The organism is Burkholderia sp. AU31652 (assembly GCF_002223155.1).
Classification (GTDB): Bacteria; Pseudomonadota; Gammaproteobacteria; order Burkholderiales; family Burkholderiaceae; genus Burkholderia.
The window spans coordinates 226,544-282,135 of record NZ_NKFG01000007.1; the positions used below are offsets into that span (position 1 = coordinate 226,544).

58 protein-coding genes and 2 pseudogenes (2 of these 60 running past the window's edge) are annotated in these 55,592 nt (G+C 65.1%); 36 read left to right on the forward strand and 24 right to left on the reverse strand.

Going from position 1 to position 55,592, the window contains the following annotated elements; all coding sequences use genetic code 11:
• The 4 genes from CFB40_RS33000 to CFB40_RS33015 form a co-directional block, all read left to right on the forward strand.
• Positions 1-634, forward strand: the 3' portion of a protein-coding gene (locus tag CFB40_RS33000; protein WP_089433679.1) for an ABC transporter ATP-binding protein. 356 nt of this gene lie to the left of the window's left edge; only the last 634 of its 990 coding nucleotides appear in the window; the start codon falls outside the window, past its left edge; it ends in the stop codon at positions 632-634.
• Complete coding sequence (locus tag CFB40_RS33005) at positions 631-1,518, forward strand: ABC transporter permease (protein WP_089429657.1); 888 nt, start codon at positions 631-633, stop codon at positions 1,516-1,518. The genes CFB40_RS33000 and CFB40_RS33005 overlap by 4 nt, the downstream gene beginning before the upstream one ends.
• 167 nt (positions 1,519-1,685) lie before the next feature.
• Positions 1,686-2,903, forward strand: a complete 1,218-nt coding sequence (locus tag CFB40_RS33010; RefSeq protein WP_089433680.1) for an acyl-CoA dehydrogenase family protein — start codon at positions 1,686-1,688, stop codon at positions 2,901-2,903.
• 42 nt (positions 2,904-2,945) lie between these two features.
• Entirely contained in the window at positions 2,946-4,307 is a 1,362-nt protein-coding gene (locus CFB40_RS33015) for an LLM class flavin-dependent oxidoreductase (RefSeq protein ID WP_089433681.1), read from the forward strand.
• A 2-nt stretch (positions 4,308-4,309) separates the two neighbouring features.
• Here the strand turns inward: CFB40_RS33015 and CFB40_RS33020 are convergent, their stop codons facing one another.
• From CFB40_RS33020 to CFB40_RS33035, 4 genes are all read right to left on the reverse strand, one after another.
• On the reverse strand, positions 4,310-5,497 hold the full coding sequence (locus CFB40_RS33020; protein WP_089433682.1) for an LLM class flavin-dependent oxidoreductase: 1,188 nt from the start codon (positions 5,495-5,497) through the stop codon (positions 4,310-4,312).
• Positions 5,498-5,606: 109 nt separating this feature from the next.
• The gene (locus CFB40_RS33025) at positions 5,607-6,140 is read right to left on the reverse strand and encodes a c-type cytochrome (RefSeq protein ID WP_089433683.1); all 534 of its coding nucleotides are present in this window, start codon (positions 6,138-6,140) and stop codon (positions 5,607-5,609) included.
• On the reverse strand, positions 6,133-7,416 hold the full coding sequence (gene soxC, locus CFB40_RS33030; RefSeq protein WP_089429662.1) for a sulfite dehydrogenase: 1,284 nt from the start codon (positions 7,414-7,416) through the stop codon (positions 6,133-6,135). The genes CFB40_RS33025 and soxC overlap by 8 nt, the downstream gene beginning before the upstream one ends.
• A gap of 133 nt (positions 7,417-7,549) precedes the next feature.
• On the reverse strand, positions 7,550-8,734 hold the full coding sequence (locus tag CFB40_RS33035) for a porin (protein ID WP_089429663.1): 1,185 nt from the start codon (positions 8,732-8,734) through the stop codon (positions 7,550-7,552).
• Here CFB40_RS33035 and CFB40_RS33040 point away from each other — a divergent pair.
• From CFB40_RS33040 to CFB40_RS33050, 3 genes are all read left to right on the forward strand, one after another.
• Complete coding sequence (locus tag CFB40_RS33040) at positions 8,733-9,098, forward strand: hypothetical protein (protein ID WP_179255332.1); 366 nt, start codon at positions 8,733-8,735, stop codon at positions 9,096-9,098. The genes CFB40_RS33035 and CFB40_RS33040 overlap by 2 nt on opposite strands.
• A 120-nt stretch (positions 9,099-9,218) precedes the next feature.
• The gene (locus CFB40_RS33045; RefSeq protein ID WP_071336123.1) at positions 9,219-9,563 is read left to right on the forward strand and encodes a DUF3088 domain-containing protein; all 345 of its coding nucleotides are present in this window, start codon (positions 9,219-9,221) and stop codon (positions 9,561-9,563) included.
• Positions 9,564-9,609: 46 nt separating this feature from the next.
• On the forward strand, positions 9,610-10,608 hold the full coding sequence (locus CFB40_RS33050) for an ABC transporter substrate-binding protein (RefSeq protein ID WP_089434016.1): 999 nt from the start codon (positions 9,610-9,612) through the stop codon (positions 10,606-10,608).
• Positions 10,609-10,741: 133 nt separating this feature from the next.
• Here the strand turns inward: CFB40_RS33050 and CFB40_RS33055 are convergent, their stop codons facing one another.
• Complete coding sequence (locus CFB40_RS33055; RefSeq protein ID WP_256976952.1) at positions 10,742-11,221, reverse strand: hypothetical protein; 480 nt, start codon at positions 11,219-11,221, stop codon at positions 10,742-10,744.
• A gap of 270 nt (positions 11,222-11,491) precedes the next feature.
• On the opposite strand from CFB40_RS33055, the gene CFB40_RS33060 reads away from it, so the two are divergent.
• A complete protein-coding gene (locus CFB40_RS33060) occupies positions 11,492-12,613 on the forward strand; it encodes a DUF2827 domain-containing protein (RefSeq protein ID WP_089429667.1) in 1,122 nt (373 codons plus the stop codon).
• Positions 12,614-13,203: 590 nt separating this feature from the next.
• Positions 13,204-14,619, forward strand: coding sequence for an ISNCY family transposase (locus CFB40_RS33065; RefSeq protein WP_089434293.1), 1,416 nt, complete (start codon positions 13,204-13,206; stop codon positions 14,617-14,619).
• 284 nt (positions 14,620-14,903) lie between these two features.
• Here the strand turns inward: CFB40_RS33065 and CFB40_RS33070 are convergent, their stop codons facing one another.
• Entirely contained in the window at positions 14,904-15,473 is a 570-nt protein-coding gene (locus CFB40_RS33070) for a lipocalin family protein (protein ID WP_089433685.1), read from the reverse strand.
• Positions 15,474-15,697: 224 nt separating this feature from the next.
• Here CFB40_RS33070 and CFB40_RS33075 point away from each other — a divergent pair, with 224 nt between their 5' ends.
• From CFB40_RS33075 to CFB40_RS33140, 14 genes are all read left to right on the forward strand, one after another.
• Complete coding sequence (locus CFB40_RS33075) at positions 15,698-16,309, forward strand: sigma-70 family RNA polymerase sigma factor (protein ID WP_089429669.1); 612 nt, start codon at positions 15,698-15,700, stop codon at positions 16,307-16,309.
• Positions 16,306-17,040, forward strand: a complete 735-nt coding sequence (locus CFB40_RS33080; protein ID WP_089433686.1) for an anti-sigma factor — start codon at positions 16,306-16,308, stop codon at positions 17,038-17,040. The genes CFB40_RS33075 and CFB40_RS33080 overlap by 4 nt, the downstream gene beginning before the upstream one ends.
• 153 nt (positions 17,041-17,193) lie before the next feature.
• On the forward strand, positions 17,194-18,027 hold the full coding sequence (locus CFB40_RS33085) for a DUF1295 domain-containing protein (protein ID WP_089429671.1): 834 nt from the start codon (positions 17,194-17,196) through the stop codon (positions 18,025-18,027).
• On the forward strand, positions 18,024-19,124 hold the full coding sequence (locus CFB40_RS33090) for an SAM-dependent methyltransferase (protein ID WP_089429672.1): 1,101 nt from the start codon (positions 18,024-18,026) through the stop codon (positions 19,122-19,124). The genes CFB40_RS33085 and CFB40_RS33090 overlap by 4 nt, the downstream gene beginning before the upstream one ends.
• An 8-nt stretch (positions 19,125-19,132) precedes the next feature.
• Complete coding sequence (locus CFB40_RS33095; protein ID WP_373452709.1) at positions 19,133-19,741, forward strand: lipocalin family protein; 609 nt, start codon at positions 19,133-19,135, stop codon at positions 19,739-19,741.
• A gap of 110 nt (positions 19,742-19,851) precedes the next feature.
• Positions 19,852-21,138 (forward strand): NAD(P)/FAD-dependent oxidoreductase, encoded by a 1,287-nt coding sequence (locus tag CFB40_RS33100; RefSeq protein WP_373452702.1) that lies wholly within the window; start codon positions 19,852-19,854, stop codon positions 21,136-21,138.
• Positions 21,135-21,989, forward strand: a complete 855-nt coding sequence (locus CFB40_RS33105) for a DUF1365 domain-containing protein (RefSeq protein ID WP_089433689.1) — start codon at positions 21,135-21,137, stop codon at positions 21,987-21,989. The genes CFB40_RS33100 and CFB40_RS33105 overlap by 4 nt, the downstream gene beginning before the upstream one ends.
• Entirely contained in the window at positions 21,986-23,203 is a 1,218-nt protein-coding gene (locus CFB40_RS33110) for an SAM-dependent methyltransferase (protein WP_089433690.1), read from the forward strand. The genes CFB40_RS33105 and CFB40_RS33110 overlap by 4 nt, the downstream gene beginning before the upstream one ends.
• A gap of 1 nt (position 23,204) precedes the next feature.
• A complete protein-coding gene (locus CFB40_RS33115) occupies positions 23,205-23,738 on the forward strand; it encodes a chalcone isomerase family protein (RefSeq protein ID WP_089433691.1) in 534 nt (177 codons plus the stop codon).
• Positions 23,739-23,848: 110 nt separating this feature from the next.
• A complete protein-coding gene (locus tag CFB40_RS33120) occupies positions 23,849-24,007 on the forward strand; it encodes a DUF2256 domain-containing protein (protein WP_373452710.1) in 159 nt (52 codons plus the stop codon).
• Between the two features lie 527 nt (positions 24,008-24,534).
• The gene (locus tag CFB40_RS33125; protein ID WP_256976953.1) at positions 24,535-25,401 is read left to right on the forward strand and encodes a hypothetical protein; all 867 of its coding nucleotides are present in this window, start codon (positions 24,535-24,537) and stop codon (positions 25,399-25,401) included.
• A 135-nt stretch (positions 25,402-25,536) separates the two neighbouring features.
• Positions 25,537-26,268 (forward strand): GTP cyclohydrolase I, encoded by a 732-nt coding sequence (gene folE / locus CFB40_RS33130; RefSeq protein ID WP_089429680.1) that lies wholly within the window; start codon positions 25,537-25,539, stop codon positions 26,266-26,268.
• Positions 26,269-26,384: 116 nt separating this feature from the next.
• Positions 26,385-27,089, forward strand: a complete 705-nt coding sequence (locus CFB40_RS33135; protein WP_089434017.1) for a sigma-70 family RNA polymerase sigma factor — start codon at positions 26,385-26,387, stop codon at positions 27,087-27,089.
• A 225-nt stretch (positions 27,090-27,314) separates the two neighbouring features.
• A complete protein-coding gene (locus CFB40_RS33140) occupies positions 27,315-28,286 on the forward strand; it encodes a MerR family transcriptional regulator (RefSeq protein WP_089429681.1) in 972 nt (323 codons plus the stop codon).
• An 85-nt stretch (positions 28,287-28,371) separates the two neighbouring features.
• Here CFB40_RS33140 and CFB40_RS33145 read toward each other — a convergent pair.
• A pseudogene (locus tag CFB40_RS33145) lies at positions 28,372-29,330 on the reverse strand (alpha/beta hydrolase).
• A 355-nt stretch (positions 29,331-29,685) separates the two neighbouring features.
• Here CFB40_RS33145 and CFB40_RS33150 point away from each other — a divergent pair.
• From CFB40_RS33150 to CFB40_RS33175, 5 genes are all read left to right on the forward strand, one after another.
• Positions 29,686-30,303 carry a DUF2878 domain-containing protein gene (locus CFB40_RS33150; RefSeq protein ID WP_089433692.1) on the forward strand — a complete coding sequence of 206 codons (618 nt, stop codon included), beginning with the start codon at positions 29,686-29,688 and terminating at the stop codon, positions 30,301-30,303.
• Positions 30,304-30,569: 266 nt separating this feature from the next.
• A complete protein-coding gene (locus CFB40_RS33155) occupies positions 30,570-31,259 on the forward strand; it encodes a hypothetical protein (protein ID WP_089429684.1) in 690 nt (229 codons plus the stop codon).
• Complete coding sequence (locus tag CFB40_RS33160; RefSeq protein ID WP_089429685.1) at positions 31,247-31,948, forward strand: hypothetical protein; 702 nt, start codon at positions 31,247-31,249, stop codon at positions 31,946-31,948. The genes CFB40_RS33155 and CFB40_RS33160 overlap by 13 nt, the downstream gene beginning before the upstream one ends.
• Positions 31,949-32,174: 226 nt before the next feature.
• Positions 32,175-32,489 carry a hypothetical protein gene (locus CFB40_RS33170; RefSeq protein WP_046546935.1) on the forward strand — a complete coding sequence of 105 codons (315 nt, stop codon included), beginning with the start codon at positions 32,175-32,177 and terminating at the stop codon, positions 32,487-32,489.
• Positions 32,490-32,687: 198 nt separating this feature from the next.
• A complete protein-coding gene (locus tag CFB40_RS33175; RefSeq protein WP_089433693.1) occupies positions 32,688-34,058 on the forward strand; it encodes an MFS transporter in 1,371 nt (456 codons plus the stop codon).
• Positions 34,059-34,375: 317 nt separating this feature from the next.
• Here the strand turns inward: CFB40_RS33175 and CFB40_RS33180 are convergent, their stop codons facing one another.
• From CFB40_RS33180 to CFB40_RS33190, 3 genes are all read right to left on the reverse strand, one after another.
• Complete coding sequence (locus CFB40_RS33180; protein WP_089429689.1) at positions 34,376-34,564, reverse strand: hypothetical protein; 189 nt, start codon at positions 34,562-34,564, stop codon at positions 34,376-34,378.
• Positions 34,565-35,011: 447 nt separating this feature from the next.
• Complete coding sequence (locus CFB40_RS33185; RefSeq protein ID WP_089433694.1) at positions 35,012-36,304, reverse strand: NRAMP family divalent metal transporter; 1,293 nt, start codon at positions 36,302-36,304, stop codon at positions 35,012-35,014.
• Positions 36,305-36,590: 286 nt separating this feature from the next.
• Positions 36,591-36,974, reverse strand: a complete 384-nt coding sequence (locus CFB40_RS33190) for a hypothetical protein (protein ID WP_089429691.1) — start codon at positions 36,972-36,974, stop codon at positions 36,591-36,593.
• Between the two features lie 255 nt (positions 36,975-37,229).
• On the opposite strand from CFB40_RS33190, the gene CFB40_RS33195 reads away from it, so the two are divergent.
• The 3 genes from CFB40_RS33195 (at position 37,230) to CFB40_RS33205 (ending at position 38,865) form a co-directional block, all read left to right on the forward strand.
• Positions 37,230-37,670, forward strand: a complete 441-nt coding sequence (locus CFB40_RS33195; RefSeq protein ID WP_089433695.1) for an Hsp20/alpha crystallin family protein — start codon at positions 37,230-37,232, stop codon at positions 37,668-37,670.
• A 15-nt stretch (positions 37,671-37,685) separates the two neighbouring features.
• Complete coding sequence (locus CFB40_RS33200) at positions 37,686-38,093, forward strand: Hsp20/alpha crystallin family protein (RefSeq protein WP_089429693.1); 408 nt, start codon at positions 37,686-37,688, stop codon at positions 38,091-38,093.
• A 208-nt stretch (positions 38,094-38,301) separates the two neighbouring features.
• On the forward strand, positions 38,302-38,865 hold the full coding sequence (locus CFB40_RS33205) for an Hsp20/alpha crystallin family protein (RefSeq protein ID WP_089429694.1): 564 nt from the start codon (positions 38,302-38,304) through the stop codon (positions 38,863-38,865).
• 101 nt (positions 38,866-38,966) lie between these two features.
• Here the strand turns inward: CFB40_RS33205 and CFB40_RS33210 are convergent, their stop codons facing one another.
• The 14 genes and pseudogenes from CFB40_RS33210 to CFB40_RS33270 all read right to left on the reverse strand — a co-directional run bounded on the left by CFB40_RS33210 (position 38,967) and on the right by CFB40_RS33270 (position 51,640).
• Positions 38,967-39,221, reverse strand: coding sequence for a hypothetical protein (locus CFB40_RS33210; RefSeq protein ID WP_089430122.1), 255 nt, complete (start codon positions 39,219-39,221; stop codon positions 38,967-38,969).
• Positions 39,222-39,332: 111 nt separating this feature from the next.
• Positions 39,333-40,955 carry a chaperonin GroEL gene (groL, locus tag CFB40_RS33215; RefSeq protein ID WP_089433696.1) on the reverse strand — a complete coding sequence of 541 codons (1,623 nt, stop codon included), beginning with the start codon at positions 40,953-40,955 and terminating at the stop codon, positions 39,333-39,335.
• Positions 40,956-41,031: 76 nt separating this feature from the next.
• The gene (locus CFB40_RS33220; protein ID WP_089430123.1) at positions 41,032-41,349 is read right to left on the reverse strand and encodes a co-chaperone GroES; all 318 of its coding nucleotides are present in this window, start codon (positions 41,347-41,349) and stop codon (positions 41,032-41,034) included.
• 17 nt (positions 41,350-41,366) lie between these two features.
• Positions 41,367-41,564 carry a hypothetical protein gene (locus CFB40_RS38380; RefSeq protein WP_143329922.1) on the reverse strand — a complete coding sequence of 66 codons (198 nt, stop codon included), beginning with the start codon at positions 41,562-41,564 and terminating at the stop codon, positions 41,367-41,369.
• Between the two features lie 181 nt (positions 41,565-41,745).
• On the reverse strand, positions 41,746-42,939 hold the full coding sequence (locus CFB40_RS33225) for a WG repeat-containing protein (RefSeq protein ID WP_174970632.1): 1,194 nt from the start codon (positions 42,937-42,939) through the stop codon (positions 41,746-41,748).
• Positions 42,940-43,325: 386 nt separating this feature from the next.
• Positions 43,326-44,786, reverse strand: a complete 1,461-nt coding sequence (locus CFB40_RS33230) for an NAD-dependent succinate-semialdehyde dehydrogenase (RefSeq protein WP_373452704.1) — start codon at positions 44,784-44,786, stop codon at positions 43,326-43,328.
• A gap of 192 nt (positions 44,787-44,978) precedes the next feature.
• Positions 44,979-45,686 (reverse strand): GntR family transcriptional regulator, encoded by a 708-nt coding sequence (locus CFB40_RS33235; RefSeq protein ID WP_089433698.1) that lies wholly within the window; start codon positions 45,684-45,686, stop codon positions 44,979-44,981.
• Between the two features lie 14 nt (positions 45,687-45,700).
• Positions 45,701-46,798, reverse strand: coding sequence for an ABC transporter ATP-binding protein (locus CFB40_RS33240; protein ID WP_089433699.1), 1,098 nt, complete (start codon positions 46,796-46,798; stop codon positions 45,701-45,703).
• 16 nt (positions 46,799-46,814) lie between these two features.
• Complete coding sequence (locus CFB40_RS33245; RefSeq protein ID WP_089434018.1) at positions 46,815-47,612, reverse strand: ABC transporter permease; 798 nt, start codon at positions 47,610-47,612, stop codon at positions 46,815-46,817.
• A 1-nt stretch (position 47,613) separates the two neighbouring features.
• Positions 47,614-48,498: an ABC transporter permease gene (locus CFB40_RS33250; protein WP_089433700.1), complete on the reverse strand. Its 885-nt coding sequence runs from the start codon at positions 48,496-48,498 to the stop codon at positions 47,614-47,616.
• Between the two features lie 96 nt (positions 48,499-48,594).
• Positions 48,595-49,626, reverse strand: a complete 1,032-nt coding sequence (locus tag CFB40_RS33255; protein ID WP_089433701.1) for an ABC transporter substrate-binding protein — start codon at positions 49,624-49,626, stop codon at positions 48,595-48,597.
• A 179-nt stretch (positions 49,627-49,805) separates the two neighbouring features.
• Positions 49,806-50,237 (reverse strand): annotated as a pseudogene (locus CFB40_RS33260) (flavin reductase); the annotation flags it as partial.
• Between the two features lie 277 nt (positions 50,238-50,514).
• Entirely contained in the window at positions 50,515-51,201 is a 687-nt protein-coding gene (locus CFB40_RS33265; protein ID WP_071335973.1) for a GntR family transcriptional regulator, read from the reverse strand.
• A gap of 148 nt (positions 51,202-51,349) precedes the next feature.
• Positions 51,350-51,640, reverse strand: coding sequence for a DUF1330 domain-containing protein (locus tag CFB40_RS33270; protein WP_089433702.1), 291 nt, complete (start codon positions 51,638-51,640; stop codon positions 51,350-51,352).
• A gap of 110 nt (positions 51,641-51,750) precedes the next feature.
• Here CFB40_RS33270 and CFB40_RS33275 point away from each other — a divergent pair, with 110 nt between their 5' ends.
• The 5 genes in view from CFB40_RS33275 to CFB40_RS33295 are tightly spaced (at most 12 nt apart) and all read left to right on the forward strand, a layout consistent with a single transcriptional unit that may run on beyond the window.
• The gene (locus CFB40_RS33275; RefSeq protein ID WP_089433703.1) at positions 51,751-52,353 is read left to right on the forward strand and encodes an amino acid synthesis family protein; all 603 of its coding nucleotides are present in this window, start codon (positions 51,751-51,753) and stop codon (positions 52,351-52,353) included.
• The gene (locus CFB40_RS33280) at positions 52,322-53,140 is read left to right on the forward strand and encodes an alpha/beta fold hydrolase (protein WP_089433704.1); all 819 of its coding nucleotides are present in this window, start codon (positions 52,322-52,324) and stop codon (positions 53,138-53,140) included. The genes CFB40_RS33275 and CFB40_RS33280 overlap by 32 nt, the downstream gene beginning before the upstream one ends.
• Before the next feature lies 1 nt (position 53,141).
• Positions 53,142-54,077 carry a flavin reductase gene (locus tag CFB40_RS33285; protein WP_089433705.1) on the forward strand — a complete coding sequence of 312 codons (936 nt, stop codon included), beginning with the start codon at positions 53,142-53,144 and terminating at the stop codon, positions 54,075-54,077.
• Positions 54,078-54,088: 11 nt separating this feature from the next.
• Complete coding sequence (locus tag CFB40_RS33290; RefSeq protein WP_089433706.1) at positions 54,089-55,126, forward strand: LLM class flavin-dependent oxidoreductase; 1,038 nt, start codon at positions 54,089-54,091, stop codon at positions 55,124-55,126.
• 12 nt (positions 55,127-55,138) lie between these two features.
• On the forward strand, positions 55,139-55,592 hold the 5' end (the start) of the coding sequence (locus CFB40_RS33295) for an aldehyde dehydrogenase (protein ID WP_089433707.1). The gene runs 1,016 nt beyond the window's last position; only the first 454 of its 1,470 coding nucleotides appear in the window; it begins with the start codon at positions 55,139-55,141; its stop codon lies off the right edge, out of view.

A 55,592-nucleotide genomic window follows, 5' to 3' on the forward strand; every position in this document is an offset into this window, starting at 1 on the left:
TGCCGGCTTCATCGAGCCTGTATCGGGTTCGATCGCGCTCGACGGTCGGCCGGTGCGCGGGCCGGGCCCTGACCGCGTCGTGGTGTTCCAGGAGTTCGACCAGTTGCCGCCGTGGAAGACGGTCGTCGAAAACGTCGCGTTTCCGTTGCGTGCCGCCGCCAGGTTGTCGCGCGCCGAAGCACGGGAGCGCGCGCTGCATTATCTCGACAAGGTCGGGTTGAGCGGGTTCGCCGACGCCTATCCGCACACGCTGTCGGGCGGCATGAAGCAGCGCGTCGCGATCGCGCGCGCACTGGCGATGCAGCCGCGCGTGTTGCTGATGGACGAGCCGTTCGCCGCGCTCGACGCGTTGACGCGCCGCAAGATGCAGGAGGAACTGCTGCGCCTGTGGGACGAGTTCCGTTTCACGCTGCTGTTCGTCACGCATTCGATCGAGGAAGCGCTCGTCGTCGGCAACCGGATCCTGCTGCTGTCGCCGCATCCGGGCCGTGTGCGTGCGGAACTCAACAGCCACGAGCATTCGCTCGACAACGTCGACACCGGCGACTTCCGCGACAACGTCGCGCGGATCCATCGCCTGCTGTTCGATACCGACACGACCCGCGCCCCGACGACGGAGGCATCTGCATCATGAGCACGATCGATCCGGCCCTGCCCCCGCTACCGCCCGTGCGCGCCGAATACGAACGCACGCTCGACACGCTGCCCGACGCCGAACGTGCCGTGCCGGCTCCGCTGTGGCGTCGCGTCGCCGGTGCGGGATGGTTTCGGCGCAGCGTCATCGCACTCGTGCTGATTGCCGCGTGGGAGATCGTCGCGCGCATCGTCGCGAACGATCTGCTCGTGCCGACCTTCGGCGCGACGCTGGCCGCGTTCGTGCAGGGCATCGAGTCCGGCGAACTGCTGGTGAAGACGGGCATCTCGCTGTCGGTGTTGCTGCGCGGCTACGCGCTGGGCGTGTTCTTCGCATTTGCGCTGACATCGCTCGCGGTATCGACGCGCATCGGCCGCGACCTGCTGGCGATGCTGACGTCGATGTTCAATCCGCTGCCGTCGATCGCGTTGCTGCCGATCGCGCTGCTGTGGTTCGGGCTCGGCACCGGCAGCCTGCTGTTCGTGCTCGTGCACGCGGTGCTGTGGCCGCTCGCGCTCAGCATGTATACGGGCTTCGCGGGCGTGCCGGCCACGCTGAAGATGGCGGGGCGCAACTACGGCCTCACGGGCCTGCGCCAGATCGCGCTGATCCTCGTGCCGGCCGCATTGCCGTCGATCCTGTCGGGCCTGCGCGTCGGCTGGGCATTTGCGTGGCGAACGCTGATCGCGGCCGAGCTGGTATTCGGCGCGAGCGCGGGCCAGGGCGGCCTCGGCTGGTACATCTTCCAGAACCGCAACGAGCTGTATACGGATCGCGTGTTCGCCGGCCTCGCGGCCGTCATCGTGATCGGCCTGCTCGTCGAGAACCTCGTGTTCGACACGCTCGAACGCGTGACCGTGCGGCGCTGGGGCATCCAGCACTGATGTCACCGCACGCGGCAATTCCCGGCGCATGCATAACGTAAGCTGAAATCGGCTTTTCACGCGCGCCGGGTGCGTCCCTATACTTTGCGATGCTGCGCATGCGGCGGTTCGCGCATGTCGCGATCGCGCTGCGCAGCGCCCGATCTTCCCGGACAAGGACTTGCCGAATGACTGCCCGTGATGCCGTCGATCCGCGCGACGCGTTGCGCGACGCGCTTGCCGCGCTACCCGATCTCGCGAACGCGATCGGGCAGGATGCCGCGCAACGCGAGGCGCGTCGCGAACTGCCGTTCGAGGGGTTTGCGATCTTCCGCCGCTCGGCGCTGGGCGTGCTGCGGATTCCGGTGGAGCGCGGCGGCCTCGGCGGCACGCTGGTCGATCTGTTCGATACGATCGCGACGCTGGCCGCCGCCGATTCGAATCTCGCGCACGCGCTGCGGATCCACTACGACCAGATCGAGACGCTGCGGCTGTCGCCGCGCACACCGTTCAACGACGTACAACTCGAGCGGGCGCTGGCCGGCGCGATCTTCGGCGGTGCGTCGACCGAGCGCGGCACGTCGCGGCCCGGCGAGAACACCACGGTGTTGCGTCGGGACGGCGATCACTATCGCGTGACGGGCCGCAAATACTATTCGACCGGCACCGCGTTTGCCGATTTCGCGCGCATCAACGTGGAGAACGAGCAGGGTGACGCGGTCGCCGTGATCATTCCCGTCGCGCGGGACGGCGTGCAGGTGCTCGACGACTGGGACGGCATGGGCCAGCGCATGACCGCGAGCGGCAGCCTGCTGCTGAACGACGTGCAGGTGTTCGCGGATGAGGTGGCCGCGCGCGACGGCTCGACGCTCGTCGGCCGCCATTGCGGCGCGCTGCGGCAGCTGCATCTCGTCGCGACGGGGGCGGGCATCGTGCGCAACGTGGTTGCCGATGCAAGCCGCTACGTGCTCGCGCACGGCCGCCCGGTGCTGCACAGCCCGGCGCCGACCGCACGCGACGATCATTTCATCCAGCAGGTCGTCGGCGAGCTGTCCGCGCACAGTCATGCGATCGACGGGCTCGTGCGCGAAAACGCGCGGGCGCTCGACCGTTCCGCCGACGCGATCGCAGCCGGCGATGCCGATGCACATGCGCTGGTGCTCGACAGCGCGCTCGCGACGGCACGCACGCAGCTCATCGTCAGCAAGCTGGCGCTGCATGCGGCGGAGCGGCTGTTCGAGGTCGGCGGCGCGTCGGCGACGGCGCGCGAACACAACTTTGACCGGCACTGGCGCAACCTGCGCACGATCTTCAGCCACAACCCGTTGCTGCACAAGGCGCGCGTGATCGGCGACTACGAGCTGAACGGCGTGACGACACACCTGACCGAAGGCCGCGTGTTCTGACCTGGCCGCGCGCGCGGCCCTCTTTTCCGGAAACCCTTCCCGATGACGACCCGCACCGGACACCTGCATCTCGGCGCATTCCTGTACCCGACCGGCCATCACATCGCCGCGTGGCGCCATCCCGGTTCGCAGGCCGACGCGGGCGTCGATTTTCGCCACTACGTGCGGCTTGCCCAGGCGGCCGAGGCCGCGAAATTCGATCTCGTGTTTCTTGCCGACGGCGTGGGCACGCGCGGCGACGACGTCGAGTTCCTGAGCCGCACCGCGCACAGCTACGTCGCGCAGTTCGAGCCGCTGACGCTGCTGTCGGCGCTCGCGGCCGTTACCGAGCGAATCGGCCTCGTCGGCACCGCGTCGACGAGTTTCAACGAGCCGTTCCACATCGCGCGCAAGTTCGCATCGCTCGACCACATCAGCGGCGGTCGCGCAGGCTGGAACCTCGTCACGTCGTCGAGTGCGCACGAGGCGCGCAACTTCAATCGCGATGCGCATTTCGATCATGCCGAACGCTACGCGCGCGCGGAGGAGTTCGCGGATGTCGTGCTTGGCCTGTGGGATAGCTGGGACGACGATGCATTCGTGCGCGATCGCGCATCCGGCCGTTTCTTCGATCCGCACAAGCGACACGTACTCGACCATCGCGGCCGCTTCTTCCAGGTGCGCGGGCCCTTGAACGTCGCGCGGCCGCCGCAGGGACACCCGGTCGTCGTGCAGGCCGGTTCGTCGCCGGCCGGTACGCGGCTGGCCGCGCGCACGGCCGAAGTGATCTTCACCGCGCAGCAGACGCTCGACGACGCGGTCGCGTTTTATGCGGACGTGAAGGGCCAGCTCGCGGCGTTCGGCCGCGATCCCGATACGCTGAAGATCATGCCCGGCGTGTTTCCGGTGGTGGGCCGTACCGAAAGCGAAGCGAAGGAGAAATTCGACGCGTTGCAGTCGTTGATCGACCCGACGGTCGGGCTCGCGCTCGTCTCGGGCCTCACCGGCGGGTTCGACCTGTCCGCGTATCCGCTCGACGGCCCGATTCCGCCGCTGCCGGAGACGAACGCCAGCAAGAGCCGGCAGGCACTGACGATCGAGCTCGCGCGCCGCGAAAACCTGACGATCCGCGAACTCTATTTGCGTGTCGCAGGCGCGCGCGGCCACTGGCAGCTCGTCGGCACGCCGGAACAGATCGTCGACCAGCTCGAAGAGCGCTTCGTGCGTTACGGCGCGGACGGCTACAACGTGATGGCGCCGACGTTGCCCGGTGGCCTCGACGATTTCATCGCGCTGGTGCTGCCCGAGTTGCGCCGCCGAGGGCTGTTTCGCGACGACTATGCGGGCCATACGCTGCGCGAGCATCTGGGGCTGCGCCGGCCCGTACGCCACGACACCACCGCCCGTACCGAAACGGCTGCCTGACGTCAGCGCCGCAGACCAGCATCGCGCAGTAGCGGCAGCACGCGCTCACCAAAGAAGTCGAGCTCGGGCTTGAAGTCGTAGAAGCTCAACTGGATGCCGTCGATGCCTGCACGGTGCAGGCGCACGATGGTATCGGCGACTTCTTCCGGCGAGCCGGTGATCGAGATATTGCCGCCGATCGCGCGCGAGGCAGCCTGCGAGCGCTGTTCGAAGCCGCCTCGCCACGCATGCGCGTCACTGTCGAAACGGTGGAAGCTGCCTTCGTCCGCATGCGCGACGATCGCGTCGCGGTACGCACGCGCTTCCGCCGCCGTCTCGCGGCAGATCACGAGCGGGTTGAGCAACGTGCGGATCGTTCGGCCGCGCGCCGCGGCGGCTGCCTTCACCCGTGCAGTATGCGCGGGCAGCGCAGCGATCGCGTGCTCGGCATCCGTGCCGGCCGGGCTCGTGACGAACACGATGTCCGAGTAGCGTGCGGCGAAATCGATGCCCGCATCGGAGCCCGTCGCGTTGATCAGCAGCGGGCGACCGTAGCGCGGCTTCGGCGTCACGAATGCGCCGCCCAGCCGCCAGCTCGACAGCACCGGCGTGTAGCTGAAATTGTCCGGTTGCGCCCACAACTGCTGGACCGCGTCGAGAAATTCGGCGGCCATTTCGTAGCGCCGGTCGTGTTCGATCCGGTTCCAGCCGAACATCTCGTGCTCGATCGCGCGGTGGCCGGTCACGACGTTGATCCCCCAGCGCCCGCGCGAGATGTGATCGAGCGTCGCGGTGAACTTCGCGAAATGCAGCGGATGCCAGGGCCCGTACAGCACGTGGCTCGTCGCGACGAGGATGATCCGTTCGGTGCGCGCGGTCAGCGCGGCCAGCGTCATGAACGAGTCGAGCGCCTGGCCGTCGAACACACCGCCGTAACCGCCTTTCGGCAGCCACTGCGACAGCGCGAACACGAGATCGAAGCCGAGTGCCTCCGCGCGCGCGACCAGGTCGGCGTTGTAGTCGAAGGTCCAGTCGGTCGTGCGCGGCAGCGTCGACGCGCTCCAGCCGCCGGCCTGGATCGGCAGGAACAGCCCGAGCATCAGCGGCTGCGCGAGGACACGCGAGACGGGGCTGTCGGGGAAATCCGCCGGTGAGCGCACGTCGACGAACGGCGACGGCGCGACCGGAGCGGCGAGGGACGTGTCGCTCATGAAGGCTTCCTTGCGGGTTGGACATGTAGCGGACGACAACGCGCGGCACGTGCGGCGGCGAATCGCCCGGGTGTCATGCACGATGTGCGTGCGCGCGGTTCGAGCCGCGTCATAGCGTGCCGGGCCTCGGATCGGACACGAACCCGTCGCGGTTCGGCATCCGCACGCGTGGCAGCGTGCGCGCGTCGAGCCGTGCATCGGCGGGCACGATGCCGTTCAGATGGAGCACATAAGCGGTGACCGCATAGACTTCGTCCGCGCTCAGCGATTGCGGCGCGTTGTACGGCATCGCGCGGCGGATGTAGTCGAACAGCGTCGTCGCGTACGGCCAGTAGCTGCCGACCGTCTTTTTCGGCTTGGCGCTCGCGAGCGAGCCCAGTCCGCCGACGAGCGGATCGCCGACGCCGCCTTCGCCGCCGGCACCGTGGCACATCGCGCATTTGTCCGCGAACACGTGAGCGCCGCGCGCGACCGTGCCCGAGCCGGGCGGCAGGCCGCTGCCGTCGGGCGCGACGTCGATGTCCCACGCCGCGAGCGCCGCGAGCGCCGCGCGGTCGACCGGCTGGCCGAGACCGTAGCCCGCGCCGAATGCGCTCGGGACGCTCAGGGATGCGACGAGCAGGCAGGCAAGCGGCTTACGCATTGCGCACCTCGCCGTCCGTGCCGATGCGCCAGTTCTGGATGCCGTTGTAGTGGTACTGCGAGTTGACGCCGCGAGCGGCGACGAGCGCCTCGCGGGTCGGCTGCACATAGCCTGTGTCGTCGGTGGCGCGGCTTTGCAGGTCGGCCGGCTCGCCGTTCCAGATCCAGTCGGCTTCGAAGCGCGTCAGCGCGCGATCGCGCACGTCGCCCGCGAGTCGAGCGGGCCGCCAGGTGCGGCCACCGTCGGTCGAGACGTCGACCGCGCGAATCCGGCCGCGTCCCGACCACGCGTAGCCGCCGATCGGGTAATAGCCGTGCGCGGCGAGCCGATGGCCGGCCGACGGCCGCGTGATGACCGACTTCGCATCCATCTCGAACACGAACTGGCGCGCGCAGCCGCCGGGCAGCAGGTTCGTGTATTTCGACGTTTCCTCGCGCGTCATCTCCGGCGCGCGCACCAGTTTCAGCCGCCGCAGCCACTTGATGTTCGTGTTGCCTTCGAAACCCGGCACGATCAGCCGTACCGGATAACCGTTCTCGGGGCGCAGCCGCTCGCCGTTCTGCGCATAGACGACGAGCGCGCGCTCGAGGATCCGGTCGAGCGGCAGGCTGCGCGTCATTGCCGCGCCGTCGGCGCCTTCGGCGAGCAGCCAGCGTGCGTCCGGATCGATGCCGGTTTCGTCGAGCAGCGTCGACAGCCGAACGCCTGTCCATTCGCAGCACGACAGCAGCCCGTGCGTGAACTGAACGGGCAGCCCGCTCGGGCCGTTCCATTCGCTGCCGGTGTTGCCCGAGCATTCGAGGAAGTGGATCCGCGACTCGGACGGAAAGCGCAGCAGGTCGTCGATCGTGAACACGCGCGGCTCGCGCACGAGGCCGTGCACGACGACGCGATGACGCTGCGCATCGATCTCCGGCACGCCCGCATGATGACGCTCGTAGACGAGGCCGTTCGGCGTGATGTCGCCGAACAGGTCGGCGAGCGGCGTCATCGACGAGCCGGAGCCGGGCAATGCCGGCGTGCGGGCGCTGCGGCGGATCACGTCGCGTTCGTGCGGCCCCGGCACGCCGTAGGGCGGCGACAGTAGCGGCGCACCCGGTTCGCGTGTCCATGGCGGCACGTCGAGCGGGGAGCGCGGAGAGAGCGGGGCGAGCGGCTGGCTTGCCAGCGCGCCGCTGGCAGGCAGCATCGCTGCCGCCCATCCGCCGGCGAGCCGGCGTAGTGCTGCGCGCCGGCCGCTGCGCGGTGGGTGGGGCGGGAAACGGGAGTCGGTCATGGTCGAACGCGTATCGTGCGCCGGGGCAGCACGCGGGGAAACGCCCATTCTCGGCAACCGAACCCGGTGCGACAAACAACGATTCCCGCTTTGCTTATCGCACCACGCTGCACCGCGCCCGATACGCTCGCCGTCAGAACTTCACGCGCAGCCCAGTGACGAACGCGACCTGGCGGTTCGTCGACGACGCGCTGCCGATATTCGAGATCGCCGCGATCTTGCGATAGCCGCCCGACGTTGCCGTGCTCGCGTCGCCGGCCGCGAGCTGGTAGATGCCGGACAGGTAGATATCGGTGCGTTTCGACAGCGCGTAGTCGAACCCGAGCGTGAACTGGTGCCAGCGCGGTTTCAGCGTCTGGCCGCCGGTGCCCGGCAGGCCGCTCGCGCGCCCGTCGGTGAACGTATAGACACCGATCAGCGTGGCGGCCGGCGTGAGCTGGTAACGCGCGTTCACGTCGTAGTTGTTGAACTTGCGCGACGAGCCGTCGAGATAGTTGAGCTGCGTGTGGCTCCACGCAAAGCCCAGCGTCGCAGGGCCGAGCGCGTAGTTCGCGCCGACCACGCCGATCTGCTGCTTGAGCACGCCGCCGTTCAGCCCGTAGAAGAATCCGCCGCTGTAGTCGTTGCCGGTGGTGGAGGTCGCACCGCCCACCGCGCCGCTCGTATTCGACGTCGAATTCGGATGATTGATGCGGACATAGCCGGCGCCCACCGACAACGGGCCGTTCACGTAGTTCGCCGACGCGCCCCACGCGTTGTTGTTCGAGAATCCGGTGCCCGCGCCACCGTTGGCCTGGTTACTGAACGCATAGAGCAGGTCGGCCGTGAAGCCGGCGATCGTGTCGCTGCGGAACTTCACCGCGTTGTTCAGCCGGAAGCTCTGGTTCATGTTGTCGTTGTCGCCCACGTGCGTGGCCGGCGACCAGAAGCCGGACCCCGAGTACTGCGCAACGAGGTCGGTGATCGGCTCGTACTGGCGGCCGAAGGTCAGCGTGCCGAGCCCCTTGCTGGCGAGGCCCACGTATGCGGAGCGGCCGAACAGGCGGCCGCCCTGGCCGAGCCCGCCGTCGCTCGGCCGGAACCCGCTTTCGAGCGTGAAGACCGCCTGCACGCCGCCACCGAGATCTTCCACGCCTTTCAGGCCCCAGCGGCTGCCGCTCAACTTGCCGCTCGTCTGCTGGATGTTGCTCGCGCCACCTTGATTGTTCGTATAAGCGAACCCGGCATCGACGACGCCGTACAACGTGACCGAACTCTGCGCATGCGCGCTGACCGAACCGATCGAAACCAAACCCAGGACTACCGTTTTTTTGATCATGACTATCCTCTGTTTTTATGGGTACATCTGCGAGGATCACGATCCTATTGATGACGGCGGTGCCGGCGAACGGTCGATCCGTGGTTTGCAAATCGCTGCGCGGCCGATTTGCAATATGAGTTGCCGCAAGCCCTGCATGTGCGCCGCGATCGCGTCCGGCACCCATGCTGCGGCGAACGTATCGCGCGAACGGCGAACGTCGAGCACCGGATACACGCGGGCGCCGTCATATCGATCGATGAAATCGTTCGATGTCCGCACTACCGGCGGCCCGGCGTGCGATGTTTTTACGCAACGCCCGCTGTGCGGCGAGCGCCTGATGCGCTACGTGCGGCCGCATATCGATTCCGCAAAACGTTGGTAGGGCCGTGCGATGCATGACGGTAGAGTCGGGCATCCGGCCTCGGGCCGGCATGCTCCGGGAACGGAAGGGCGCCCAAGCGCATTCGTCCCGGCTGAACCACGAACACGGGAGCCGTCTGTCATGAGTCGCGATGTGCTGTTTCTGCTGGAACCGGGCTTTGCCGATCCGAAGCATCCGGGCCAGCGCTTCGTCTGCCCGCATGGACTGTCGATCGAGGGGCTGCTCGCGAGCGCGCCCGATCGCGCGAGTCGAATCGACGTGAAACGTGTCGGCTTCGAGCGGCCGCGGCACGCGGTGATCGACGCGCTCGACGATGCGCACCAGGGGCTGCCGGTCCTCGTGCTCGGCCGCGACCAGCCGGCGCCGGACGACGCGCAGACGCTCGGCGACGTGCGCTTCGTCACCGACGCGCGCCGCATCCTCGAACTGCTGGCCGAGCGCCACGGATTTCCGGTGCTGCATTGACGCAGCGCTTTTCACTTCCCGTTTGATCGACCGACAGGAGCATCCGATGTCGTCAATTTCGGCGGCACGTCGCCGTTTGCTGCTTGCCGGTGCCGCGGTGGCGGCGGCGCCATGGGCCGCGAAGGCCGCGTTCGCCACGCCCGCGGTCAGCACCGATCTCGCCGGCACCACGTTGCGCGTCGCAACCTACAAGGGCGGCTGGCGCGCGCTGCTGCAGGCGGCCGGGCTGGCCGACACACCGTACCGGATCGACTGGCGCGAGCTGAACAACGGCGTGCTGCACATCGAGGCGCTCAACGCGGATGCGCTCGACATCGGTTCGGGCAGCGAAATTCCGGCCGTGTTCGCCGCGCGACAGAAGGCCAACGTGCGGCTCATCACCCGCGTGCGCGAGGACCTGAACAACCAGGTCACGCTCGCGCGCAAGGACACGACGATCCGCAGCATCGCGGACCTGAAGGGCAAGCGTCTCGGGTACGTGCGTGCGACGACGTCGCACTACTTCCTGTATCGCCAGCTCGCGGAGGCCGGCCTGAGCTTCGACGATATCCAGCCGATCAACCTGTCGCCGGCCGATGGCTTGTCCGCCTACGATCGCGGCGACATCGACGCATGGGCGATCTACGGCTACAACGGCCAGCTCGCGCGCAATCGCTACGGTGCGCGCGTGCTGAAGACGGGGAAGGGCTATCTGTCGGGCAACTTTCCGGTCTATGCGAACCCGCGCACGCTCGACGATGCGCGCCGTCGCGCGGCGACGGGCGATCTGCTGCTGCGGTTTCGACGCGCGTATGCATGGGCGAACACGCATTTCGGCGACTATGCGCTCGTGCAGAACCGCGAGACGCGCGTGCCGGTCGCCGATCTCGTCGCGATGTTCGACCAGCGCAGCGAAGACTACGCGCTGCTGCCGGTGACGCCCGACGTGGTGGCGCAGCATCAGCAGGTCGCGGATGTGTTCGCGCGGATCGGTGTGCTGGATGGGCCGGCCAATGTCGCGCCGCTGTGGGATACGTCGTTCAACGCGCTGGTCGCGGCGACGTGAGCGGGGGTAATGAGAAGGCGGCCGGGTGAGTGGGGGATTGAGGACACATGCGCTTTCGGGAAACGCTGCTTTCCCTTCGTGAGCGAGGCTTCACGCCCTGCGCGGACCCCGATGGGAGATTTTCTCGACCGGGTCAGGCGAACGTCGTCGCGACCATGATGCCGAACACGACGCCGATCGCGATTCCGCACAGCCGGCCGTAAATCGACGCGCGCACATTGTCGTCGAGCACGAACGGCGAGCGTTTGTGCTTCCATACCGTGCTGAATGCGACGGGGCGCGTCAGCAGCGTGATGCACGCGATCAGCACCGGCGTGGCGATGAGCATCGCGATGCGCGGCCCGTTCCAGTCGACGCCGTGCATCGCCAGCGAAACGATCGCGGCAAGCGGAACCTCGACGCACAGGCCCAGCAACGAACCGTTGACGAAGGAATCTCCGGGGGACTGGAACATGATCGGTCCTGGCGTTCGGATGAAATCGGCGCCCGGCTCGAGCTCCCGAAGATAAAAAAAACCATGGCCGTTGCCCAAGGTCGATCGACCGCATTCGACATTAGCCACGATGACGGGCGGATAGTACGGCAAATCATTCGCACGTTGGCGGGTATTCAAGCTATTTAACAAATGTCCCGGTTAGGCGCGCATTTTCGCGCTCAGGGCCGCCCGGACATCGTCGACTGGATCCGACGCGATTTCAATCGACAACCGCACTTCCTCGAATACGAAACCCTGCGCGCCGCTGTATGGCATGACGGACGTGAAAACGAGGCAGGGTCAACCGTGCCGAGCCGCATGTCAGATTTTGACAGTTCTTGACAGCTGGAGACCAGTGCAGCGCTATGATCTAACTCTTTGTTGGACGGGCATCCTGGAGAACCTCCCATGAGTTTGGCACGCTCACTCAGCGTCGGTATCACAATTGGCCTTCACCACGCGGCAGAGAGTCTCTGGGTCAACGGCATCAAGCAGAACGCCTTGTATCTGATGAAGCTCTTTCAACACTCGCCTCTTGGCCATCAGGTCACCCTCGTCAACACCACGAACGTCCGGATCACGTCGGAACTTCCGTGGGATACCACGCAGTATCCGATACGCTCGTTCGACGATGCGAAAGACTCGCTCGATGTCCTGATCGAACTCGGGGGGCAAATTGACCAGCAGCAAACCGCGTATCTGCAGGCACGCGGTACAAAAGTCGTGAGCTACTGCTGCGGTCCTGAATACGTGCACATGATGCAGGCCATGATTTTTGGCAGACGGCATGCGGAAACGGTATTCATCAACCAACGTTACGATCAAGTGTGGATCATCCCGCAAGTTGTCGATACCAGCGCGAGCTACTTCAGCGTATTACGACGCCAGCCGGTTCGTGAAGTCCCGTTCGTTTGGGACCCGATGTGCGTCGAAGAGCGGTCGGCAGCGCTTCCGCATCGCGGGGAGTATCGTCCAACCGGGCAATCGAAGCGCCTCTCCATCATGGAGCCGAATATCGACGTTACGAAGTTTTGCCTCTATCCGCTCTTGATTGCAGAACTGGGCTATCGGAAGTTTGGCGAAAAGATATCTTACGTGCACGCGACGAACACGGAGCATCTTGCAAAAAACAGCCCCGAATTTGTTGGCATCGCGCACCACCTCGACCTGGTGAGAGACTCAAAGATAAGCTTTGTCGGCTATTACAACACCCCTCAATTTCTTTCGGAACATACCGACATTGTAATATCCCATCAATCAGGGCTTGCGCTGAATTACTTCTATTTCGATGTGTGCTGGAACGGGTATGCATTGATCCATAACGCATACCTCTGCCGTGAGCTTGGTTATTTTTATAATGGACAGGATGCGGAGGAGGGTGCACTGCAACTCGGGCAGGCAATCGATTCGCACGATGAGAAATGGGTTGACTACAAAAATCGACAGCGCGAATTTATCGGTGGATTTCTGTCGACAAATTCGAGACAAATCGAATCATACGACAGGCTCCTGATCGGTCTTTTTGATTAAATTCACGACATTTCACTGGGAAAATCAGTAAGCCGCTGACTGAAGCGGAGTGAAGTTTGATTCGGAATGGGCGTGTCGCTGCCGCCTCGAGGTCGGTATTGACGGCGAGCCGGTAGCATCAAGTGGAGCGACGTTGGTCTTACACGTTGAGTGCGCTATTCGCTGATCAACGCTTATCTCGAACAGCACGCTCGCTGCCGATGTGCCTGCTTGATGTCGACTACCATACCGCGCTCTGGCCAGACAATGCCGCCGCCATTTCCGATATCGGGCTGCTCCAGTCACCCAATGTCGCTTGCCGATACAGCTGCATGGACCTGTACCACGGCGTATCGCGATGGCTGTTGGACCAACGCTCATCGCATGCAGCCGACAGCAACACCCACACGGGCCGTCCGAATGCTCCAGCGAGGTGGGCCGGTCCTGTATCCACGGCAATCAACAAATATCATTTATTTGACATAATGCTGATGATCGCATTTTTTGTTTGTAGCAGCCATATCCTAATGTCGTGTTCTGGCTATTTACAGATGTCGTGTTTTTGACTGCTGGCATGCTGGACGGCTCGTTGAGCGAGCGCGGAGCCGACCATGCAGCCAGCCGGATTGGTGACACTGACGATGCGAGAGCTTGATCGACTCAAGGTAATCCAGGCCGTGGTGGACACGGGCCTGAAGCCCGGACGTGCGGCCGAACGGCTGGGACTGAGCGTGCGACAGGTGGAAAGGCTGGTCATCCGATATCGAGAGCATGGATCTAGCGGCGTTGCTTCGGGCCGTCGTGGCCGGCCAGGCAACCGCAAGCTCGACGAAGGACTAGCGTTACGCGCCTTGACCACTATTCGAGAGCGTTACGCCGATTTCGGGCCGACGTTGGCCTGCGAGAAGCTGTGGGAATGCCATGGCATTCGGCTGGCCAAGGAAACGGTCAGGAAGCTGATGACGGATGCCGGGCTCTGGATTCCGCGCCGGCAGCGTCCGCCGAAGGTCTACCAGCCGCGAGCGCGCCGGGCGTGTCTGGGTGAACTGATCCAGATCGATGGTTGCGATCATCGGTGGTTCGAGGAACGGGCGCCGGCCTGCACGCTGCTGGTGTACGTGGACGACGCGACGAGCCGGCTGATGATGCTGCACTTCACGCAGACCGAGTCGACGTTCAGCTACTTCGAGGCCACGCGAGCGTATCTGGAGCGCCATGGCAAGCCGGTGGCGTTTTACAGCGACAAGTACAGCGTGTTCCGCAATACGAGCGCCAGCAAGACAGGCCAAAGCGTGACGCACTTCGGTCGGGCGATGTACGAGCTGAACATTGACACGTTCTGCGCGAACAGCAGCTCGGCCAAGGGACGTGTCGAGCGAGCGCACTTGACGCTGCAGGATCGGTTCCTCAAGGAGTTGAGACTGCGCGGCATCAGCACGGTGGCCGACGCGAACGCTTACGCGCCCTCCTTCATGGCCATGTATAACGAGCGCTTCGCGAAGCCACCGAAGAGCGGCTTTGATGCGCATCGACCGCTGCGGTCCGACGAGGATCTGGATCTGCTGCTGACCTGGCGCGAGACACGCCGGGTCACGAAGGCGCTGACGGTGCAGTACGACCGGGTGCTCTATCTGCTGGACGATACGCCGGGGAATCGGGCGTGGATACATCGTGACATCGAGGTGTGGGAGTACCCGGACGGACGCATCGAGCTTCGGGCGGCTGGCCAGCTACTGTCGGCACAATCCTACGATCGGCTGGCCGAGGTGGATCAAGGCGCGATCGTGGATCACAAGCGCCTGAGCCATGCGTTGCAGGTGGCACAAGCGTTTCAGGCGCAGCGCGACAGCCGGCGGATCGGCACTGCGCCGTCGCGAACGCATCGGGGGCTGCCGGTGCGGGCAAATGAAGCGCAACCCGGCACGAAGAAACCTCGCCGGTTCACGGTGACTGACATGGAAGCCGCGATTCTGGAAGTTGCGTCAAAAGCAGAAACTGAGCGGCGGTCTGCCAAGGCCCGCGGGTGAGCGTAAGCGCCCTGCTGCTTCAGGCTCGGCGCTTCAACGCTGAAGGACGGAAAGCCGATGAAACATGCTACATCTGTATTTAGCTGGCACTACGACATCTGAATCCGGGTATGACATTAATTGTAGTAGCTAAGTTCAAATGTCCGTTCGGGACGTGCGGCCGTACGGCTGAACCTGAACGTGCGCCAGGTGGAACGGCTGGTCATCAGGTATCGAGAGCACGGACCTGGCGGCTTTGCTCCAGGCCCGACGGCGCCGTACACGCATGCCGCACGCGGCCGCCCCTAATGCACAGTGCGCCGCAACATCGTCGTGTCGTAACCGAGCGCCCGCACCCGTTCGACGAGCGCCGCGACCTGTTCAGCGGAAGGCTTCGCATCGCGCGTCAGGATCCACAGGAACCGCCCCGACGGTTCACCGACGATCGACCACGCGTAGTCGTCGGCGCGATCGAGCACCCAGTAATCGCCGAAGAAGAACGGCCCGAAGAACGACACTTTCAGCTTTGCGCCGCCGCTGTCCGCCACGATCCTTGCGCGGCCGTCGGCGCTTCGCGCGCGGCCGTCCGGCCCGCCTTCGCGGCAGGTATTGCGCACGCCGACGAGACCGTCTTCCCGCTTCGCATAGTCGGCCGTCACGCCGTCGCATCCGCGCTCGAACCGGTTTTCATACCGCGCGAACTCGTACCATCTGCCGACGTAGCGATCGAGATCGACGGATTTCGCGGGTTGCGGAACGTGTGCATTCCCGCTGGGCCCGCCGGCGAGGCCTGCACATCCCGCCAGCACCAGGGCGGCGCCCGCCACGATCACGCCCGCGGCCCACAGCGGTCGGCCCACGATACTTCGCTTCATTGAATGACTCTCCAGACACGAAACCCGCTCATTGTGCACGCAACCGACGGTAGTCGGCCGCATTCGCCGCACGTTGCGGCTGCCTGAATCCGCGCGGACGCGTCGCTCGTATCTGGTTGAAGACCTCACAGCGGGCGCGCCGCCGATCGTTCGATCAGAGGCATCCGGGAGTGCTATATTTCGCTCGACATTCACATCATGGCGATCCGCGCCATCCACTTCGCATGAGCGACACGCCAAGCGGTGCCAGCGGCTTCGATCAGTCAGCCCCTTCGCACGATGCCGATGCGGATGCCGCGCGCCGCGAACATCTGAACCGGGTGATGCTTCAGGCAGCAGCCGGCGATCAGGCGGCTTTCGCGGAGTTGTATCAGCTGACCGCGTCGCGGGTGTTCGGGACAATCGTGCGCATGCTTCACGATCACGGCGAAGCCGAGGATATCCTCCAGGAGGTCTACACGACCGCATGGCGACGCATCGACACGTTCGACCCGACGCGCGGCGGCGCGATGACGTGGCTGATCACGCTGGCACGCAACAAGACGATCGACCGCTTGCGGCAGCATCGCGACGCGCAACTCGACGACGAACAGGCGCTTGAGCTTCCCGCCGATGATCCAACGCCCGCCGCGCTGGCGGAGGCCTCGCAGGAGCGCCAGCGCCTCGAGCGCTGCCTCGCGCAACTCGATCCGCAGCAAGGCCGCGCGGTGCGCGAGGCCTTCTTCAGCGGCGCGACCTACAGTGAGCTGGCAGCGCGACTGCGTGTGCCGCTCGGAACCATGAAGAGCTGGATCCGGCGCAGCCTGATGCAGCTGAAGGTGTGTCTGGAGCAATGAATACGCCGGCCGATCACGATCCCGAATTGCGCTGCGCCGAATACGCGCTCGGCGTGCTCGACGCAGACGCGCGCCGCGAGCTGGAGCAGTCCGCCGCTCGCGATCCGGCGTTGCAAGCCACGCTCGAGCGCTGGCAGCGCCGCCTCGCCCCGCTCGCGGACGACGTCACGCCCGTCGACCCGCCCGCGCGAACCTGGACGAGAATCCAGCACCAACTGGGCTTCATCCCGCCGCCGCGCCCACGCGGCGCTGCGCCATCCGCCGGATGGTGGAACAGCCTGCGACTGTGGCGCTGGGTCGGCATGGGCGCGAGCGTGGCGGCGCTCGGGCTGCTCACGGTCAACGTGATCCGGGTGGGCGAAGCGCCGCCGCGCCCCGCTGCCGAAGACAGCCACTACATGGCGGCCACGCTGGCACAAGCGGATGGCGTCGCACGGTGGACCGCCACGGTCGACTTGCGGCGTGCCCGGATGGTCGTGGTGCCCGCGAACACGCCGCCGGTCGCCGCGGACCGCTCGACGGAGCTCTGGCTGATTCCGCCGAATGCGAAGCCGATCTCGCTCGGCGTATTCGCGTCGAACGCACCAGCGTCGATGACGCTGCCGCAAGCGATCGTCGCGCGACTCGATGCACGCGCGGTGCTCGCCGTATCGCTCGAGCCTCACGGCGGCTCGCCGAGCGGCCAACCCACCGGGCCGGTGCTCGCCACCGGCGCGATGCACACCACTTGACGCGCGCAACGCGCGCTCGCCCTGTAAACGTAAAGCGCGGCGGCGTGCCGCCCGCTGCCGTCTCTCTCGACGACATCACGCATCTCGTCGCATTCGTCTGCATCCGATCGGTCGCCGGCTCCGTATAAAGGGTATCGCGCCCTCGGAGCCCGTATGCCCGCCGTCGTCGTTGCCCTCCTCGCCTTCGTCGGACTGATCCTGTCCTTCACGGCGGTGTGGATTATCCAATTGCAATCCCGGAACGCCGGGATGATCGATCCGGTCTGGGCCGCGACGCTGGGCGGCGTAGCCGTGTTCGTCGCCGTGCTGGCGACCGGCCCGGAATTGAATCGTGCGCTCGTCGCCGCCGGCGGCGGCATCTGGGGGCTGCGACTCGCGCGGCACCTGTGGCGGCGCAATCGCGGGCAGCCGGAGGACCCGCGCTATCGACAGTTCCGCCTGCAGTGGGGCGACGCCGCGCCGCGCAACATGTTCTGGCTGTTCCAGTTGCAAGCGCTGATCTCGATGCTGCTGTCGATCGCGTTCTTCATCCCCGCCTACAGCGCGGCAGCCCCGTCCCGGTTCGCGATTGCCGCGGCAGTCGCGATCTGGATCGCCGCCGTCGCCGGAGAGACGGCCTCCGACCGGCAACTCAAGCGGTTTCTCGCGGATCCCGACCACGGCGGCCAGGTCTGTCGCGCCGGCTGGTGGCGCTATTCGCGGCACCCCAACTATTTTTTCGAGTGCGTGCACTGGCTCGCCTACACGGCCCTGGCGATCGGCATGCCGTGGGGCTGGCTGACGCTGTTGCCGCCCGTCCTGATGGCATGGCTGCTGCTCAAGGTTTCCGGCTTGCCGCTGCTCGAAGCGCGTCTGGTGCAAAGCCGGCCGGGCTACCGCGAGTACATGCGCACGACCAGCGCCATCGTTCCGTGGCCTCCGAGGCCGGCGCCCGGCCCTTCCCCCACTCGATCCGATCACCCTGACGACCGGAGCACGCGATCATGACCGCTACCACCTCGCCACCGTCGCCGGCATCGGTGGCGGCACCCAACGACACCTGGCTGATTCGCTGCTGCGAGCGCGGCTGGCTGCCGGACCGGCTGATCCGGGCCGGCATGCGCTCGCTCATGCGGCAACGCCTGCGCGCCGAACACGCGTATGACGGCGAACAGCGCGCGGCGGCCCACGACACGCTGGTGCGTGAACTGGGCGCAAGCCCGATCGCAATCGAGACGCTCGCGGCGAACACGCAGCATTACGAAGTGCCCGGCAGCTTCTTCGAGGCCCATCTCGGCCCGCGGCTCAAATACTCGTGCGGCTATTACCCGCGTGGCGACGAAACGCTGTCGCAGGCGGAGGACGCCATGCTTGCGTTGTACGCGCAGCGCGCCAGGCTGGCGGACGGCCAGCGCATGCTCGACCTCGGATGCGGCTGGGGTTCGCTGTCGCTATGGCTCGCCGAGCGGTATCCGGCGGCGCAGATCGTCGGCCTGTCGAATTCACACGGTCAACGCCACTTCATCGAGCAATGCGCGGCGCAGCGCGGGCTGACGAATCTGCGAATCGTGACCGGCAACGTGGTGGAGTTCGACTTCGATCCCGCGGATGCCGGTTTCGACCGCGTACTCTCGATCGAGATGTTCGAGCACATGAAGAACTACGGGCAACTGCTCGCCAAAATCGCGCGCTGGATGCACGACGACGGCAAGCTCTTCGTGCACATCTTCGCGCACAAGCTGCTCGCCTATCACTTCGCGGTGCGCGACGACACCGACTGGATGTCGCGCCATTTCTTCACGGGCGGGACGATGCCGTCGGCCGACCTGCTGCTACGGTTCCAGGACGACGTGCGCATCGCCCGCCAATGGTGGCTCGACGGGACGCACTACGCCCGCACGGCCAATCAGTGGCTCGCGTCGCTCGATGCGGCGCGCCACCGGATCATGCCGATTTTCGAGACGGTCTACGGCGCCGACGCCCGCCTGTGGTTCCAGCGCTGGCGGATGTTCTACATGGCGGTCGCCGAGCTGTTCGGCTATGCCGACGGGCAGGAATGGGGCGTCGCCCACTATCTGTTCGACAAGCGCCCGGGTCTCGCGTGAGGGTCGCGATCCCGTGCCGGGTTCTCCGCCGCGTCGCCGCCACGGTCGTGACGGCGCTCGCGATCGGGGCCGCCGGGTGCTCGGGCAGCCCGCCGAACCCGAATCCGCGCGCCGCCGTTCCGCTGTCGACCGTACCCGTCGACTTGCCGCGCTACATGGGCCGCTGGTACGTGATCGCGAACATCCCGTATTTCGCGGAACGCGGCTTCGTCGGCAGCCGCGCCGAGTGGCGCCTGCGCGACGACGGCCGGATCGACGACGCATTCGTCGGCCGCGACGGCGGCTTCGACCAGCCCGAGAAGCACTATCGGTTCGTCGACGCCGTCAAGCCCGGCAGCGGCGGTGGCGAATGGCGCGTGCGGCTGTTCTGGCCCGTGTATGTCACGCAACTGACGCTCTACGTCGACCCCGACTACCGGTACACGATCCTCGGCTACCCGGGCAAGACGCTCGGCTGGATCTTCTCGCGCGCGCCGACGATGGACGAGGCCACCTATCGCTCGCTGCTCGCCCGGCTCGATGCGATGGGTTACGACACATCGCGCTTCAGGCGGGTGCCGCAAACACCGGACCAGCTCGGCAAGCCGGGCTTCGCGTCGCCCGGCGATCGCGAATGAACACCGCACCTGCATCCGCCGCGCGCGGTGCGTCGTATATGAGCACAGGTGATTCCAGAACCTGCTCTTGTGACTGACGGAGACCCTTCGCGATGCACCCGGAACTTTCAATGTCGCGGCCCGGCCGGCGGATCGCCGTCGTCGGCGCCGGCATCGCGGGCCTGGCCAGCGCGTACTTGCTGGCCCGCCGTCACCGCGTGACGCTGTTCGAGGCCGCCGACTATCTCGGCGGTCACACGCACACGGTCGACGTCGATCTCGACGGCGCACGCCACCCCGTCGATACGGGCTTCCTCGTGTTCAACGACCGGACCTATCCGAACCTGGTCGCGCTGTTCGACGAACTGGGCGTGGCCGCCCATTCGACCGACATGTCGTTTTCGGTTTCGGTCGACGGCGGCCGGCTCGAATGGGCCGGCAGCAACCTGAACACGGTGTTCGCGCAACGCCGCAACCTGTTCTCGCCGACCTTTCTCGGGATGTTGCGCGACATCCTGCGCTTCAACGCGTCCGCGCACGATCACCTCGAATCGGCGAGCCGGCAGCGTCTTTCGGTCGGGGAACTGCTCACGGCCGGCGGTTACGGCGCCTCGTTCCAGCATCACTACCTGCTGCCGATGGCGGCCGCGATCTGGTCGAGCGCGGCCAACGACATCCTGCGGTTTCCGGCGGCGACGTTCCTGCGCTTCTGCCTGAATCACGCGTTGTTGCAGGTCAACAGCCGGCCGACCTGGCGCACCGTCGCGGGCGGCGCGCGGCAGTACGTCGAGCGCATCGCCGCGACGCTCGACGACGTGCGCGTGAATACGCCGGTGCGCGCGATACGGCGCGACGACGCGGGCGTGACGGTGGCGACCGATTCAGCCGGTCACGAGCGTTTCGACGCGGTCGTGCTCGCGTGCCATGCGCCGACCAGCCTGCGGCTGCTCGCGGATGCCAGCAAGGCCGAGCGCGACGTGCTCGGCGCCGTGCGCTACCAGCACAACGTCGCGGTGCTTCATACCGATACGGCGTTGCTGCCGCGCCGGCGGCGCGTGTGGTCGGCGTGGAACTACCTGGGCGGTCGGCCGAGGCGCACGGGCGGCGAATCGCCCGTGTGCGTGAGCTACCTGCTCAACCAGTTGCAGCCGCTGCCGTTCCGCTCGCCGGTCGTCGTCACGTTGAATCCGGTCGACGAGCCCGCGCCCGGCACCCAGCTCGGCCGCTACGATTACGCGCATCCGCTGCTCGATCTCGCGGCCGTGGATGCGCAGCATCGCCTGCCGATGCTGCAAGGGCGGCGCAATACGTGGTACGCGGGAGCGTGGACAGGCTATGGGTTCCATGAGGATGGACTGAAATCGGCGTTGCGCGTCGCCCGCAGCTTCGGCGTCGCGCCGGCCTGGGCTTGCCCATGAACGCGCCCTTTGCCCGCGACGGCATGGCCGCCCGGCTGCTCGTCGGCACCGTGATGCATGAACGGCTGCGGCCGGTGCGCCATGCGTTCGCGTACCCGCTATTCCAGGTCTGCTGCGACGTCGAGCGGCTGGACGAGATCGACGCCGGCTGGTTCGGCATCGATCGCCGGGCCCCGCTCGCGCTCGCCTCCCGCGACTACGGCCCGCGCGACGGCCGCGCGCTCGGCCCGTGGATGCGCGATGTCCTCGCGCACGCCGGCATTCCCGCCGACGGCCCGATCTGGCTGCAGACGATCCCGCGCGTCTTCGGCTACGCATTCAATCCGGTGAGCTTCTGGTACTGCTACGACCGCGCGGGCCGGCTGCGCGCGCTGTACGCCGACGTGCGCAACACGTTCGGTGCGCACCACGGCTACCTGCTGAGTGCGATGCGCCACGCGCCGATCGAGGCCGACACCGTGCTCGTCTGCCGCAAGGCGTTTCATGTCTCGCCGTTTTGCGACATCGTCGGGGATTACGCGTTTCGCGTGCGTCAGTGCGGCAATCATCTGAGCGTGGCAATCGACTATCGCGACGACGACGGTCTGCTGCTGCGCACGGCAATCGGCATGCGGTCCGCGCCGCTGACGGCGGCACGCGCATGGCGCGCGCTGGCCCGGCAGCCGCTGAACGCGGTCAACGTCGTCATGCGCATTCATTGGCAAGCGCTGCGGCTGTGGCTCGCGCGCGTGCCGTTCCACGGCAGGACGCCCCTCGGCCGTTCTGCCGCTGCCGATTCGCCATTGTCCCGTTCGCCGGGCGCGTCGCCACACGGCCGCTCGGCGATGTCCGATCACGAGGCTCGCCCATGACCTTGCTGCGCCTGCTGTCTCCCGCCTCGCAACCGGCGATGCCGCTGTCGGCCCGGTTGTTCATCGCGCTGCTCCGGCAAATCCACGACGGTCACCTGACGCTCGTGACGCCCGAAGGCGCGCAGCATGTGTTCGGCGATCCGCACTGCCGGCCGGCCGCGACGCTGCAGGTCCGCGACTGGCGGGCGTGCCGTGCGATCCTGCGCGCGGGCGACATCGGATTCGCGGAAGCGTACCGCGCCGGCTGGATCGACACGCCCGAGCTCGTCGCGCTGCTGCGTCTCGCGATCCGCAACCAGCCGGTGATCGCGAAGACGGTGACCGGCGGCCGCCTGGCACGCCTCTGGTACGCGCTGCGTCACCGGCTGAGGATGAATACGCGGGCCGGCAGCCGCCGCAACATCCACGCGCACTACGATCTCGGCAACGACTTTTACGGATTGTGGCTCGACGACACGTGGACGTATTCGAGCGCATGCTTCGACGGCGACGCGCAGCGTTCGCTCGCCGACGCGCAAACGGCAAAGTATCAGCGCATCGTCGATTCGCTCGGCCTGCGCGCCGGCATGCGCGTGCTCGAGATCGGCTGCGGCTGGGGCGGGTTCGCCGCGCATGCCGCACGGCAAGGCATCCGCGTGCATGGCGTCACCGTCTCGCAGGCGCAATACGCGCTGGCCCGCGAGCGCATGGCGCGCGACGGGCTGTCCGATCGCGTCACGCTCGAATTGCGCGACTATCGCGACGTCGACGGCCAATACGACGCGATCGTGTCGATCGAGATGTTCGAGGCCGTGGGCGAAACGTTCTGGCCGGTGTACTTCGACACGCTCCGGCAGCGCCTGAAGCCCGGTGCTCGCGCGCTGATTCAGTCGATCACGATCATCGAGTCGCTATTCGACGCATATCGCACGTCGAGCGACTTCATTCGCGAGTTCATCTTTCCCGGCGGGATGCTGCCGAGCCCGGCGCGTTTCGTCGATGCCGCGCGGCGGGCCGGCCTGGCCGCCGAACCGGTGTTCGCGTTCGGTGACGACTACGCGCGCACGCTGCGCACCTGGCGCGCCGCGTTCGAGGCGCGCATCGACTCGGTGCGCGCGCAACGGTTCGACGAGACGTTCATTCGCACCTGGCGCCTCTATCTCGCCTATTGCGAAGCGGGATTTGCCGAGCGGCGGACCGACGTGATGCATTTCATCGTGTCGCCGGGCGGCTGACATGAGGCGCCGGCTTGCGATGCTCGCCGCAGTCGCGGCCGCGGCGCTTGCCGCACCCTTGTTCGCCGGCGCGAACTGCGTCGACGACATCTCATCGGCGCGACTGATCGGATCCGGCCGGTTCTGCATACTGGGCATCTGTCTGTACGATGCCCAGCTGTGGGCGCCCCGGCCCCCGGGTGCGTTCGACACGCCGTTTGCGTTGTCGCTGGCCTACCGTCATGACGTGAAAGGCGAACGGCTCGTCTCGACGGGCATGGACGAGATCGAGCGCCTCGCACCCGCGCCGTTGCCGGCTGCGACGCTCGATGCATGGCGCCGCGATATCGAACGGGCGTTCACCGACGTATCGCGCGGCGACGTGCTGTGCGGCGTGTATGTGCCCGAGCGCGGCGCACGCTTCTACACCAACGGCCGCCTCACGGCCGAAGTGACCGACCCGGCGTTCGCGCGTGCATTCTTCGCGATCTGGCTCGACCCGCGCACGCGGGCAAAATCGTTGCGCCGTCAGTTGCTGGGCGACGATCCGCGCTGATTCGACAGTGAGCGATGGCGACTGATCCAGTGTATCGACGCGGCAACGTTGCTCGGCCGGGCAGTGCGTCAGAGATCCGTCTCGACGCGTGATTCGCCATGGCCAACAAGATGCACTTGCCCGAGAAGACCTGCGAGACCTGCGGCTTGCCTTTCAGCTGGAGAAAGAAATGGAAAGCCGCGTGGGACGAAGTCCGATATTGCTCGGAGCGTTGCCGTCGGAATCGGCGGCCGCCTTCCCGCATGAAGACGAACGCTGAACGTCGTTGACTTCGCGTTGATGATCCGGTCGCGAGCAGCGCGCGGGCCCGGATAGCGCTTCGATCTGGCCGAGACGGAATGCTCGCCCCTGTTTCGGGCAACCGGGATCGATCGGCACCGGCGCGCGCAGGCGCGCTCGTGAGCGCGGCCCTCCACCTTCCCCTTCCCCACGGCCGTCTGGATTGCAGCATGCCCGGTTGCCTCCAGGCGGTTCACGCCGCCCTGTCTCAGTTGCACGACGCTGGCGGGAATGCGCGGTCATGTTCGTTGGCGTAAACGGCCGCAGGCCGGATCCTGCTGCATCGACTCGAAAATGTGCGACACGATTGATTCACGTATCGAAATCGCCCCCTTCCGGCGTACTTTCTGCCCCATCCCCACCGGTCGTTGTCGCCATAGCGTTGACCCTGAAAGTCGTTTCGCATGCATCAAAGACCCGCAATGCGCTTGCAGAAATAAGCATTCACGTGCTGAAAGCGCAATTTTCCGATGCTGAATCGACAACTGACGCATAAACGTCCAGCACAAATTATTTCATGAATCACTTTTCCGCTTCACTTCCCGGAAAATTTGCATACAATCCAGCTGTGCCGCATGAATCGACCGAGGGAGGCCCCGTGCCAACACGCAATCACGACATCAAGCCGCGCCGGTTTCCGGCGTGTCCGGCTTCATTGATGGCGCGCGTGTCCGTTGCCCCGGCACGCAGCCCGTCACACCACGTCGGTGCGGCGCCCGACCGGTCGATCGCATCGCGCTTGCGGGTCGCCGCGCAGCAGCGCGGCCAACGCTGCCGGCGCCGCTCGCCGCAGCTGACCGACGGGTGTGCAAGCGCCTGCCTGAACGGCGCACTGCCCGAACGGCGATCGAACACCGTCGCGGCTCGCGCGTGTCCGACGCTGCTCGTCACGGGCGGCCTGACTGCCTCCGACGAAACGATCGAGCAATTCGGCCTGCACGTCAGCGAGCGCGTCGAGTCGGTGTCGCGGGCGCTCGTACAGCCAGGCCTGGCTGTCGACGCCCTGATCGCCGAGGTCTCGTCGTTGCATATGGATCTGGCCATTCAATTCGTGTCGCTGGCGCAGGCTCGCCGTGTCCGCGCGGCCGCGATCATCTATGCGTACGGCAGCGCGCAGGCCCTCTCGTTGATCCGCCTTGCAGGGTTCCACCTGTTTCACTCGGTCGGCGGACGTATCGACCAAACATACGTCCTGACCCAGTTGCAACAATCCGCCGCCGTCATGCTCGCAGCGAAGCCGACGGCGAACGACCCTATGTTGTGGTTCCGCCGGGACGTCGGCGGCTGCGCCCCGCCAACGCCAGTCGGTCCGTCGTGCGGGATCAGGACCGGATCTCCGGTGACGCTGCCGGGCCGCCATGCACGCCCGCGTGCGCGCAGGTGAGCGTCACCCGGTCGGCGCGTCGTCGAAATAGCGGCGGCGTTCGGCCGATTTTTACGCAAGGAACACAGGGAAATCACCGCATCGCCTCAGTCGCGATCCATCGCATGACCCCCTAACCTCGAGAAAAGAACCGAAATGGGCAATCTGATCGACGCTCCCGAGCACACCCTGACTGCGATCGACGAGGGCATTCCCCTGTCGCACCTCATCCGTCGTCGGCTCGAGAGCGCGGGCGCGCGCTTCCATGCAAACGACAACATCGCCGCGCACCTGCGCGACGGCGAGCTGGATGCTCTGCAGAACGAAGTGGCGCAGGGAATGGAAGCGGTGCTGCGCTCGCTCGTGATCGATGTCGACAACGACCACAACACCCGCGAAACCGCGCGGCGCGTCGCGAAGATGTTCATCCGCGAAGTGTTCGCGGGCCGCTATGACGCGGCGCCGTCCGTCACCGAATTTCCCAACGTCGAGCGGCTGGACGAGCTGCTGATCGTCGGGCCGCTGCGCGTGCGCAGTGCCTGCTCGCATCATCTTTGCCCGATCATGGGCCGCATCTGGATCGGCGTACTACCCAGCGCCGCGTCGAATCTGATCGGCCTGTCGAAGTACGGCAGGCTGGTGAACTGGGTCATGACGCGTCCGCAGATCCAGGAAGAAGCAGTCAAGCAGATTGCCGACCTCCTCGAATCGCGCATCTCGCCCGATGGGCTTGCCGTCGTCCTCGAGGCCGAGCACTTCTGCATGCATTGGCGCGGCACCAAGGACGACCAGGCAAAAATGACCAACAGCGTGATGCGCGGGAAATTTCTCGCGGACGCATCGCTTCGCCGAGAGTTTCTCGCCTTGTTGTCCGGAAAGAATGCGTAAAGCGCACGACGGGCATTCGTGACGAATGTGCCGGCACCGTGCCCGGCCATGAGCCGCGCCCGCTCGTCACCGCGTGCGCGCAACAGCAGGACGCGCAAAGCCATACGGAGTTCCCGATGAACGGTTCGCACGATTCACTCCGCCCGTCTTCCGGCCAGGGGCGATCGACGACGCTGCATTCAGGCAGGCAGCCACGCCGGGGCGCGTCCCGCGGGCGGTCGTGCCCCGGCGGCAGAACCGAATTCACCGCCGATGCGGTCGTTCAGCCCGACGAATCACCCGACCCGCATGCGGAACTCGACTCGTTGCTGTCGCTCGTCGCCGCCGGCGACGAGCACGCGTTCGCGCAGCTGTATCGACTGACGGCGGCGCGGCTGTACGGGGCGATCGTCCGGATGATCCGCGACCGCCACGAAGCGGAAGACCTGCTTCAGGACGTGTTCACGACGGCGTGGCGTCGCGCCGATTCATTCGACGCCGGACGCGGCACGGCGATGACCTGGCTGATGACGCTCGCACGCAATCGGACCATCGACCGGATCAGGCAGCGCCGCGAGCTTCCGCTCGACGACGAACTGGCGCTGTCGATCCCCGACGAAAACCCGACGCCCGATCTCGGTGCGCAGGCGAGCCAGGAGCGCCTGCGTCTGGAGCGCGGGCTCGCGCATCTGGGCAAGCGGCAGGCGTATGTGCTGCGCGAAGCGTTTCATGGCGGCGCGTCCTATGCGGAGCTGGCCGAACGCATGCAGGTGCCGCTCGGCACGATGAAGAGCTGGATTCGGCGCAGCCTGATGCGACTCAAGACGTATCTCGAGCCATGAGCGCGTGAATCACTTCGCGGTTCGAGGACACTCGAAACACCTCCGCGCGTCCTGACCAACCTCGCGACACCGAGCGGTGCCGCTCCGAAGCATGCTGCCGGCTCGCGCTTCACGAACCACCTTTTCGGACGAAAGCCCGCCGATTGAATCACTTTCCTGCTTCGTATTTCACGCAAACTGCGTACAATCCCGAGACAACAGCAGGTCGACTTCAGGAGAGCAACGATGCCCCCTCGCAAGGATCGCGATACGCCGCACCGCTATCGCAGCGGCGAGGCCGCGCGCCTGGCGCGCATGCCGGCAGCCACGCTGAGAATCTGGGAAAGGCGCTATGGCGTGATTGCTCCGCCCAAAACGCCGTCCGGACAACGGATGTACTCGGACGACGACGTCCAGCGAATTCGTTTGCTGAAAACGCTCGTCAATCAGGGCCACGCGATCGGGTCCATCGCCAGCCTGAGCCGCGAGGAACTCGAGGCGTTGTCGTTGACGAATACGCGTGACCCGTCGTTTCACGAGACAAGCGTGCGCCTCGCGGTCGTCGGCGCGCTTTCGATTCCGGAATCCGCGATAGCGCGCATGGGAATCCGGATCGCCGCGCGAATCGACTCGATCGACGACGCGAGCGCGCATGCGGGTACGCCAGTCGACGCCCTCATCGCGACGACCACGTCGCTCCATGAGGATGTCGTTTCGCAGCTCGCTGCCGTGGCGCAACAGCTCAACGCGCACGCCGTGGCCGTCGTGTACGCGTTCGGCACGGCAGAGGCGGTCGAGCTGGCGCGTCTGTCGGGGTTCGAGCTGTTCCGGTCGACGGAAGGCCAGACCAACCCGATAGCCATTATGTCGAGACTGGCGCAAGCCGTCGTCAAGTCGCGCCAATCGAATGACGCGGATCGCGGGCTTTGGCTGCGCACGCGGCGACGCTTCGACGACGCGACGCTCGCGTCGCTCAGCGGCCTGTCCACCACCGTCAAATGCGAGTGTCCGCGTCATCTCTCCGAATTGATCATGCAGCTCGGTGCGTTCGAGCGATACAGCGACGAATGCGTGTCGCGATCGCCGGCCGATGCGCTGCTGCATCGCCACCTTGGAGACGCGGCGAATCGGGCAGCCGAATTGCTCGAGACGGCGCTGGCCGTCATTCTTCGCGAAGAGGGATTGGGCGGAACCACGCCGGAACTGAAGGCGCTGTAGCGCGGCAAGCGCCGCCGGCCGTTGCGGCCTGGCCGCGACGACAGGTGGCGATGCGCTTTCGCGTGCAATGCGGGGCTTGCCTCGATCACTGAGCCGAAACCGAAGCCCGAGCCGCTGCGGCAGGCGACGTCGGCTGTCTGCTCGTGGTGCCGGCATTCGACGCATTCGCGACGCGATCCACGAACGCGGAGAGATCGTCGAGCACGGACGCCACGCCTCGCAACGGCGCGCCCAGAACGCCGACGATCGACGCATGGCTCACGTTCCTGTAACGCATGACCACGACGGTATCGCCCCTGTCTTGCAACGCGCGCGCGAAGCGGGTCGTGTTGCCGGGCTCGACCACCGTGTCGTTCTCCGCGACGGCCAGCCACATCGGCGGCTCCGTACCCTGGATGAATCGAATGGGCTGGCTCGCGGCGCGCGCTTCCTCCGGGAAGATCCTTTCAAGCGTGGTGTCCCGCAGCGGCAGGAAATCATAAGCCCCGGCCAGGCCAATCACACCAGCGATATCGCTCTTGCGCATCTCCTGTGCCGCCAGATAGCGGCCGTCGGTCGCAAGCAATGCGGCAATCTGCGCACCCGCGGAGTGCCCCATCAGAAACAGGCGACGTGGATCGCCGCCGAACGCAACTGCATGCTCGCGCGCCCACGCCACCGCCTGCGCCGCATCGTCGACGAAACCGGGAAAGGTAGTCGCCGGATACGTCCTGTAGTCGGGTAAGACGGCAACAAAACCCCTCGACGCGAGCGCCTCTCCCACGACAGATAGTCCTTGCGCTCGCCGGACTGCCAGCTTCCGCCGTAAAAGAACACGACCACCGGGGCGCCCGCACTCGCATCGGCCGGCCAGTGATGCAAGACGCGCGTGGGCAAGTAGACGTCGAGCACGTGGCGTTCGCCGGATCCGTACGGGATACCGGCGAAAAGGCTGAACGTGTAGCTCGGCGTCAGCGCATTCAGGAGCCGCACCGGGCTACACGCGGCGAGGAGACCGGCCGCGAGCAGCACCGACAGGACGGCAAGTCCGACTTTCATGTTCATGAATATCCTCACACCTGACGATTCCGGCCGCATCCGCCGGCTTGTATGTCGTTTACGGAGCTTGCGCGCAAGCGGATGCATGCATCGCACGGCAGCCGCCCCCCTTAACGACATCCCGATCTTCCCTGCGCAAGTGCATCCGTCCGCAATGGAGCGTCGTATGTGAAATGGATAGATGAATCAGCGCGGAATGCCGGCAATCGCTCCGTGCGACGCAATCGTACGGCGGTGGATCCGCTCGTCGACGATAGCGAGACCTGTCTGCCATGAACGTTCTACCTGCCGTTTTCCCCGAGATGCAACGTCGACGGTGCGGCATGGCGAGCATGCCGTTACTGATCCCGCGCGAACGATCATGAGAAGCACTCCCAATCAACTGACGTCCCGCACGCAAAAGTCTGGGGTCGCTCGCGTATACGTCTATCTCGCGACCACCCAAACAGGATGGCTGGTCTGCGTGATGACGGCCGCATCGCATCACGCCGCGTGGGGCGTCACCTATGCGCTGATCGCGACAGTCGGCCATCTTCTCTTCGCGCGTCGACCCACATCCGAGGCGCGGATTGTGATCACGGTCACGGTGTCCGGATGGTTATGGGACAGCGCCGTTGCCCATTCCGGCCTGCTCGTGTACCCGGACGGCGTTTTTCTCAAAGGGACAGCGCCGTACTGGCTCGCGGGGTTGTGGGCGCTGTTCGCGATTCAACTCAATACCGTGCTGCACTGGCTTCGAGCGCGACCGCTCATCTCGGCGCTCGTCGGCGCGATCGCCGGCCCGGCGTCCTTTCGCGCTGGTGCGGCGCTGGGAGCCGTTCATTTCAAGGATCCGGCCGCAGCGCTCGTCGTTGTCGCAACCGGCTGGGCGTTCATCTTGCCGGCCGCGCTTGCGATTGCAAGCCATTGGGATGGCGTAACGCCTCATTCTCCTGCGCCAACCGGCGCAGACGACATGAACGACGCCCGCGCCGGATAGAGCCGGGAGCCTCGCAAGCCGGCTTTATCTCCGATCATGCGAAGCACGCGAATCGTTCGCATTGACGATGCCAAAAATGAGTCGTTGAACAAGTTCTTTAGTGAACTCGAATGGAGAAAATTCTCGTAATACCTGCTCCATCACGGCAAACCCGCCGCTGCATCCGCTCTCGCGCCTCCATCGTATCTGCGTATGTCATCCAGCCAAGATGCTTGGCGTCCCACCTCGGGAAATGGCGTCGCGATGGCATCCAGAGGAGACAACTCATGAAGCTTTTCATCGGTATCGTCGTTGCCGCAGCGGCGCCGTTCGCGCTCAGCGCTTGCGGAGGCGGAGATGACATTGCGCCCGTGGCAGCGCAACACCCGGAGAATCAGGCCATCTGGGCCGCGCTCGGCGGTGATTCGGCGGCCCCCGGCGTGGTGGCCGGCGTGGTCGATGCAGCTGTCGCGGGCCTGTTGGCGGACCCGGTCGAAGCGCCCTATTTCGCGGCGGTAACCGGTAATGCCAGCCACAGCAGTGCCGCCCATGACACGCCTGCGCGGCTTGAAGCATGTCTCACGCTGCAGTTTGAATCGCTCCTCGGCGGTCCGTACACCTACCCAGGCCCAGTCAAGGTGGCCGGAGACATCGACGCTCAACCGGAGATGTGTCAAGACATGACGACAGCCCATAACGACGTCGGCGTTCCAGGCTGCGTGTTCGACCAGTTCATGGTGGATCTCGTCGCGACGCTGCAAAGCAAACTCCCGGCCGCAGACTTTGCCGCACTGACGTCGACGACAAATGGAACGTACACGCTCACCGAGAAAAACTCGGCCGGCATCCCGGTCGGCACAAAATTCCAGTTCAGTGCGGTGCCTATCCTCTTCAATTTGCGTAATACCATCATCAGCGCCACACCCGGCGGCCCGGTGTATCTTCCGCCGACGGTTGCGACATCATGTACGGGCTGACGGCGGTGCGAAGCACCCACGTGATCGCGTGGGTCGCTACGGCACTCTCCGTGAGTGTTGCCGGCATCGGCTGGTTGCACACGACCCAAGGGCGACGGCTCCTCACCGAGCTGGGCGTGAAGTGTCCAGTGGATTCCGTCGATTCCCGAACGGTGCTGTCGATTCGGAACAAAGCCATTTTGCAGGAGAAAGGTGTATCAGCGGCCCCGCAACGTCCCGCGTTCGGCCTGCAGCTTGATCGCAGTACGGAAGCGGACGTGCTGGAAAAAATGCCGCGATACAACGCGCAGTGCGTCGAATTGACCCGAGGCTTACGCTACCTGCGCTGTCGAGGCGTGCCTGCGGAAATGCTCGGCTCGACCGGCCCACCCGTGAGCGAAATATGGTTCAGTTTCGCGCCGGATCGCACGTTGATGGCCATCAATGTGTACCGTCGCGACATGTCCGTGGAGGAAACACGACTGAGCTGGCAGATCGCCGTCCGGCATCTGCACGATGTGCTCGGCGCACCCACATCGGTGTCGGGAGATACCACGCTGGAATCGCTGATAGGCAAACCCGTGGCGGTTGCACGGGTAAGCTACGCCTATTCGGATTACGTAGCGACGGTCACCGCATCCCACCTGCCATACGGGGGATTGGCAGTCCGCGAGCAGTACATGTCTGCCGCGGTCAAGCAGGAAGGATAAACCGGGCTCGTGAACACGATGCTCGATGCCGCCATCGAAGCAATCGATCGCAGCAACAGCCGGCCTGTGGTCCATTCGGATCGCGGCGTGCGTTATCGCTGGCCAGACCGGCTTACCGGGATGCGTGAGGCCACCTCGAGCAACCTCGGCCGCCGCACAACCTGGCCGACTCTCGGCGCATCCTCGCGCAGCGTTAAAATAGCGCCCCTTCTCACAGGAGACGAAAATGTCCTGGTTCGTTTACGAAGTGCCCGAATACCACGAAGACGCTGCGCGCATCGAGCCCTTCAGTGACCTGCGTAGCCGCGTGCTGCAAATCAGTGGTCCGGCCATGGCCGACGAACTGGAAAGCGTTCGCGAGAACGCCGCAGCGACGGTCGACAGCCCCGAGCGTCCGTTGCGTACGCCGGAAAATCCGCATGTCTTTCCGATTCCTTACGCCGATTCCATGATCCTGGTCGGGTTCATCTTCGATCTGAAACGCGAATTCCGGCAGCTAGTCGTGTCACCGGTGGAAATGCCCTGGCTGAAAGACGCATAAATGGTGAGCGGGCCTGGTTGGTCCACCGCTGATCACGCCGCCGCGACGAATGACGGTCAAACGTCATATTATGATATTTAAGGATCGCTGAAAGAATGACCCGGGCAGCGAGGCAGCCATGCGTCGCCCGCGCTTGCCGGAACCTGTCGCGGGGCGTATGGTTAATTTCTCTATCGCCCTGTTCCGGGAGATATCAAAATGGCTGCCATGCAATCCGCGGCCACGCCCCTCTCCGACGAGGAAGCCCGGCGCCAGTTACGCCGCGCCGTCATCGCCAGCACGATTGGCACCACGATCGAATGGTATGACTTCTTCCTCTACAGCACGGTCACCGGCCTGGTCTTCGCAAAGCTGTACTTCCCGCAATCCCACCCGCTCGTCGGTACGCTGCAGGCGTTCCTGATCTATGCCGTCGGCTTCGTCGCACGACCGGTCGGCGCGGCGATCTTCGGCCATTACGGCGACCGCATCGGCCGCAAGGCCACACTGATCGTGACCCTGTTGCTGATGGGGCTCGCCACGTTCGCCGTGGCCTTCGTTCCGACCTACGCCGCGATCGGCATCTGGGGCGCCGTCATCCTCACGGTATTGCGTTTCATCCAGGGCGTCGGCGTAGGCGGCGAATGGGGCGGCTCGGTCCTGATGTCGATGGAGTGGGCGCGCACCAATGCGCATCGCGGTTTCGTCGCGTCGTGGCCGCAGTTCGGCGTGCCGGCGGGCTTGTTTCTCGCCAACCTTGCCGTGCTGGCCATGAGCTGGTTTTCCGGCAACGCATTCCTGACGTGGGGCTGGCGCGTGCCGTTTATCCTCAGCGTCGTGCTGGTCGCGATCGGGCTCTATATCCGCCTGAATATTCTCGAGACACCGATCTTCGCGAAGCTGCTGGCCGAGCGCCGGATCGAGAAGACACCGATGCTCGAAGTGCTGCGCAAGCAGCCGCGGGATATCGTGCTGTCGGCGTTTGCGCGGATGGCCGAACAGGCGCCCTTCTACATCTATACGGCGTTCGTGTTCACGTACGGGATCACGGCGCTGGGCGTCACGCGCGAACTGCTGCTGGCCGCCGTGCTGGCCGCCTCCGTGGTCGAGTTCGTCACCATTCCGCTGTTCGGGCACGTGTCGGATCTGATCGGCCGGCGGCGGATGTACATGATCGGCGCGGCTGCCGTCGGCGTGTTCGGATTCGTCTACTTCGCGATGGTCGATAGCCGGAACCCGGTGTGGATCTTCGTGGCGATCGTGTTGTCGCTGGTCCCGCATTCGATGATGTATGGGCCGCAGGCTGCATTGATCGCCGAATCGTTCACCGGGCGGCTGCGGTATAGCGGCGCGTCGATGGGTTATCAGCTCGCGTCGGTCATTGCCGGTGGCCCGGCGCCGCTGATCGCGACCGCGCTGTTTGCCTACTACCACTCGGGGTATGCGATCGCGGCGTACGTGCTGGTGTGTGCGGTGCTGAGCGTGGTCGCCGCGTCGAAGCTCGGCGACTATACGAACAAGGATATTTCGCGGGAATACGACGACGCTCGGGGATTGGGCGATCACGGGCACGCGCCGCCGGTCACTTGACGAATGGGCCCGCTCAGGCCGGCGCTGACGCCTGCGGCCGCGATCCTATCGCGTCACGGGCGCGAGATGGACACGGCTTGCGGGTGCATCGAGACTGCTTTGGCGGCCGACATGCCGCGAGACGGCGCCGGGCGCCGCAGAACAGCAACCCGCCCCGTCCGGCGCGGGTCTGACGACAGGACGCGATACGCGAGCCGAGACGTTCGTGATCCGGCGCTCGCCGTCCGGCGAACGGGTTCCATCTCGATCGAAATGGGGAGAGCCGCCGGACTGCGCGATCGGTGCTGTCGCGCAGTGCGTCGCCCGGCGTCGCCGGATTATCGTTCGCTGACCTTCACGCGTGGTTGCCATTCGGCCTCGGCGCCCTGCGTGCCTTTCAGATGAGCAGGCGTCGCGTCCTGCGTGTGCGCGTCGAGGCGGCGCGCCGCCTCGGTGTCGAGATGCCGGCCATCGAACGTCGACTGGCGACGGGTAATCATGTTGATGCGAAGGCGTTTTGCCGCCATGGTCGGTATTCCTTGAGAAAACGGTACCTCGCCGACTGGCGAAGTGCCATAGATTTACGCGAGAAAGATGTCGCTGCGATGACGCGGCGCGCGAGGCGAATCCCCCGCCATCGCCTTGCTTGCCGCATGCACCACAGCGGCCGGCGCCCGGGCCACCTGCTCCATCGCCTCAAGGTAGCGGTGGACGCAAGCCACTCGTGATGGACAACAAGCAGCGCTTCGAGTTCAGTTTGCTCGGTGGTCGCCAAGGTCACGCGTCACCGCTCTGCGCTCCTTCGTCCTTTTGCCGTTCCAGATGAACACCCGTGCCGGTCGTTGCACGAATGAATCGGCTCGTGTCGAATACCGAAACCGAACGGCACCAGCAACGCATCGAAGGCCGACATGCGGGGATGGGACGCTGAGCCAATCGATCTTTTTTGCGACGCCCGAGCCGCCTGGTGGACGTCATCCCGGCACAAAAATCCCCACGGCTGCAATTGCCATTGCAAGTGTTGCAAGCCACCCTCCCCACGCAAGCGGCCCCGCAATGGCGAATTCGCCCATGACCCGCTTGCTCCGAGCCATCAGCATCATGATGACCATGATGGGGACCGCCGTTACCCCGTTGATCACGGCGCTCCAATACAACGCGCGGATCGGATCGAAATGCATGAACGTGATGGCAACACCACCCACGGTCGCCAATGCGATGACCGCATAGAATTCTCGCGCGAGCGTCAACTTCAGGGCGAGGCTATTGCGCCAGCGGAATGTGCCGGCCGCCGCGTATGCGGTCGATCCGGCGAGCACCGGCAGCGCCAGCAGGCCGGTGCCGACGATCCCGAGCGCGAACAGCATATAAGCGAAGCGACCCGCGATCGGCGCAAGGGCCCGCGCGGCGTCAGCCGACGTCTTGACCTCGATGTGGTGCGCATGCAGCGTAGCCGCCGCGGTGAGCACGATGAAGAAGGCAATGACATTCGATACGCCCATCCCCAGCCAGGTATCGAAACTGATTCGGCGCAGTTGCGCCGGGGCCTGGTGGGGAACGCGGCGAAGCGGCCCCTCGCGCGGCGCGGATTGCAGTTCCTCGACTTCCTGCGAGGCCTGCCAGAAGAACAGGTACGGGCTGATGGTCGTGCCGAGGACAGCGACGACCGTCGTGAGGTAGTCCGATTGCAGCACGATATGCGGCCATACGATCGCGCGGCCCACCTCGGTCCACTGGATCGGGACGATCAACGCAACCGCCACATAAGCGAGCAGGATCAGCGCCGTCCACTTGAGAAGGCGTGCGTACCGTTCATAGGGAACGAACACCTGAAGCACGACCGACAGGCCACCCAGCCCAACCACGTAGAGCTGGTGCGGCCCGGGGAGCAGCAAGCCGGCCGCGGCGCCCATCGCCGACAGGTCGGCGGCGATGTTGATGACGTTGGCGATCATCAGCAGCACGACCGCGCTGTAGAGCAGCCACATCGGGTAGTGAGCCCGCATGTTCGATGCAAGCCCCTTGCCGGTCACTCGCCCGATCCGCGCGCTCGCCAGTTGGATGGCCGTCATGAGCGGGTAGGTCAGGAGGAGGGTCCATAGCAATTCGAATCCGAACTGCGCGCCGGCTTGCGAATACGTACCAATGCCCGACGGATCGTCGTCGGCCGCGCCGGTAATCAAGCCGGGGCCAAGGCGACGTACCCAGTTCGGGCCGGCGGGCTTAGGCGCGGTTTTCTCGAATTCGAGCGGTTCAGGGTCGTTCATGATGGCGGCCTCCCGATACGGCCTCAGCAATTCACGTACCCGTCCAATACGGTCGCCATCCGATACGCGCGGTGGTTCGATCCTCGTGGATCACGCGAGGCCTCCCCCTCACGCTTGTTTCTGCGTGATGTTTCGAGTCACGCTGGTCGGGCGGGACGGCCGCTTGTTGCGGGGTCCGCCTGCCCTCCATCGGGATATCGATCGCGACCGGGTCGCTGCACGGTGACGCTGCGGGCGATCCGGCTGGAGGCCACCGCACCGCCCCGTGCCGGCCCGGCCCGGCCGATCATTGGATCGGCGACGTCGTACCCAGCTTCTCCGACAGCATCCGCTCATACACGCCGAAGTGCAGATCGACCTCCTTTTGCGTGACGGGCGTGACCGTGATGTTGATCTGGTCAGGCAGCAGGCCCAGCACCACCGCCACGGCCGCTTCGAGTTGCGGCGCACAAAACTTGTCCTCCGCCATCGTGGTGCCCACGACGACGTCGTAAGTCTTTTCCTGCCGGCAGACGACCTCGACGAGCCGAGCCCGCGCGCTCATGTTGTTGTCGATCGCCAGCCGGACGACCTCCGCCACGGTGCGCATCGACTCTGTCGGAAACCCCCTCGTCGAGCGCAGCCGAATACGGTGTCTGCCGAGCGTAATCCAGTCCGTGTCGAATTCCATGGCGCCCTCCGTAACGCAGTACCGATTCGCCGCGATGATAGGGTCCAGCGCGACAATTTCAAGGGCAAAAAATGAGGGTTTCCCCCTTGAAATTCTCCGCAGAATTCCTATCTTAAGTTTCGCTCAGGCAGACGCGCGGGTCGCTTCATTCCGCGCGCTGCGTGTTTCGATTTGTTTGCCATGCAGTCCGGCAGGCGAACTGGAGCGCGTAGGCCCGTTCGCCTCCATGCTGCGACAAGCCAGGAGGACAAGATCATGAGCGATCTCTATTTCGGAACCGACCTCTTCAGCGAGTTCGACCGCCTGCAGCAACAGATGGCGCAACGCTTCGGCGGCTTCCCGTCCAGCATTCGCGCGAGCCGTTTCGGCACGTTCCCTCAGATCAATATCGGCGCGACAGACGATTCAATCGAGATCGTCGCGTTCGCGCCCGGCGTCGACGCCGCCGCGCTCGATGTGTCGATCGACAAGGGGCTGCTGACCATTGGCGGCGAACGCAAATCGGCACAACGCGACACCGGGGGTGAGCGGCGCACCTATGCGCAAGAGCGCTTTGCCGGAACGTTCCGGCGGGTCATCGAGCTGCCCGAGGCCGCCGATCCCGACAAGGTCCAGGCGCACTACGAAAACGGGTGTCTATCCATCAGTATTGGCAAGCGTGAATCGTCCCGGCCGCGTGCCATCGCTGTCCAGTAAGAGAGGGAGCCGATCATGAAAGACACTACCCAACTGGCGGAACGCGACGCGTCCGCCGTTGCGCGTCGCGATACCGAACAGGCCGTGCGCCGGATGACACTCGTGCCGGCCGTCGACGTCTACGAGGACAGTCAAGGCGTCACGCTGTGGGCCGATTTGCCCGGCGTGACGAAGGACAAGCTGGACGTGAAGGTTCACGACAGCAGCCTCCTGATCGAGGCCGAGGCCGTGGTGCCGACGCCGGCCAATCTGCGGCTTCAGCATGCCGAGGTTCGGGAGCCGCATTTCGCCCGCACGTTTACGCTGTCGGCGGATCTCGACTCGTCCAGGATCGAGGCGAGCCTTCAGGACGGGGTGCTGAAGCTGACCATCCCGCGCCGCGACGAAGCGCGTCCACGACGCATCGAAATCAAGACCCGCTGACGCGTCATGAGCCAAGGCGCAGCACGCGCCCCTCCGTCGACGCAGAACAGGATCAGCGACGCTTCGCTGCCTGAGTCGACGCAGGCGTATGGGTGAGGACACGCGCTCCGGATCCGCACGATCCCCGTGACGCGAATCACGGCGCGCGTGTCCGCACCGGACGGCTACGCCAGGCTCAAAACAGACTGGAGATCAATCGGAGGACGCCATGAATGCCGATCCGAAAAAGTGGAACCCGTTCAAGTTCCTTCGCGGGGCCACCCGCAAGTCCGATCCGGAAGGCCCGGACAGTCCGCCGACAGGCGAGCCGGGGCGTGCGTCATGGCCCGACATTTCGCGACTGTTTTCACGAGAACCATGGCGCGCCATGGAGGAATTCCTTCATGACCCGTTCGCTGGCAACGGCGCGCTCGAACGGTGGTTTGGCGACTTCAGTTCATCGCGCTTCCAGCCGCGCATCGACGTCGTCGATGAAGGCCCGGTGCTGCGCGTGACCGCCGAACTGCCCGGAATGGAGCGCGAAGATCTGAAGGTGAGCGTCGAGGATGGCGCCATCGTGCTGCGCGGAGAGAAAAGGCAAGACGTGCGCAGTGAAGAAAACGGTTGCTACCGGCTGGAGCGCGCCCATGGAAGCTTCGTGCGCACGATCCCGATGCCGGACAATGCCGACCCTGAGCACACCTTGGCAAAATTCGACAACGGTGTCCTCACGTTGACCGTACCGAAATCGGAGCCGGCCAGGCCCACCAGTCGCACGATCGATATCGGCTGAGCGGGTTTCCCGTGCCATCGACGCGATCGAGTCAGGAGGACAACTGATGGATGTCGACGCGCATCATGCCCCGCGTGTCGCTTGGAACCGGCGGGGCCGATTCAGTCTTCCTCCATCAGATAGCGAATCACGAGTGCCGGATCGGCGATATCGAGAATCAGTCGGCGCAGAATCCGTCGGCGCATGTGGTCCGCGTCGAGGCTCCAGGGCGCCCCCTTCTCGTTGAGATAACGGGTGATGGCGTCCCGGTGATCCGCGTTTGCCGGCAAATCGAGCCGAACAGCCAGCAGTCCTGCCACGACGTCGTCAAGCTCGATGTCGAGCGGCTTCGAGTCGATGCAAAGTTCGAGTTTCATGTCGATCATCGGCAAAAAGGGGCGCCGCATGAGGTGAGGCAGCCTGCGGCGCCAAACGACTTGCACCGGCCGCGACTGTTGGCCGGTGCGTACACGACCCGCTGCCGGGGGTCAGTGCTCGAACTCAGGTGCGACCGACTGCCCCGGTTTGGGGTCTTTCGGCGCTTCGGCGACCGTTGCGTCCGTCGTCAGGATGAGCCCGGCAATCGATGCGGCGTTCTGCAATGCCGTGCGCGTGACCTTGGTCGGATCGACCACACCCGCCTCGACAAGATCGCCATATTCACCGGTGGCCGCGTTGTAGCCAAAGTTGCCCTTGCCTTCAAGCACTTTCGCCACGACGACCGACGGTTCATCGCCGGCATTCGCGGCGATCACACGCAGCGGTGCTTCGAGCGCGCGCAGCACGATCTGAATGCCCGCGTCCTGATCGCCGTTGGCGCCTTTCAGGCTCGTCGCCGTGGAACGCGCGCGCAGCAGCGCCACGCCGCCACCCGGCACGATGCCCTCCTCGACCGCCGCGCGGGTGGCATGCAGCGCATCGTCGACGCGATCCTTTTTCTCCTTCATTTCGACTTCGGTGGCGGCCCCGACCTTGATGACGGCCACCCCGCCGGCCAGCTTCGCCACGCGCTCCTGAAGCTTCTCGCGATCGTAGTCGCTCGTGGCTTCGTCGATCTGCGTACGGATGGACTTCACGCGCGCCTCGATGTGCTGCGCGTCGCCCGCGCCGTCGATGATGATCGTGTCGTCCTTGCGAACCTCGACGCGCTTCGCGCCGCCGAGGTCGTCGAGCGTGGCCTTCTGCAGTTGCTTGCCGGTTTCTTCCGAGATGACGGTTGCGCCGGTGAGGATGGCGATGTCTTCCAGCATGGCCTTGCGCCGGTCACCAAAGCCGGGCGCCTTGACGGCCACGACCTTGAGGATGCCTCGCATCGCGTTGACCACGAGCGTGGCCAGCGCTTCGCCATCGACGTCTTCGGCAACGATCAGCAGCGGCTTGCCTGCCTTGGAGGCCGCCTCGAGGATCGGCAGCAGATCCCGGACGTTCGAGATCTTCCTGTCGTGCAACAGGATCAGCGCGTCGTCCAGATACGCCGCCTGCTTTTCCGGATCGTTGATGAAGTAGGGGCTGACGTAGCCGCGATCGAACTGCATCCCTTCAACGACATCCAGCTCGTTCTCGAGGGACTTGCCATCCTCGACCGTGATGACCCCTTCCTTGCCGACTTTCTCCATGGCATCCGCGATTATCTTGCCGATCGCCTCGTCGGAGTTGGCCGAGATCGAACCCACCTGCGCGATTTCCCGGTTCGTGGAAATCGGCTTGGACAGTTTGCGCAGTTCATCCAGCACGGCGGCCACGGCCTTGTCGATGCCGCGCTTGAGGTCCATCGGATTCATGCCGGCGGCAACGTGCTTCATGCCTTCCTGCACGATCGCCTGCGCGAGCACGGTGGCCGTGGTGGTGCCGTCGCCGGCCACGTCGGCGGTCTTCGATGCGACCTGCTTGACGATCTGCGCGCCCATGTTCTCGAAGCGGTCCTTCAGCTCGATTTCCTTCGCGACCGACACGCCGTCCTTCGTGATGGTGGGCGCGCCGAAGCTGCGCTCGATCACCACGTTGCGGCCTTTCGGCCCGAGCGTGACCTTCACGGCATCGGCCAGCACGTTCACGCCGTCGACGATACGGGCGCGGGCGCTGTCGTGGAATTTGACGTCTTTTGCACTCATCTTGTGGCTCTGGATAGAAGTCGTTGATGCGATGTGTCACGAACACCCGGTGGGAGTTCGCGATCTACCCGGGATCTCAGGCGGCCTGGCGGGACGCGCCGGTATCGGCTTCGAGGACGCCCATGACGTCCTCCTCGCGCATGACGAGGAGTTCCTCGCCATCGACCTTGACGGTCTGGCCCGCGTATTTGCCGAAGAGAACCTGGTCACCCGCTTTCAACTGGAGCGCGCGAAGCGTTCCATCCTGCAGCAGCCGGCCACTGCCGACCGCGACGACTTCACCCTGCTCGGGCTTTTCCGCGGCCGAATCGGGAATCACGATGCCCGAGGCCGTCGTCCGCTGCGTTTCGATTCGCTTGACGATAACCCGGTCGTAGAGGGGACGAATCTGCATTCTCATCTCCTGAGCGATTAAAGGATCGAAAAAGGAATCCGCCTGCCGGGCATGGCGACGCAAGCGCCGCTGCCGGGCAGCCGTGCCACTGTCTGGCGGAAAGCGAAATAGAGGTGCTGGTCGCCCGCTTCAAGGGGGCGAAATCGGCTCTTTGTAACAAATTGTTTCAGCGCAACGCGAGGGATGCGTTGAGCCGTGCCGAGGTGATAAACCATGCGCCCGTGTCCATGCCGGCGCGGGGCTCAAGGCTCACCGGACAGGGTGGCTGGCGCCCGCCACCGGCCTCAAGTCCGTCGTCGCAGACTTCGTGTTCGACGCGTGATTGCGGACGTACGGTCCTGATCTGTCGCGCAACCCGTCGAACCCGCGCCGTCTTCGAATTCACGTACTTCGGCGTCAGTCGATGCGAACCTGCACGCCGTCTTCATCGAACACGGTGACCGCACCGGTATCCGCATGCGTCACTTCATAGTGATACATCTTGCTGCCCTCACCCTGTTCGACTTCGTATGCCCGGATTTGCTCGTCCGGCAATGTTCCGAGCCGCGCGAAGCGGCAGGTGAAGATGTCCGGCACGACGCTGCCTGGGCGGATCGCAACGATCCGGCCGATCGAATCCTCGATCGAATCGTACTCGGCCGGCAGACGCCATTGCCCGGAAGCATCGAGCACGCCCCAGTGTTCGTCTTCGCGGGCGGCCCAACACTCGCTGCCGGAGTGTTGCAGCACGGTCAACGCCGCAAAACGGCACGGGACGACCTGTACCCCGTTGCGATCCACCACCCCGAACTTGCCGTCGTGCCGCACCCGCGCATATTCCCCGCGCCAGAATGCCCAGACGTGCTCGTACTGCACCGGCGTAATCTCTTTTCCTTGGCTATCGATATGCCCATAACGGTCGCCTTGCCGGACGACGGCAACTTCCATCCATGAATCGAAACCGATCTCGTCGTAGCGCGGCGGCACCAGCACCTCGCCCGTGATCGCCATGATGCCCATTTTTTCGTCCTGCTCGAACACTTCGATCTGCTCGTAGTAGATCGACGTCAACGGTTCCCACCCGTAGTCGTAGTGATCCTGGTTGATCAGTTCGCGAAAGCTGGTGACCTCTTCTGCGGCCAGGCCTTCGCATTGGTCGAGCATGGCGGGATCGTCGGCCTCGATCGCGTGCTCGATCCTCGCGTTGTCGCGCTCGATGCGCGCCAGCAGCGCTTGGGCCTGTTCAACGTGCGGCTTCACGGACAGGTTGAACACATCCCATCCGTTCAGGTGAAAGTAGCGGTGGACCGCGCGATTCCCGAGGAACGCCAATATCTTGCGCTTCGCTTCCCGGAATGCGTCGAGATCGTCGATCAGGCGGTCGGCGTGACGTTCCAGGAACGCGTACAACCGGGCCATCCGTGCGTTGCCGCCTTCCGCTTCGGCATAGATTCCGTCATCGTCGCCGGTATCGTTGCAACGATTGCGCGCAAGGAATGGCCCAGCCGCGAGCAGCGGACTCAGCACCGTCGGGAAGTCATAGTTCCACTCCACCATGTTCAGGCATGGCGTGTCGGCCGGACCGATGTCCTGGAGGTTGAACATGTACATGCGATGCGCCATCGGAGTTCCTTGTCATGAGTGATGCGTCGGCATTCAGCGGCCCGGGTGCTCATGATAGCGGCTCGCCAGTCCACTGATCGAACCGGCCGGTTCTGAAAAGACGGCATGCCGCCCCTTCGCGATGTCATTCAACGCAAACCGAACACATCCTTGTCTCGGATATCGACGGCACGCTGACGGATTCGGTCGCGATGCATCAGTCTGCATTCCTGACCACGCGCGGGGTGGTTGTCTTTCCGGATTTCGACGATGACCGGCCTGAACTGCTTGGACCCGCATCGGCTGGCCGAGAAATAAAACCGTCACTCAGGGCGTTCTGCTCCGCTCCGACTGCGTGCCGGATTGTTCCGGCACCGCAGTTGCGATCGGCCGGATCAAACCGCCAGGCACAGATATTTGATGACGACGTAGTCGTCGATGCCGTAGTGCGAGCCTTCGCGGCCGAGGCCCGACTGCTTCACGCCACCGAACGGCGCGACTTCGTTCGAGATCAGGCCCGTGTTCACGCCGACCATCCCGTATTCGAGCGCTTCCGCCACCTTCCACACGCGGCCGATGTCGCGGCTGTAGAAGTACGCGGCCAGGCCGAACTCGGTGTCGTTCGCGAGGCGGATCACTTCGTCGTCGCTGCCGAACTTGAACAGCGGCGCGAGCGGCCCGAACGTCTCTTCCTTCGCGACCTTCATCGCCGGCGTGACACCCGTCAGCACGGTCGGCTCGAAGAAGCCGTGGCCGAGCGCGTGGCGCTTGCCGCCCGTCACGACGGTCGCACCCTTCGCGAGCGCGTCCTCGATGTGCGCCTCGACCTTCAGCACGGCGGCTTCGTTGATCAGCGGACCTTGCGTGACGCCCGGCTCCGTGCCGCGGCCCACCTTCAGCTGGCCGACGGCTGCCGCGAGCTTCTGCGCGAACTGGTCGTACACGGCTTCATGCACGTAGAAACGGTTCGTGCACACGCAGGTCTGGCCGCTGTTGCGGTACTTCGATGCGATCGCGCCCTGCACGGCTGCATCGAGGTCGGCGTCGTCGAACACGATGAACGGCGCGTTGCCGCCAAGCTCCAGCGACACCTTCTTGACCGTCGCCGCGCATTGCGACATCAGCAGGCGGCCGACCGGCGTCGAGCCGGTGAACGACAGCTTGCGCACGATCGGGTTCGACGTCAGCTCGCCGCCGATCGCTTTCGGATCGCCCGTGACGACGCTGAACACGCCCGCCGGCACGCCCGCGCGCTCGGCCAGCACGGCCATCGCGAGTGCGGAGAACGGCGTCGCCTCAGCCGGCTTCACGACGATCGGGCAGCCTGCGGCAAGCGCCGGGCCGACCTTGCGCGTGATCATCGCCGCCGGGAAGTTCCACGGCGTGATCGCCGCGCACACGCCGATCGCTTCCTTCGTCACGACGATGCGCTTGTCGCTCGCCGGCGTCGGGATCGTGTCGCCGTACACGCGCTTGCCTTCTTCCGCGAACCACTCGAGGAACGATGCGGCATAGCCGATCTCGCCCTTCGCTTCGGCCAGCGACTTGCCCTGCTCGGTGGTCAGGATCAGCGCGAGGTCGTCGGCGTTTTCCATCATCAGGTCGTGCCACTTGCGCAGGACGACCGCGCGTTCCTTCGCGGTCTTCTTGCGCCACGCCGGCCAGGCGGCGTTCGCGGCTTCGATCGCGTGACGCGTTTCGGCCGTGCCCATCAACGGCACCGTGCCGACAAGGTTTCCGGTTGACGGGTCCCGGACTTCGAAGGTTTCGCCGCTTGCCGCGGCCTGCCATTCGCCGTTCACGTAGGCCTGTTGCCGGAACAGCGCCGGATCCTTCAACGCGCTTCCAAATTCCATCATCGTTCCTCGACTCGCAGAGACATGTATCGGTTGATCCGATACGAATCCAATATGAAATCCGGCCACGCAGCGGCATGTCGACTGTCATGGCGCTCCGAAGCCGGGTCAAGCATTGCAACAAAATCAGGACGGACTCGCGTCAGAAAAAGCGCTTCCGCCTCAACCGGTCCGATCGACGCGCCAGCACGATCATCCGGCATGTTTCCCACCGGCGATCCCTTGTCCCTCCGCCAACAGCGTCCGGGCAATTTCGGCGACCCTGCCGACATGCGCGATCGCCGCCTCGCTCGCAGCCGCGGCATTCCCGGCCCGTATCGCCGCCACGATCAGGCGCATCTCCTGGACCGCCTGATGCCCGCGATCGTCCGACGAAATGGTCATCGCTCTCAGGCGGTTGATCCGCGCCATGAGCGACTGCACGATTTCCCACGCCACCTGCTTTTTCCCCGCAAGAAACATGCGCTCGTAAAAGGACGTCGTGAGCATCCGGACGCTGCGGTAATCCCGGCTTTCGAATGCATCCCGGATGCGATCGATCAGCGCTTCCAGTTCCGCGATCGTCCGTTCGTCCGCCAGCCGTGCACATGCCGAAGCAGCCTCTCCTTCCAGCAAGCTCCGGATCTCGTAGATCTCGGCTGCCCGATCGAGATCGAGCACGGCGACGATCGGGCCCTGGTTGGGTACCGTATCGACGAGCCCTTCCGCCTCCAGATGGCGCAATACCTCGCGTACGACGGTACGGCTCACGCCCAGCTCTTCGCACAAGGTCCGCTCGACGAGCCGGTCGCCCGGCAGGAAGCGCGCGTCGAGGATGGCCGTGCGCATTTTCTCGAGAACGAGCTCCCGCAGCGTGGTCGTACGGCGCTCGACCTTCAGGGATGGAAACGATTCGTGCATCGCCGACTACCGGTTCATGCCTGCGCAAACAGGCGCACGTCGCGCGCGTCCCAGTCCACCAGCGCCTGGGTACCGACGATGATGCCGCTGTCCCGGTGATCGCCTGCCGGCATCCGGACGGAGATCTCCTGCTCCCACGGCGTCATGACCGAGTAGTGCATCGCGTCGCCGAGATATGTGATGTCGCGTACGGTCACCGGCAAGCCGGCCGTGCGTTGCGCCGCATCGACCGCATTGGCGGCACGGATGCGCATCTGCTCGGGGCGAACCATCAGCGTGCCGTCTCCGCCGACGGCGACGGACGCATTGCCCGCGGTCGCCACTGCGTGGCCGCTCGGAAACACCGCGCTCGATTGCGCGGTGCCGCCCGAGGTGACGCGCACCGGAAGAAAATTGGAATTGCCGATGAAGTTCGCGACAAAGCGCGAAGCCGGGTTCGCGTAAAGCTCCTCGCCCGTCCCGCATTGCTCGATGCAGCCCTTGTTGAACACGGCAATCCGGTCCGACAGGCGCAGTGCCTCCTCCTGGTCGTGCGTGACGTAGAGAATGGTGACGCCGGTTTCCTGGTGAATGCGGCGCAGTTCGAGCTGGATCTCTTCGCGCAGCTTCTTGTCGAGCGCGGACAGCGGCTCGTCCATCAGCAGCACCGGCGGATCGTAGGCAAGTGCGCGCGCGATCGCCACGCGCTGCTGCTGGCCGCCGGACAACTGGGCCGGCATGCGGTCACGGAACTCCGACAGGTGGACGAGCGCCAGCATCCTGTCGACCTTCCTGCGAATCTCGGATTCCGGCTGGCGGCGCACCCGTAACGGAAAGGCGACGTTCTGGCCGACGGTCATATGCGGAAACAGCGTGTAGCGCTGGAACACCATGCCGATATTGCGCTTGTTCGGCGCCACGGCGAGCAACGGCTTGCCGTCGAGCAGCACCCGGCCCTCGGTCGGCTCCTGAAAGCCGGCGACGATATACAGCGTGGTGCTCTTGCCGGAGCCCGACGGCCCGAGGAACGTCATGAATTCGCCCTTTCGGACATCGAGCGACACCTGGTCGATCGCGACGACATCGTCGTAGGTCTTGCGCAGGCGCTGGATTTGCAGGAATGCGGAAGTCATGGCTCGGTCACCTCACTTATCGAGCGCGGCGCCGCAGCATCGCGCCCGCCAACATCAGAACGGTCGTCAAGCCGACCAGCAACGAAGACGCGGCCGCGACGACCGGCGTCAGGTCCTGGCGCAGCGTCGCCCAGATACGGACGGGCAGCGTCTGCAAGGTCGGGCTCGACATGAAGATCGACACCACCACTTCGTCCCACGACGCGAGAAACGAGAAGATCGCGGCCGCGAACAGGCCCAGCCGGATCGCGGGTATCGTCACGCGCAGCTTGACTTCGAGCGGCGACGCACCGCAGATCAGCGCGGCCTCCTCGAGCGCGGTGTCGAAGCTCGCGAGCGAGTTGCTGATCGAAATGATCGAGAACGGCAACGCGATGATGAGGTGGCCGATCACGAAGCCCGTCATCGTGCCGTCCAGGCCGACGCGCAGAACGAATGCATAGAGCGCCACGGCCAGCACGACCACCGGCAACACCATCGGCGTGAGGAAGAACGCCTGCACGGCGGCGCGACCGCGGAACTTGCCGCGCACTAGCGCCAGCGACCCGAGAAAGCCGATCAGCACCGACAGCACGGTCACGATGATGGCCAGCCTGGCGCTCGTCATCAGCGAATCGAGCCAGCCCGCGTCGGTGAACAACTGGCGGTACCAGTCCAGCGTCCAGCCGGGGGGCGGGAAGATCAGCCACTGCGAATCGCCGAACGACAGCGCGACGATGAACAGGATCGGGAGCAGAAGAAACAGGGCAACCGCGCCGCCGACCGACAGCAGCAGCCAGCGCAACGCACCCAGACGGTCGAAATCCAGCAACATGTCAGCGACCTCCCATGCCGGTGCGCGCGGCACCCGTAAAGCGCAGCTGAAGCGCATAGAGCGACAGCGTCACCGCAAGCAGCACCAGTGCCGCGGCGCCGGCGAGCCCCCAGTTCAGCAACTGCTGGACGAGCTGCGCGATCAGTTCCGCCAGCATCATGTATTGCGCGCCGCCCAGCAGTGCCGGCGTCACGAAATAGCCGAGCGCCATCACGAACACCATCAGCGCACCCGACGCGATGCCGGGCATCGCGAGCGGCACGAGGATCCGCCAGAACGCCTGCCAGCGGGTCGCCCCGCAGACCGCCGCGGCGCGCAGCGTGGACGGGTCGATGCCGCGCAGCGTCGCGTGCAGCGGCATCACGAGGAACGGCAGCATGATGTAGGTCATGCCGATCGTCACGCCGACCAGGTTGTTCACCAGCGCCAGCGGCTCGCTGACGATGCCGAGCGCCATCAACACCCGATTGATCGGCCCGGTTGCCTGCAGCAGGACCATCCACGCAAACGTCCGCGCCAGCAGGTTGGTCCACATCGACAGCAGCAGGATCGAGAACAGCACCGAGCTCAGCTTCCTGGGCGCGATGGCGAGCAGCCATGCTGTCGGAAAGCCGATCGCGACGGTCACCACCGTCACGACGGTTGCAACCAGGAACGTGTTCCCGAACACGCGCAGGTAGGTGGTCGAACCGAGCAGTTGCACGTAGTTCTGCAGGCCGGGCGCCGGCTCGAGCACGCTGCGCAACAGCAGCGACAGCACCGGCAGCAGGAAGAAGATCGCAAGCAGCAGCATCGCCGGGATCAGCAGGCGGATGTTGCGCCAGTCGGGCCGCCTGCGCGCGGCCTTCGCCGGCGGATGAGCGACGGTACTCAGAACATTGGGCATGGTGTCTCCTGCCTGTCTCCTGTTTCGGTCATGCGCCGCCCGCGTCACGGGCGGGTCGGGGCATGCCTGCGTCGATTGCGTCGACGTCGGGTCGTGCTACTTCGATTGCCACGCGTACCAGCGCTTCGCGATAGCGTCGCGATGGTCGGCCCAGTACTTCATGTCCAGGTTGATCTGCGAATCCTTGTACTGATCGGGCAGCGTCTTCGCCACCGCGGCGGGCATCAGCGCCGCCGACTTCACGTTGATCGGCGCGTACCCCGTATCCGCCGCGAACTTCGCCTGCGCCTGGGCGCTAGTGGCCGCCGCCAGGAACTTCATCGCTTCGGCCTTGTGCTTCGCGCCCTTCGGAATCACGAGCATGTCGGCAGCCGTCAGGTTCTGGTTCCACGAGATGCCGACCGGCACGCCGGTCTGTGCGAGCGCATGCAGGCGCCCATTCCAGAACATGCCCATCGGCGCCTCGCCCGACGCGAGCAATTGCTGCGACTGCGCGCCGCCGCTCCACCACACGATGTTGCTCTTGATCGTGTCGAGTTTTTTGAATGCCCGATCGAGGTCGAGCGGATAGAGCTTGTTCGCCGGTACGCCGTCGGCCAGCAGCGCGATTTCGAGCACGCCGGGCGCGGACCACTTGTAGAGCGTCCGCTTGCCCGGGAATTTCTTCGTATCGAACAGGTCGGCCCACGACTGCGGTTGCGCGCCCTTGAAGCTCGACTTGTTGAAGCCCAGCACGAACGAGTAGTAGAAGCTCCCCACCGCATGGGTCGTCGAGAAGCGCGGGTCGAGCTCGTCCTTCTTCACCACCGAGTAATCGATCGGCTCGACGAGGCCGGCCTGCGCGGCCGCGTACGCGAAGTCGCCCTCCACGTCCACCACGTCCCAGTTGACGTTGCCGCTGTCGACCATCGCCTTGAGCTTGCCGTAGTCGGTCGGCCCGTCCATCAGCACGCTGATGCCGCTCGCCTGCGTGAACGGCTGCGCCCAATCCTTCTGCTGCGACGATTGCGTCGTGCCACCCCAGCTCGTGAACACAATCGGCTCCGCGGCCAGTGCCGGCGCCGCGGCGAGTGTCGCCGCGCAAAGCATGGCCATCGGGGCGAATCGTGAAAGGCTTCTGCTGCTCATCGTCTCTCTCCAGGGGAAAACGGTTGCGCATCGCGACCACCGGGGCGGCAGCCATCCGAACACGCGTATTCGGGCCGGCGACGCAGATCGCGCCGGCTTCATGATCTTGTTTTGCATCGCTTCGCCGCGATGGTGCCGACGCAGGCTACGCGTCGGCTTTCGTGGATAGGCAGGTATCCTCAATGTGAAAGCGCAAGCGTCTGCACCGTTCCTGCTTCCGCATCGCCGACATAGATGCCGTATGTGTCCTGCCTGCGTTCCCTCACATAGCGTTCGAGCATCGCGCGCACGGCGGCGTCGGTGATGTCGTGCCACGGAATCTGCCAGAGCGGCACGATGCGGATGCTGTCGTCGAACCATGGCGAACCGGTGGGAATCACGCGGCCGCGGTAATAGATGTGTACGCCCGGCCGCCGCTCGTCGCTCGCCTCGAACACCGCGAACAGGAAGTCGAGATGCACGTTGAGCCCGAGCTTCGCGAGTACGCCGCGCAGGCTGGCCGCGTCGCTGGCCGGTTCGAGCCTGATGCCGGCCGGCAACCGCAGCCCTTGCGCGGTGTCGACGAGCACGAGCCCGTCGCGATGTTCCAGGATCGCCCCAACGTAGGCGCGCGCGCCGAGCGCGCGACGCAATCCCGGCGTGTCGAATGCCTGTTCCGCGATTTGTCCGGTCATCGACTCAGCCATGGCGTTCTCCCGTGATCGCTGCGTTACTTGATGAGATTATGGTATTCCATCTTATGGCCCACAACAATGCGCACAGTATTATGGAATACCATGAGTTGAATCGACAGACAAAACGGCGGACAAAACAAAAGGCCGCCGGCAGGGTGTGCCGGCGGCCTTTCGTGTCGAACCGCGGGTGTCGAATCCCGCGCTCGGGATTCCGTCAATTGTCGGTGACGGCCTCGTTCTGTTGCGCGAGTGCCGCCAATGCCAACTCGGAGACGCGCTTGATGTGCGCGGCCGACGCCGCCGACGCCGCGTCGCCGTCGCGTCGTTCGATCGCGTCGAGCAGGCGATTCATCTCGGCGTTTGAGTCGCCGCCGCGCCCCGGCATTGCGATGGTCAGCGCGCGCAGCCGGTTGATGCGCGCGTTGAGCGTCTTGACGACCGTCAGCGACACCTGTTTCCCGGCTGCTTCGAACAGCGTTTCGTAGAAGCGCTCGGTGTACTCGAGCACGCGCGGCAACTCCTGCTTCTCGAACGCATCCTCGATCACCGCGCGGACCTCGCGCAGCTGCCGCACGACGTCGGGCGTCGCGCCCTCGGCACAGGCGCGCGCGGCATTGGCCTCGAGCAGGCCGCGCAACTCGTAGATCTCGCCGACCTGCGCGGGGTCGAGCCGCGCGACGACCGGCCCTTGCCGCGACACGGTCTCGACCAGCCCTTCGGTCTCCAGATGGCGCAGCACCTCGCGCACCACCGTACGGCTCACGCCGAGTTCGTCGCACAGCGTGCGCTCGACGAGCCGTGCGCCCGGCCGGAAATAGCCCTGCACGATCGCCCCGCGCAGTTTGTCGAGCGTCAGTTCACGCAGGGTCTTGGCGTTGCGGTCGATCTTGAGGTCTTGCATGGGCGGCACTCTGGAAACAGGTAGATGGCCTGCGGCCGGCCAGGAGCCGGATGCAGACATGGAATGCCATATTATGACTTAACTGTCAGCAGGCTTTCCATCCCGCGCGACCTCGGCTCGTGGCCCTCGACCGCCCTCAGCGCGCGGATCAGCCTTCCAGCCCTTCGACGATCGCGATCTGCGCCCGGCAATGCCCGTCCCGCTTCGACTTCGCCGCCTGGTACTCGGGCGAGTGATAACACGCGAGCGCCGTTTGCATGTCGTCGAAGCGGATCACCACGTGGCGCTCGAACGACTCCCCCTCCAGCACCTGCGACGCACCGCCCCGTGCGAGAAAAACGGCGCCGAACTTCCTGAACGCCTGCGGCGCGATGTCCGTGTAGTCCTTGTATTTCGCGGGGTTCAGCACCGTTACGTGAGCAATCCAGTACGCGGTCATTGTCCACCTCCACTTTCGAGAAATTTCCTGACGAGGGTTAACACTCATGGCATGCCGTAACATGGTATACCACAATGAATTCCACAATCAACGCACGAAAGGAAGGTGCCATGAGCCTGATTCGGAAATCCGTCCTCCATGTCGAGACCCTTTACGTCGATGGCGACAAGGTCGCGGCGAAGCCGCTGAAGATGATCGGGGCGGTCGCCGTGATCAAGAACCCGTGGGCGGGCCGCGGATATGTCGAGGACCTGTCGCCGGAGATTCGCGCGCTCGCGCCGCAGCTCAGCGAACACCTGACCAAATTGATCCTCGACGAAGCCGGTTCGGGCGACGCCGTCGAAGCGTTCGGCAAGAGTGCGATCGTCGGCCTCGACGGCGAGATCGAGCATGCGTCCGCGCTGATCCACACGCTGCATTTCGGCAACGCCTATCGCACGGCCGTCGGCGCGAAGTCGTACCTCGCGTTCAACAACACGCGCGGCCCGGCCAATGCGCCGCTGCTGATCCCGATGATGGACAAGAACGACGAAGGCCGCCGTTCCCACTACCTGACGCTCCAGTTCTCGATTCCGGACGCACCGGCCGCCGACGAACTGGTCATCGCCATCGGCGCCGCCACCGCCGGCCGTCCGCATCACCGCATCGGCGACCGCTACAAAGATCTCGCAGAGCTCGGAAATGACGTCAAGAATCCTGCCGCTGTCAAATAACCGCGTCGTCCACTATCTCGACGAGGGTGCCGGCGAACCGCTGGTCCTGATTCACGGCGTGGGCATGCAGGCGAACGCGTGGTATCCGCAGATCGACGACCTGTCGCGCGAATTCCGCGTGATTTCGGTCGACATGCCGGGCCACGGCGCGAGCGATGCCCTCGACACCGACGCCGACCTGCAGCAGTTCGTGCAGTGGGCGATCGAGTTCATCGACGCGCTTCACGCCGGCCCCGTGAACCTGGCGGGCCACTCGATGGGTTCGCTGATTGCCGCCGGCGTCGCCGTCACGCGGCCCGACCTGGTCAAGCGGGTGGCCGTCCTGAACGGCGTCTACCGTCGCACCGAGCAGGCACGCGAAGCCGTGCTGCAGCGCGCCGCGGAACTGCGTTCGGGAACGATCGACGTGGAAACGCCGCTGCGCCGCTGGTTCAACGCCGACGAAGCGCAGCAAGCCGCCGCGCGACAAGTCGAATCCTGGCTGCAGTCCGTCGACCTGGCGGGCTACGCCACCGCGTACACGGCGTTCGCGAAGGGCGACGAAGTGTATGCGGACGGCTGGCACCGGATTGCCTGCCCTGCTCTCGTGCTCACCGGGTCGGACGACCCGAATTCGACGCCGGAGATGGCCAGGCAGATGGCGCTGGCCGCGCACGACGGGAAGGCCGTCGTGATCGAGAACGAGCGCCACATGGTGAACCTGACCGCGCCCGACGAAGTCAATCGCGCCCTGCGTGCCTGGTTGCAGACCGAGCCACAGGCGGAAACCCTGAAATCGGAAGTGTGACATGAGCCAAGCAACCAGCCAGGAAGCCCCGGCGATCAACACCCGCGAGCTGCGCGACGCGTTCGGCGTGTTCATGACGGGCGTGACGATCGTCACCACCGCCCGCGACGACGACCAGCCGCTCGGCTTCACCGCGAATTCGTTCTCGTCCGTGTCGTTGGATCCCGCCCTGCTGCTCGTGAGCATCGCGAAGACGTCGAGCAATTACCAGACGTTTTCCACCACGGGCCATTTCGCGATCAACATTCTCGCGGAGGGGCAAAAGGACCTGTCCAACACGTTTGCCCGGCCCAGCGAAGATCGCTTCGCGAAGGTCGACTGGCAACTCAGCGCCCATCGCAATCCGCTCATCGACGACGTCAGCGCATGGTTCGACTGCACGACGCACGCGGTGATCGATGCGGGCGATCATGCGCTGCTGGTCGGCAAGGTCGAGGCGTTTCATTCCGCCGGCTACGCGGGCCTCGGCTACTACCGCGGCGGTTATTTCACGCCGGCGAAGGTGTCGGCCGAAGTCATCGCCGGGCCGAAGGTGATCGTCAGCGCGATCATCACGCGCGACGACAAGGTGCTCATGGAGAAGACGGCCGACGGCAAGTGGGCGCTGCCCACGAAGGAAATCGGCAACGAAGGCGCCGACAAGGCGCTCGCCGACCTCTTCCGGCGATACCAGCCGGACGCATCGGCAAGCTTTATCTATTCGGTCTACAACAATACCGAGACGCACTACCAGTACATCTCGTTCCTCTGCAGCGCACCGGACGAAGTGGCGGCGGCCGGCGAATTCGTGAACCTCGACGACATCGAGACGAGCGCGTTCCAGGACAGCGCCCTCGCGAGCATGCTCGAACGCTATCGCAGGGAGAGCCAGTTGAAGAGCTACGGCCTCTACTTCGGCGATCACAGCACCGGCACCGTCCGCCCGCTTCTTTCCTGAAAGGTCACATCATGCGTTTTTCGCTTTTCGTTCACATGGAGCGCGTCTCCGACCAGACCAGCCAAAAGCAGCTGTACGACGAAATGGTCGAACTGTGTCAGATCGCCGATCGCGGCGGCATGCATGCGGTCTGGACCGGCGAGCATCACGGCATGGACTTCACGATCGCGCCGAATCCGTTCATCAACCTCGCCGATCTCGCGAACAAGACGACGCGCGTGCGGCTCGGCACGGGCACGGTCGTCGCGCCGTTCTGGCACCCGATCAAGCTCGCCGGCGAAGCCGCGATGACCGACATCATCTCGGGCGGCCGCCTGGAACTGGGGATCGCACGCGGCGCATACTCGTTCGAATACGAGCGCCTGATGCCGGGGCTCGATGCATGGGGCGCGGGCCAGCGCATGCGCGAACTGATTCCGGCGGTGAAGAAGCTGTGGGAAGGCGATTACGCGCACGACGGCGAGTTCTGGCAATTCCCGGCGACGACGTCGTCGCCGCTGCCGCTGCAGCAACCGCATCCGCCGATCTGGGTAGCGGCACGCGATCCGAACAGCCACGAGTTCGCGGTGGCCAACGGCTGCAACGTGCAGGTCACGCCGCTGCATTTCGGCGACGAGGAAGTCGAGAAGCTGGTCGGCCATTTCAACGCCGCGTGCGAGAAATTCAGCGACATGCCGCGCCCGAAGATCATGCTGCTGCGTCACACCTACGTGGCGAGCAGCGAGGACGACGCACAGGTGGCCGCCGACGAAATCAACGTGTTCTACAACTACTTCGGCGCGTGGTTCAAGAACGAGCGTCCGATCAGCCGCGGGATGATCAAGCCGCTGAGCAAGGAAGAAATCGCCGCGCACCCGTTCTATACGCCGGAAGCGATGCGCAAGAACAACGTGATCGGCACGCCCGCGGAAGTCATTGCACGCCTGAAAGCGTACGAAGCGCTCGGCTTCGACGAGTATTCGTTCTGGATCGACACCGGCATGAGCTTCGAGCGCAAGAAGGCGTCGCTCGAACGGATGATCCGCGACGTGATGCCTGCCTTCCAATAAGGTCCCGATGCCATGAATGTGCAATTCCAGCTGTATATCGATGGCCGGTTCGAGCCCGGCGCCGCGACGTTCGGCAGCGTGAATCCTGCGACCGGCGCGGTATGGGCGCAGATGCCGGAAGCCCGCACCGACGAGGTCGACCGCGCGGTCGTGGCGGCCGGCCGCGCACTGACCGATCCGCAATGGGCCGGCCTTTCCGCGTCGGCGCGCGGCAAGCTGCTGCACAAGCTCGCCGATCTCGTCGAACAGGCGGCGCCACGGCTCGCTGAAATCGAAACGACGGACACCGGCAAGATCATCCGGGAAACGTCGAGCCAGATCGCCTATGTCGCGGAGTACTACCGGTATTACGCAGGCATTGCCGACAAGCTCGAAGGCAGCCATATCCCCGTCGACAAGCCCGACATGCAGGTCTGGCTCGAACGGCAGCCCGTCGGCGTGGTCGCCGCGATCGTGCCCTGGAACA

Bases quoted from the DNA above. Each gene is read 5' to 3' on its own strand.
- CFB40_RS33005 (WP_089429657.1), top strand. From the start codon at position 631: ATGAGCACGATCGATCCGGCCCTGCCCCCGCTACCGCCCGTGCGCGCC.
- CFB40_RS33010 (WP_089433680.1), top strand. From the start codon at position 1,686: ATGACTGCCCGTGATGCCGTCGATCCGCGCGACGCGTTGCGCGACGCG.
- CFB40_RS33015 (WP_089433681.1), top strand. From the start codon at position 2,946: ATGACGACCCGCACCGGACACCTGCATCTCGGCGCATTCCTGTACCCG.
- CFB40_RS33020 (WP_089433682.1), bottom strand. From the start codon at position 5,497: ATGAGCGACACGTCCCTCGCCGCTCCGGTCGCGCCGTCGCCGTTCGTC.
- CFB40_RS33025 (WP_089433683.1), bottom strand. From the start codon at position 6,140: ATGCGTAAGCCGCTTGCCTGCCTGCTCGTCGCATCCCTGAGCGTCCCG.
- soxC (WP_089429662.1), bottom strand. From the start codon at position 7,416: ATGACCGACTCCCGTTTCCCGCCCCACCCACCGCGCAGCGGCCGGCGC.
- CFB40_RS33040 (WP_179255332.1), top strand. From the start codon at position 8,733: ATGACTATCCTCTGTTTTTATGGGTACATCTGCGAGGATCACGATCCT.
- CFB40_RS33035 (WP_089429663.1), bottom strand. From the start codon at position 8,734: ATGATCAAAAAAACGGTAGTCCTGGGTTTGGTTTCGATCGGTTCGGTC.
- CFB40_RS33045 (WP_071336123.1), top strand. From the start codon at position 9,219: ATGAGTCGCGATGTGCTGTTTCTGCTGGAACCGGGCTTTGCCGATCCG.
- CFB40_RS33050 (WP_089434016.1), top strand. From the start codon at position 9,610: ATGTCGTCAATTTCGGCGGCACGTCGCCGTTTGCTGCTTGCCGGTGCC.
- CFB40_RS33060 (WP_089429667.1), top strand. From the start codon at position 11,492: ATGAGTTTGGCACGCTCACTCAGCGTCGGTATCACAATTGGCCTTCAC.
- CFB40_RS33065 (WP_089434293.1), top strand. From the start codon at position 13,204: ATGCAGCCAGCCGGATTGGTGACACTGACGATGCGAGAGCTTGATCGA.
- CFB40_RS33070 (WP_089433685.1), bottom strand. From the start codon at position 15,473: ATGAAGCGAAGTATCGTGGGCCGACCGCTGTGGGCCGCGGGCGTGATC.
- CFB40_RS33075 (WP_089429669.1), top strand. From the start codon at position 15,698: ATGAGCGACACGCCAAGCGGTGCCAGCGGCTTCGATCAGTCAGCCCCT.
- CFB40_RS33080 (WP_089433686.1), top strand. From the start codon at position 16,306: ATGAATACGCCGGCCGATCACGATCCCGAATTGCGCTGCGCCGAATAC.
- CFB40_RS33085 (WP_089429671.1), top strand. From the start codon at position 17,194: ATGCCCGCCGTCGTCGTTGCCCTCCTCGCCTTCGTCGGACTGATCCTG.
- CFB40_RS33090 (WP_089429672.1), top strand. From the start codon at position 18,024: ATGACCGCTACCACCTCGCCACCGTCGCCGGCATCGGTGGCGGCACCC.
- CFB40_RS33100 (WP_373452702.1), top strand. From the start codon at position 19,852: ATGTCGCGGCCCGGCCGGCGGATCGCCGTCGTCGGCGCCGGCATCGCG.
- CFB40_RS33105 (WP_089433689.1), top strand. From the start codon at position 21,135: ATGAACGCGCCCTTTGCCCGCGACGGCATGGCCGCCCGGCTGCTCGTC.
- CFB40_RS33110 (WP_089433690.1), top strand. From the start codon at position 21,986: ATGACCTTGCTGCGCCTGCTGTCTCCCGCCTCGCAACCGGCGATGCCG.
- CFB40_RS33115 (WP_089433691.1), top strand. From the start codon at position 23,205: ATGAGGCGCCGGCTTGCGATGCTCGCCGCAGTCGCGGCCGCGGCGCTT.
- CFB40_RS33120 (WP_373452710.1), top strand. From the start codon at position 23,849: ATGCACTTGCCCGAGAAGACCTGCGAGACCTGCGGCTTGCCTTTCAGC.
- CFB40_RS33125 (WP_256976953.1), top strand. From the start codon at position 24,535: ATGAATCACTTTTCCGCTTCACTTCCCGGAAAATTTGCATACAATCCA.
- folE (WP_089429680.1), top strand. From the start codon at position 25,537: ATGGGCAATCTGATCGACGCTCCCGAGCACACCCTGACTGCGATCGAC.
- CFB40_RS33135 (WP_089434017.1), top strand. From the start codon at position 26,385: ATGAACGGTTCGCACGATTCACTCCGCCCGTCTTCCGGCCAGGGGCGA.
- CFB40_RS33140 (WP_089429681.1), top strand. From the start codon at position 27,315: ATGCCCCCTCGCAAGGATCGCGATACGCCGCACCGCTATCGCAGCGGC.
- CFB40_RS33150 (WP_089433692.1), top strand. From the start codon at position 29,686: ATGAGAAGCACTCCCAATCAACTGACGTCCCGCACGCAAAAGTCTGGG.
- CFB40_RS33155 (WP_089429684.1), top strand. From the start codon at position 30,570: ATGAAGCTTTTCATCGGTATCGTCGTTGCCGCAGCGGCGCCGTTCGCG.
- CFB40_RS33160 (WP_089429685.1), top strand. From the start codon at position 31,247: ATGTACGGGCTGACGGCGGTGCGAAGCACCCACGTGATCGCGTGGGTC.
- CFB40_RS33170 (WP_046546935.1), top strand. From the start codon at position 32,175: ATGTCCTGGTTCGTTTACGAAGTGCCCGAATACCACGAAGACGCTGCG.
- CFB40_RS33175 (WP_089433693.1), top strand. From the start codon at position 32,688: ATGGCTGCCATGCAATCCGCGGCCACGCCCCTCTCCGACGAGGAAGCC.
- CFB40_RS33180 (WP_089429689.1), bottom strand. From the start codon at position 34,564: ATGGCGGCAAAACGCCTTCGCATCAACATGATTACCCGTCGCCAGTCG.
- CFB40_RS33185 (WP_089433694.1), bottom strand. From the start codon at position 36,304: ATGAACGACCCTGAACCGCTCGAATTCGAGAAAACCGCGCCTAAGCCC.
- CFB40_RS33190 (WP_089429691.1), bottom strand. From the start codon at position 36,974: ATGGAATTCGACACGGACTGGATTACGCTCGGCAGACACCGTATTCGG.
- CFB40_RS33195 (WP_089433695.1), top strand. From the start codon at position 37,230: ATGAGCGATCTCTATTTCGGAACCGACCTCTTCAGCGAGTTCGACCGC.
- CFB40_RS33200 (WP_089429693.1), top strand. From the start codon at position 37,686: ATGAAAGACACTACCCAACTGGCGGAACGCGACGCGTCCGCCGTTGCG.
- CFB40_RS33205 (WP_089429694.1), top strand. From the start codon at position 38,302: ATGAATGCCGATCCGAAAAAGTGGAACCCGTTCAAGTTCCTTCGCGGG.
- CFB40_RS33210 (WP_089430122.1), bottom strand. From the start codon at position 39,221: ATGAAACTCGAACTTTGCATCGACTCGAAGCCGCTCGACATCGAGCTT.
- groL (WP_089433696.1), bottom strand. From the start codon at position 40,955: ATGAGTGCAAAAGACGTCAAATTCCACGACAGCGCCCGCGCCCGTATC.
- CFB40_RS33220 (WP_089430123.1), bottom strand. From the start codon at position 41,349: ATGCAGATTCGTCCCCTCTACGACCGGGTTATCGTCAAGCGAATCGAA.
- CFB40_RS38380 (WP_143329922.1), bottom strand. From the start codon at position 41,564: ATGGTTTATCACCTCGGCACGGCTCAACGCATCCCTCGCGTTGCGCTG.
- CFB40_RS33225 (WP_174970632.1), bottom strand. From the start codon at position 42,939: ATGTACATGTTCAACCTCCAGGACATCGGTCCGGCCGACACGCCATGC.
- CFB40_RS33230 (WP_373452704.1), bottom strand. From the start codon at position 44,786: ATGGAATTTGGAAGCGCGTTGAAGGATCCGGCGCTGTTCCGGCAACAG.
- CFB40_RS33235 (WP_089433698.1), bottom strand. From the start codon at position 45,686: ATGCACGAATCGTTTCCATCCCTGAAGGTCGAGCGCCGTACGACCACG.
- CFB40_RS33240 (WP_089433699.1), bottom strand. From the start codon at position 46,798: ATGACTTCCGCATTCCTGCAAATCCAGCGCCTGCGCAAGACCTACGAC.
- CFB40_RS33245 (WP_089434018.1), bottom strand. From the start codon at position 47,612: ATGTTGCTGGATTTCGACCGTCTGGGTGCGTTGCGCTGGCTGCTGCTG.
- CFB40_RS33250 (WP_089433700.1), bottom strand. From the start codon at position 48,498: ATGCCCAATGTTCTGAGTACCGTCGCTCATCCGCCGGCGAAGGCCGCG.
- CFB40_RS33255 (WP_089433701.1), bottom strand. From the start codon at position 49,626: ATGAGCAGCAGAAGCCTTTCACGATTCGCCCCGATGGCCATGCTTTGC.
- CFB40_RS33265 (WP_071335973.1), bottom strand. From the start codon at position 51,201: ATGCAAGACCTCAAGATCGACCGCAACGCCAAGACCCTGCGTGAACTG.
- CFB40_RS33270 (WP_089433702.1), bottom strand. From the start codon at position 51,640: ATGACCGCGTACTGGATTGCTCACGTAACGGTGCTGAACCCCGCGAAA.
- CFB40_RS33275 (WP_089433703.1), top strand. From the start codon at position 51,751: ATGAGCCTGATTCGGAAATCCGTCCTCCATGTCGAGACCCTTTACGTC.
- CFB40_RS33280 (WP_089433704.1), top strand. From the start codon at position 52,322: ATGACGTCAAGAATCCTGCCGCTGTCAAATAACCGCGTCGTCCACTAT.
- CFB40_RS33285 (WP_089433705.1), top strand. From the start codon at position 53,142: ATGAGCCAAGCAACCAGCCAGGAAGCCCCGGCGATCAACACCCGCGAG.
- CFB40_RS33290 (WP_089433706.1), top strand. From the start codon at position 54,089: ATGCGTTTTTCGCTTTTCGTTCACATGGAGCGCGTCTCCGACCAGACC.